52 protein-coding genes (1 of these 52 cut by a window edge) are annotated in these 55,993 nt (G+C 63.7%); 37 read left to right on the top strand and 15 right to left on the bottom strand.

The genetic code is table 11. The annotated features are described in order from the left end of the window. The first annotated feature begins 9 nt into the window (after window positions 1-9). The 7 genes from J4D52_RS21035 to J4D52_RS21065 all read left to right on the top strand — a co-directional run bounded on the left by J4D52_RS21035 (window position 10) and on the right by J4D52_RS21065 (window position 5,584). The gene (locus tag J4D52_RS21035) at window positions 10-648 is read left to right on the top strand and encodes a peroxiredoxin (RefSeq protein WP_009046096.1); all 639 of its coding nucleotides are present in this window, start codon (window positions 10-12) and stop codon (window positions 646-648) included. A gap of 254 nt (window positions 649-902) precedes the next feature. Further along, window positions 903-1,496, top strand: coding sequence for an NADPH-dependent FMN reductase (ssuE, locus tag J4D52_RS21040; protein ID WP_102676377.1), 594 nt, complete (start codon window positions 903-905; stop codon window positions 1,494-1,496). A gap of 90 nt (window positions 1,497-1,586) precedes the next feature. Beyond that, complete coding sequence (locus J4D52_RS21045) at window positions 1,587-2,555, top strand: sulfonate ABC transporter substrate-binding protein (RefSeq protein ID WP_009046094.1); 969 nt, start codon at window positions 1,587-1,589, stop codon at window positions 2,553-2,555. A 25-nt stretch (window positions 2,556-2,580) separates the two neighbouring features. Continuing rightward, complete coding sequence (ssuD, locus tag J4D52_RS21050; RefSeq protein WP_009051384.1) at window positions 2,581-3,729, top strand: FMNH2-dependent alkanesulfonate monooxygenase; 1,149 nt, start codon at window positions 2,581-2,583, stop codon at window positions 3,727-3,729. Window positions 3,730-3,738: 9 nt separating this feature from the next. Continuing rightward, a complete protein-coding gene (gene ssuC / locus J4D52_RS21055) occupies window positions 3,739-4,527 on the top strand; it encodes an aliphatic sulfonate ABC transporter permease SsuC (RefSeq protein WP_063433340.1) in 789 nt (262 codons plus the stop codon). Next, window positions 4,524-5,330 carry an aliphatic sulfonates ABC transporter ATP-binding protein gene (gene ssuB / locus J4D52_RS21060; RefSeq protein ID WP_102676376.1) on the top strand — a complete coding sequence of 269 codons (807 nt, stop codon included), beginning with the start codon at window positions 4,524-4,526 and terminating at the stop codon, window positions 5,328-5,330. Before ssuC ends, ssuB begins: the two co-directional genes overlap by 4 nt. 38 nt (window positions 5,331-5,368) lie before the next feature. Beyond that, window positions 5,369-5,584: a molybdopterin-binding protein gene (locus tag J4D52_RS21065; protein ID WP_007928303.1), complete on the top strand. Its 216-nt coding sequence runs from the start codon at window positions 5,369-5,371 to the stop codon at window positions 5,582-5,584. A 62-nt stretch (window positions 5,585-5,646) separates the two neighbouring features. Here the strand turns inward: J4D52_RS21065 and J4D52_RS21070 are convergent, their stop codons facing one another. Then, window positions 5,647-6,282, bottom strand: a complete 636-nt coding sequence (locus J4D52_RS21070) for a TetR/AcrR family transcriptional regulator (RefSeq protein WP_102676375.1) — start codon at window positions 6,280-6,282, stop codon at window positions 5,647-5,649. A 214-nt stretch (window positions 6,283-6,496) separates the two neighbouring features. Next, on the bottom strand, window positions 6,497-7,873 hold the full coding sequence (locus J4D52_RS21075) for a glutamine synthetase family protein (RefSeq protein WP_053281328.1): 1,377 nt from the start codon (window positions 7,871-7,873) through the stop codon (window positions 6,497-6,499). Between the two features lie 268 nt (window positions 7,874-8,141). Here J4D52_RS21075 and J4D52_RS21080 point away from each other — a divergent pair, with 268 nt between their 5' ends. The 8 genes from J4D52_RS21080 to J4D52_RS21115 all read left to right on the top strand — a co-directional run bounded on the left by J4D52_RS21080 (window position 8,142) and on the right by J4D52_RS21115 (window position 17,329). Beyond that, window positions 8,142-8,939, top strand: a complete 798-nt coding sequence (locus tag J4D52_RS21080; RefSeq protein WP_063433338.1) for a gamma-glutamyl-gamma-aminobutyrate hydrolase family protein — start codon at window positions 8,142-8,144, stop codon at window positions 8,937-8,939. A 30-nt stretch (window positions 8,940-8,969) separates the two neighbouring features. Next, window positions 8,970-10,328 (top strand): glutamine synthetase family protein, encoded by a 1,359-nt coding sequence (locus J4D52_RS21085; RefSeq protein WP_009051378.1) that lies wholly within the window; start codon window positions 8,970-8,972, stop codon window positions 10,326-10,328. A 57-nt stretch (window positions 10,329-10,385) separates the two neighbouring features. Further along, window positions 10,386-11,750, top strand: a complete 1,365-nt coding sequence (locus tag J4D52_RS21090) for an aspartate aminotransferase family protein (protein WP_063433337.1) — start codon at window positions 10,386-10,388, stop codon at window positions 11,748-11,750. A gap of 185 nt (window positions 11,751-11,935) precedes the next feature. Beyond that, the gene (locus tag J4D52_RS21095; RefSeq protein WP_102676374.1) at window positions 11,936-13,030 is read left to right on the top strand and encodes a polyamine ABC transporter substrate-binding protein; all 1,095 of its coding nucleotides are present in this window, start codon (window positions 11,936-11,938) and stop codon (window positions 13,028-13,030) included. A gap of 186 nt (window positions 13,031-13,216) precedes the next feature. Further along, complete coding sequence (locus tag J4D52_RS21100) at window positions 13,217-14,311, top strand: polyamine ABC transporter substrate-binding protein (protein ID WP_009051375.1); 1,095 nt, start codon at window positions 13,217-13,219, stop codon at window positions 14,309-14,311. Between the two features lie 71 nt (window positions 14,312-14,382). Continuing rightward, a complete protein-coding gene (locus J4D52_RS21105; protein ID WP_023967927.1) occupies window positions 14,383-15,525 on the top strand; it encodes an ABC transporter ATP-binding protein in 1,143 nt (380 codons plus the stop codon). Window positions 15,526-15,560: 35 nt separating this feature from the next. Then, on the top strand, window positions 15,561-16,442 hold the full coding sequence (locus tag J4D52_RS21110) for an ABC transporter permease subunit (protein WP_169916015.1): 882 nt from the start codon (window positions 15,561-15,563) through the stop codon (window positions 16,440-16,442). Then, the gene (locus tag J4D52_RS21115) at window positions 16,439-17,329 is read left to right on the top strand and encodes an ABC transporter permease subunit (RefSeq protein WP_025807113.1); all 891 of its coding nucleotides are present in this window, start codon (window positions 16,439-16,441) and stop codon (window positions 17,327-17,329) included. The genes J4D52_RS21110 and J4D52_RS21115 overlap by 4 nt, the downstream gene beginning before the upstream one ends. Window positions 17,330-17,419: 90 nt before the next feature. Here J4D52_RS21115 and J4D52_RS21120 read toward each other — a convergent pair whose 3' ends face one another. After that, entirely contained in the window at window positions 17,420-19,831 is a 2,412-nt protein-coding gene (locus J4D52_RS21120) for a penicillin acylase family protein (protein WP_102676373.1), read from the bottom strand. A gap of 107 nt (window positions 19,832-19,938) precedes the next feature. Beyond that, window positions 19,939-20,517 (bottom strand): DUF6436 domain-containing protein, encoded by a 579-nt coding sequence (locus J4D52_RS21125; RefSeq protein WP_102676372.1) that lies wholly within the window; start codon window positions 20,515-20,517, stop codon window positions 19,939-19,941. Window positions 20,518-20,626: 109 nt separating this feature from the next. Here J4D52_RS21125 and J4D52_RS21130 point away from each other — a divergent pair, with 109 nt between their 5' ends. After that, a complete protein-coding gene (locus J4D52_RS21130; protein WP_102676371.1) occupies window positions 20,627-21,550 on the top strand; it encodes an alpha/beta hydrolase in 924 nt (307 codons plus the stop codon). A gap of 137 nt (window positions 21,551-21,687) precedes the next feature. On the opposite strand, the gene J4D52_RS21135 is transcribed toward J4D52_RS21130, so the two are convergent. Next, window positions 21,688-22,440 (bottom strand): DUF2059 domain-containing protein, encoded by a 753-nt coding sequence (locus J4D52_RS21135; RefSeq protein WP_025807116.1) that lies wholly within the window; start codon window positions 22,438-22,440, stop codon window positions 21,688-21,690. Between the two features lie 171 nt (window positions 22,441-22,611). On the opposite strand from J4D52_RS21135, the gene J4D52_RS21140 reads away from it, so the two are divergent. Both J4D52_RS21140 and J4D52_RS21145 read left to right on the top strand, forming a co-directional pair. After that, window positions 22,612-23,244 (top strand): 2OG-Fe(II) oxygenase, encoded by a 633-nt coding sequence (locus J4D52_RS21140; RefSeq protein ID WP_102676370.1) that lies wholly within the window; start codon window positions 22,612-22,614, stop codon window positions 23,242-23,244. A gap of 2 nt (window positions 23,245-23,246) precedes the next feature. Beyond that, window positions 23,247-23,729, top strand: a complete 483-nt coding sequence (locus tag J4D52_RS21145) for a DUF523 domain-containing protein (RefSeq protein ID WP_102676369.1) — start codon at window positions 23,247-23,249, stop codon at window positions 23,727-23,729. 109 nt (window positions 23,730-23,838) lie between these two features. Here the strand turns inward: J4D52_RS21145 and J4D52_RS21150 are convergent, their stop codons facing one another. Further along, on the bottom strand, window positions 23,839-24,612 hold the full coding sequence (locus J4D52_RS21150; protein WP_025807119.1) for a transporter substrate-binding domain-containing protein: 774 nt from the start codon (window positions 24,610-24,612) through the stop codon (window positions 23,839-23,841). A 133-nt stretch (window positions 24,613-24,745) separates the two neighbouring features. Between J4D52_RS21150 and J4D52_RS21155 the strand changes: the two genes are divergently transcribed. After that, window positions 24,746-25,183 carry a DUF4399 domain-containing protein gene (locus J4D52_RS21155; protein ID WP_009051365.1) on the top strand — a complete coding sequence of 146 codons (438 nt, stop codon included), beginning with the start codon at window positions 24,746-24,748 and terminating at the stop codon, window positions 25,181-25,183. 88 nt (window positions 25,184-25,271) lie between these two features. Here the strand turns inward: J4D52_RS21155 and serA are convergent, their stop codons facing one another. Continuing rightward, complete coding sequence (gene serA / locus J4D52_RS21160; RefSeq protein ID WP_007932850.1) at window positions 25,272-26,501, bottom strand: phosphoglycerate dehydrogenase; 1,230 nt, start codon at window positions 26,499-26,501, stop codon at window positions 25,272-25,274. Between the two features lie 204 nt (window positions 26,502-26,705). On the opposite strand from serA, the gene J4D52_RS21165 reads away from it, so the two are divergent. The 4 genes from J4D52_RS21165 to J4D52_RS21180 all read left to right on the top strand — a co-directional run bounded on the left by J4D52_RS21165 (window position 26,706) and on the right by J4D52_RS21180 (window position 30,969). After that, the gene (locus J4D52_RS21165; protein ID WP_102676368.1) at window positions 26,706-28,100 is read left to right on the top strand and encodes an FAD-binding oxidoreductase; all 1,395 of its coding nucleotides are present in this window, start codon (window positions 26,706-26,708) and stop codon (window positions 28,098-28,100) included. A 56-nt stretch (window positions 28,101-28,156) separates the two neighbouring features. Further along, complete coding sequence (locus J4D52_RS21170; protein WP_028683527.1) at window positions 28,157-28,822, top strand: fumarylacetoacetate hydrolase family protein; 666 nt, start codon at window positions 28,157-28,159, stop codon at window positions 28,820-28,822. Between the two features lie 189 nt (window positions 28,823-29,011). Then, the gene (locus J4D52_RS21175; protein ID WP_102676367.1) at window positions 29,012-29,941 is read left to right on the top strand and encodes an SdiA-regulated domain-containing protein; all 930 of its coding nucleotides are present in this window, start codon (window positions 29,012-29,014) and stop codon (window positions 29,939-29,941) included. 116 nt (window positions 29,942-30,057) lie between these two features. Beyond that, window positions 30,058-30,969 carry an SdiA-regulated domain-containing protein gene (locus J4D52_RS21180; RefSeq protein ID WP_025807123.1) on the top strand — a complete coding sequence of 304 codons (912 nt, stop codon included), beginning with the start codon at window positions 30,058-30,060 and terminating at the stop codon, window positions 30,967-30,969. A gap of 3 nt (window positions 30,970-30,972) precedes the next feature. Here J4D52_RS21180 and J4D52_RS21185 read toward each other — a convergent pair whose 3' ends face one another. Both J4D52_RS21185 and rpiA read right to left on the bottom strand, forming a co-directional pair. Continuing rightward, window positions 30,973-32,925 carry an autotransporter domain-containing protein gene (locus J4D52_RS21185; RefSeq protein WP_063433332.1) on the bottom strand — a complete coding sequence of 651 codons (1,953 nt, stop codon included), beginning with the start codon at window positions 32,923-32,925 and terminating at the stop codon, window positions 30,973-30,975. 309 nt (window positions 32,926-33,234) lie between these two features. Continuing rightward, window positions 33,235-33,906, bottom strand: coding sequence for a ribose-5-phosphate isomerase RpiA (gene rpiA / locus J4D52_RS21190; protein WP_009051359.1), 672 nt, complete (start codon window positions 33,904-33,906; stop codon window positions 33,235-33,237). Between the two features lie 214 nt (window positions 33,907-34,120). Between rpiA and ilvA the strand changes: the two genes are divergently transcribed. Then, window positions 34,121-35,635, top strand: coding sequence for a threonine ammonia-lyase, biosynthetic (ilvA, locus tag J4D52_RS21195; RefSeq protein WP_023967945.1), 1,515 nt, complete (start codon window positions 34,121-34,123; stop codon window positions 35,633-35,635). A 46-nt stretch (window positions 35,636-35,681) separates the two neighbouring features. Next, window positions 35,682-36,110 carry a DUF2269 family protein gene (locus tag J4D52_RS21200; RefSeq protein ID WP_025807126.1) on the top strand — a complete coding sequence of 143 codons (429 nt, stop codon included), beginning with the start codon at window positions 35,682-35,684 and terminating at the stop codon, window positions 36,108-36,110. 57 nt (window positions 36,111-36,167) lie between these two features. Here the strand turns inward: J4D52_RS21200 and J4D52_RS21205 are convergent, their stop codons facing one another. Then, window positions 36,168-36,824 (bottom strand): HAD family phosphatase, encoded by a 657-nt coding sequence (locus J4D52_RS21205; protein WP_025807127.1) that lies wholly within the window; start codon window positions 36,822-36,824, stop codon window positions 36,168-36,170. A gap of 143 nt (window positions 36,825-36,967) precedes the next feature. Here J4D52_RS21205 and J4D52_RS21210 point away from each other — a divergent pair, with 143 nt between their 5' ends. Then, entirely contained in the window at window positions 36,968-37,447 is a 480-nt protein-coding gene (locus tag J4D52_RS21210; protein WP_007927344.1) for an RNA pyrophosphohydrolase, read from the top strand. A gap of 22 nt (window positions 37,448-37,469) precedes the next feature. Then, window positions 37,470-39,749: a phosphoenolpyruvate--protein phosphotransferase gene (gene ptsP / locus J4D52_RS21215; protein ID WP_063433331.1), complete on the top strand. Its 2,280-nt coding sequence runs from the start codon at window positions 37,470-37,472 to the stop codon at window positions 39,747-39,749. Between the two features lie 72 nt (window positions 39,750-39,821). Here the strand turns inward: ptsP and J4D52_RS21220 are convergent, their stop codons facing one another. Continuing rightward, entirely contained in the window at window positions 39,822-40,568 is a 747-nt protein-coding gene (locus J4D52_RS21220; protein WP_102676366.1) for an NRDE family protein, read from the bottom strand. A gap of 123 nt (window positions 40,569-40,691) precedes the next feature. Here J4D52_RS21220 and J4D52_RS21225 point away from each other — a divergent pair, with 123 nt between their 5' ends. The 3 genes from J4D52_RS21225 to J4D52_RS21235 all read left to right on the top strand — a co-directional run bounded on the left by J4D52_RS21225 (window position 40,692) and on the right by J4D52_RS21235 (window position 43,394). Continuing rightward, window positions 40,692-41,474: a sulfite exporter TauE/SafE family protein gene (locus tag J4D52_RS21225; protein WP_025807130.1), complete on the top strand. Its 783-nt coding sequence runs from the start codon at window positions 40,692-40,694 to the stop codon at window positions 41,472-41,474. A gap of 79 nt (window positions 41,475-41,553) precedes the next feature. Next, entirely contained in the window at window positions 41,554-42,375 is an 822-nt protein-coding gene (gene lgt, locus J4D52_RS21230) for a prolipoprotein diacylglyceryl transferase (RefSeq protein WP_063433329.1), read from the top strand. A 47-nt stretch (window positions 42,376-42,422) separates the two neighbouring features. Continuing rightward, window positions 42,423-43,394, top strand: a complete 972-nt coding sequence (locus J4D52_RS21235) for a thymidylate synthase (RefSeq protein WP_063433328.1) — start codon at window positions 42,423-42,425, stop codon at window positions 43,392-43,394. Window positions 43,395-43,472: 78 nt separating this feature from the next. On the opposite strand, the gene cadR is transcribed toward J4D52_RS21235, so the two are convergent. Both cadR and J4D52_RS30570 read right to left on the bottom strand, forming a co-directional pair. Further along, window positions 43,473-43,922, bottom strand: a complete 450-nt coding sequence (gene cadR, locus J4D52_RS21240) for a Cd(II)/Pb(II)-responsive transcriptional regulator (protein ID WP_102676365.1) — start codon at window positions 43,920-43,922, stop codon at window positions 43,473-43,475. Window positions 43,923-43,971: 49 nt separating this feature from the next. After that, on the bottom strand, window positions 43,972-44,271 hold the full coding sequence (locus J4D52_RS30570) for a hypothetical protein (protein WP_258537814.1): 300 nt from the start codon (window positions 44,269-44,271) through the stop codon (window positions 43,972-43,974). Between J4D52_RS30570 and J4D52_RS21245 the strand changes: the two genes are divergently transcribed. The 7 genes from J4D52_RS21245 to J4D52_RS21275 all read left to right on the top strand — a co-directional run bounded on the left by J4D52_RS21245 (window position 44,245) and on the right by J4D52_RS21275 (window position 53,246). Beyond that, entirely contained in the window at window positions 44,245-46,443 is a 2,199-nt protein-coding gene (locus J4D52_RS21245) for a heavy metal translocating P-type ATPase (RefSeq protein ID WP_256581475.1), read from the top strand. The genes J4D52_RS30570 and J4D52_RS21245 overlap by 27 nt on opposite strands. A gap of 31 nt (window positions 46,444-46,474) precedes the next feature. Next, complete coding sequence (locus tag J4D52_RS21250) at window positions 46,475-47,338, top strand: LysR family transcriptional regulator (RefSeq protein WP_025807134.1); 864 nt, start codon at window positions 46,475-46,477, stop codon at window positions 47,336-47,338. Window positions 47,339-47,560: 222 nt separating this feature from the next. Further along, window positions 47,561-48,637 carry a putative 2-aminoethylphosphonate ABC transporter ATP-binding protein gene (locus J4D52_RS21255; RefSeq protein ID WP_102676363.1) on the top strand — a complete coding sequence of 359 codons (1,077 nt, stop codon included), beginning with the start codon at window positions 47,561-47,563 and terminating at the stop codon, window positions 48,635-48,637. Window position 48,638: 1 nt separating this feature from the next. After that, complete coding sequence (locus J4D52_RS21260) at window positions 48,639-50,363, top strand: putative 2-aminoethylphosphonate ABC transporter permease subunit (protein WP_102676362.1); 1,725 nt, start codon at window positions 48,639-48,641, stop codon at window positions 50,361-50,363. A gap of 49 nt (window positions 50,364-50,412) precedes the next feature. Then, window positions 50,413-51,438 (top strand): putative 2-aminoethylphosphonate ABC transporter substrate-binding protein, encoded by a 1,026-nt coding sequence (locus tag J4D52_RS21265; RefSeq protein ID WP_102676361.1) that lies wholly within the window; start codon window positions 50,413-50,415, stop codon window positions 51,436-51,438. A gap of 120 nt (window positions 51,439-51,558) precedes the next feature. Further along, window positions 51,559-52,692: a TIGR03364 family FAD-dependent oxidoreductase gene (locus J4D52_RS21270; RefSeq protein ID WP_102676360.1), complete on the top strand. Its 1,134-nt coding sequence runs from the start codon at window positions 51,559-51,561 to the stop codon at window positions 52,690-52,692. Beyond that, a complete protein-coding gene (locus J4D52_RS21275; protein ID WP_102676359.1) occupies window positions 52,692-53,246 on the top strand; it encodes a phosphonate degradation HD-domain oxygenase in 555 nt (184 codons plus the stop codon). Before J4D52_RS21270 ends, J4D52_RS21275 begins: the two co-directional genes overlap by 1 nt. Before the next feature lie 111 nt (window positions 53,247-53,357). Here J4D52_RS21275 and J4D52_RS21280 read toward each other — a convergent pair whose 3' ends face one another. After that, window positions 53,358-54,746 carry a GTPase/DUF3482 domain-containing protein gene (locus tag J4D52_RS21280; protein ID WP_102676358.1) on the bottom strand — a complete coding sequence of 463 codons (1,389 nt, stop codon included), beginning with the start codon at window positions 54,744-54,746 and terminating at the stop codon, window positions 53,358-53,360. Beyond that, window positions 54,739-55,993 carry the 3' portion of a DUF2868 domain-containing protein gene (locus J4D52_RS21285; RefSeq protein WP_102676357.1) on the bottom strand. Its footprint extends 125 nt past the window's final position, so 1,255 of the gene's 1,380 nt are visible here — the last part of the coding sequence; its start codon lies off the right edge, out of view; it ends in the stop codon at window positions 54,739-54,741. Before J4D52_RS21285 ends, J4D52_RS21280 begins: the two co-directional genes overlap by 8 nt.

Raw genomic sequence — 55,993 nt, forward strand, 5'->3', positions numbered from 1 at the left:
AGCAGCAACATGAGCCTCAGACTTGGCGACATCGCCCCCGACTTCGAACAGGATTCCAGTGCCGGCAAGATTCGTTTCCACGAGTGGCTCGGCGACAGTTGGGGCGTGCTGTTTTCCCACCCAGCGGACTTCACCCCGGTGTGCACCACCGAGCTGGGATTCACCGCCAAGCTCAAGGACCAGTTCGCCCAGCGCGGCGTGAAAGCCATTGCCCTGTCGGTGGACCCGGTGGACTCGCACCACAAGTGGATCGAGGACATCAATGAAACCCAGAACACCCTCGTCAACTTCCCGATCCTGGCCGACGCCGACCGCAAGGTCTCGGACCTGTACGACCTGATCCACCCGAATGCCAACGACACCCTGACCGTGCGTTCGCTGTTCGTCATCGACCCGAACAAGAAGGTGCGCTTGACCATCACTTATCCGGCCAGTACCGGGCGCAACTTCCACGAGATCCTGCGGGTGATCGACTCGCTGCAGCTCACCGACAACTATAAGGTGGCCACCCCGGCCAACTGGCAGGACGGTGATGAAGTGGTGATAGTGCCGTCGCTCAAGGACGAAGAGGAAATCAAGAAACGCTTCCCCAAAGGTTATCGCGCGGTCAAACCCTACCTGCGCCTGACTCCGCAACCGAATCGCTGACACCATGGGCCCGCAGGCGCGAGCCGGCATTGCCGCCGCCTGCGGGTCATGCACCGTTTTCACAAAGCAGGGGTTTTAAGGCCGTTTCGACGGCCTATTTTTTTGCCTGGAGAATGGCTTTTCTTATATTCATTTAGGGAATAAACAAATGAAAAAATAAGATTTATGGATATATAAATAGGCTGTTAAGGTCTGCTCAGCTCAGCGAGATCGCAAACCGCGAATCGCCCATTACCGCTAAAGGAAACCTCTGCATGCTGGTCGTCTCACTCGGTGGCAGTCCCAGCCAACGCTCCCGCTCCGGGGTGCTGCTGGAACACGCCAAACGCTGGTTGCAGCAACAAGGTGTGGAAGTGGTCGACTATCAGGTCCGGGATTTCCCGGCCGAGGATCTGCTCCACGCGCGCTTCGACAGCCCGATGGTGATCGACCTGTTGCAACAGATCGAACAGGCCGACGGCTTGCTGATCGCCACCCCGGTCTACAAGGCATCGTTTTCCGGCGCGCTGAAAACCCTGCTCGACCTGCTGCCGGAACGCGCCCTGAACCACAAGGTGGTGCTGCCGATGGCCACGGGCGGCAGCATCGCCCACATGCTGGTGGTGGACTACGCGCTCAAGCCGGTGCTGTCGGCCCTCAAGGCCCAGGAGATGCTCCAGGGCATCTTCGCCGAGGACAGCCAGATCGCCTATGGCGAAGGCAGTGCCCAGGCGCAGCTGGCGCCAGCGCTGGAACAGCGTCTGCGCGAAGCCCTGGAACAGTTCCACAGCGCCATGGCGCGGCGTCCCAAGCCGCTGGACCCGAACCTGTTGAATGATCGTTTGTTGAGTGCTCGCTGGAGCATTTGAGCCCCACCCGGAATTTGCATCACTCGCCTTACTTAGCCGCCAACGGTCAAGCAGGTGCAGCCAAAACCCAACAGCAAAAAGGAGAGCGCCATGCGCCCTGTGATTTTGCGTCGTGGTCTGGTCGCTCTGTTTGCTGCGGCTGTGTCCTTCGGCGCCATCGTTCAAGCCCAAGCGGCCGAGACCCTGCGTATCGGCTATCAAAAATATGGCACCCTGGTGCTGCTCAAGGCCAAGGGCTCGCTGGAGAAGCGCCTGGCGGAGCAGGGCGTGCAGGTGCAATGGACCGAATTCCCCGGCGGCCCGCAGCTGCTGGAAGGGCTGAACGTCGGCTCCATCGACTTCGGCGTCACCGGCGAGACCCCGCCCGTATTCGCCCAGGCTGCCGGTGCCGACCTGCTGTACGTGGCCTACGAGCCACCGGCGCCGACCAGCGAAGCGATCCTGGTGCCCAAGGATTCGCCGATCAAGTCGGTAGCAGAGCTCAAGGGCAAGAAGGTGGTCCTCAACAAGGGCTCCAACGTGCACTACCTGCTGGTCCGCGCCCTCGAAGACGCCGGCCTCAAGTACAGCGACATCCAGACCGTATTCCTGCCGCCCGCCGATGCCCGCGCCGCCTTCGAGCGTGGCAGCGTCGATGCCTGGGTGATCTGGGACCCCTATCAGGCGGCGGCCGAGAAGCAGCTGCAAGCCCGCACCCTGCGTGACGGCAGCGGCATCGTCGACAACCACCAGTTCTATCTGGCGACCAAACCCTACGCGCAACAGCACCCCGAGGTGATCAAGACCCTGGTGGAAGAAGTGCGCGCGGTGGGCGAGTGGTCCAAGGCCAACCCGGATGAAGTGACCCAGCAGGTGGCGCCACTGCTCGGCCTGCCGGCGGACATCACCCTGACCTCGGTGAAACGCCAGGGCTATGGCGCGCACTTCCTGACCCCGGACGTGGTGGCGGCCCAGCAGAAAATCGCCGACAGCTTTCACCAGCTCAAGTTGATTCCCAAACCCCTGAGCATCAAAGACGTGATCTGGACGCCTCCAGCCGCCGTTGCCAAAGCGCCGTAACTCGATCCCCTTAGGAGACAACTCCATGAGCCTCAATATTTTCTGGTTCCTGCCTACCCACGGCGACGGCCATTACCTTGGCACCGCCGAAGGCGCTCGCGCCGTCGACCACGGCTATCTGCAGCAGATCGCCCAGGCGGCCGACCGCCTCGGTTTCGGCGGCGTGCTGATCCCCACCGGGCGTTCCTGCGAGGACTCCTGGCTGGTGGCGGCCTCGCTGATCCCGGTGACCCAGCGCCTGAAGTTCCTGGTCGCCCTGCGCCCCGGGATCATTTCCCCGACGGTAGCGGCACGCCAGGCGGCAACCCTGGATCGCCTGTCCGGCGGCCGGGCGCTGTTCAACCTGGTGACTGGTGGCGATCCGGACGAACTGGCCGGCGACGGCCTGTTCCTCAGCCACGAAGAGCGCTACCAGGCTTCGGTGGAGTTCACCCGCATCTGGCGCCGGGTGCTGGAAGGCGAAACCGTCGACTACGACGGCCAGCACATCAGCGTGAAGGGCGCCAAGCTGCTCTATCCGCCAATCCAGCAGCCACGTCCGCCGCTGTACTTCGGCGGCTCCTCGGAAGCCGCGCAGGACCTGGCCGCCGAACAGGTGGACATGGTCCTGACCTGGGGCGAACCACCGGCCGCGGTGGCCGAGAAGATCGAGCAGGTCCGGGCCAAGGCCGCCAAGCAGGGGCGCAGCGTGCGCTTCGGCATCCGCCTGCACGTGATCGTGCGCGAAACCAACGCCGAAGCCTGGCAAGCAGCCGAACGCCTGATTTCCCATCTGGACGACGACACCATCGCCCGGGCCCAGGCTTCCCTGGCGCGCTTCGATTCGGTCGGCCAACAACGCATGGCCGCCCTGCACGGCGGGCGCCGCGACAAGCTGGAAGTCAGCCCCAATCTCTGGGCCGGCGTCGGCCTGGTACGGGGTGGCGCAGGCACCGCGCTGGTCGGCGATGGCCCGACCGTGGCGGCACGGATGAAGGAGTACGCGGACCTCGGTATCGACACCTTTATCTTCTCCGGTTATCCCCACCTGGAAGAGTCGTACCGGGTGGCCGAGCTGCTGTTCCCGCACCTGGATATCGAGCGTCCCGAGCTGCCCAAGGGGGCCGGGTACGTCAGCCCGTTCGGCGAAATGGTCGCCAACGACATCATCCCCAAAGCTGCGTCCCAGAGCTGAGGCGTGGCCATGAACAGACAATCCTTGTTCCATCGCCTGGCGCCCTGGGCCCTGCCGCTGCTGTTACTGGCGGTGTGGCAGTTATCGGTCTCGGCCGGCTGGCTGTCGACGCGAATCCTGCCGGCACCCAGCGCGGTGATCGAGGCCGGGGTCGGCCTGGTGCGCAGCGGCGAAATCTGGACCCACCTGGCTATCAGCGGCTGGCGCGCGGCGATCGGCTTCCTGATCGGCGGCAGCATCGGCCTGGCCCTGGGCTTCATCACCGGCCTGTCGAAGTGGGGCGAACGCCTGCTCGACAGCTCGGTGCAGATGATCCGCAACGTGCCGCACCTGGCGCTGATTCCCCTGGTGATCCTGTGGTTCGGCATCGATGAGTCGGCGAAGATTTTCCTGGTGGCCCTGGGCACCCTGTTCCCGATCTACCTGAACACCTACCACGGCATCCGCAACGTCGACCCGGCGCTGGTGGAAATGGCGCGCAGTTATGGCCTGTCCGGCTTCAGCCTGTTCCGCCAGGTGATCCTGCCGGGCGCCTTGCCTTCGATCCTGGTGGGTGTGCGCTTTGCCCTGGGCTTCATGTGGTTGACGCTGATCGTCGCGGAAACCATCTCCGCCAGCTCCGGCATCGGTTATCTGGCGATGAACGCCCGGGAATTCCTGCAGACCGATGTGGTGGTGCTGGCCATCGTCATGTACGCCGTGCTCGGCAAACTGGCGGACCTCGCCGCACGCGGTCTGGAACGTGCCTGGCTGCGTTGGCATCCGGCCTATCAAGTGGCCAAGGGAGGTGCGCAATGACGGCTCAACAACCTCCACGCCTGCTGCGCGGTATTCCGCTGGTGGTGCGCAGGCTGCAAAAGACCTTCGGTTCGCGCCAGGTGCTGCGCGAGATCGACCTGCATATTCCGGCCGGGCAATTCGTCGCGGTGGTCGGCCGTAGCGGTTGCGGCAAGAGCACCTTGCTGCGCTTGCTGGCCGGCCTCGACAAACCCACCGGCGGCGAACTGCTGGCCGGTGCCGCGCCGCTGAGCCAGGCCATCGAAGACACCCGCTTGATGTTCCAGGAGGCGCGCCTGCTGCCCTGGAAGAAAGTCATCGACAACGTCGGCCTGGGCCTCAAGGGCGACTGGCGTCCCCAGGCCCTGGAAGCCTTGGAGGCGGTGGGCCTGGCCGATCGCGCCAATGAGTGGCCGGCCGCCTTGTCCGGCGGCCAGAAGCAGCGCGTGGCCCTGGCTCGGGCGCTGATTCACCAGCCACGCCTGTTGCTGCTGGACGAGCCCCTGGGCGCGCTGGATGCCCTGACCCGGATCGAGATGCAGCAACTGATCGAGCGCCTGTGGCAGCAGCATGGCTTCACCGTCCTGCTGGTGACCCACGATGTCAGCGAAGCGGTGGCGGTGGCCGACCGGGTGATCCTGATCGAAGAAGGCGAGGTCGGTCTCGACCTGCTGGTGGAGCTGCCGCGCCCACGGGTGCGTGGCTCCCATCGACTGGCGGCGCTGGAAGCCGAAGTACTCAACCGCGTGTTGTCGCTGCCCGGGTCGCCACCCGAGCCGGAACCCGTTTCACCCTTGCCCACGCAATTGCGTTGGGCTCAGTAAATAACCTCACACCCTCTACCACGACAGGAATCAACATCATGACTATCAAGGCCATCAACGTTCGCAACCAGTTCAAAGGCACTATCAAGGAAATCGTCGAAGGCGACGTGCTCTCGGAAATCGACGTGCAGACCGCCTCTGGCATCGTCACTTCGGTGATTACCACTCGTTCGGTGCGGGAGCTGGAACTGGCGATCGGCAGCGAAGTGATCGCGTTCGTGAAATCCACCGAGGTGTCGATCGCCAAGTTGTGATCGATGCGCGACAACCGGCCCCGGACGGCGTGAGCCCTTCGGGGCTTTTTTGTAGGTGATGGCTACAGGGCAGGGCGCTTGGGCAGGTAAGGCGGCAGGTACAGCCCCAGGTAGGCATCGAACACCCGCATGCCTTCCTCGGCCATGCGCTCGGTGATCTGCCCGTGCTGCTGGACCGAGCGGGCGTAGACGCGGTCGCCCAGTTCCATGGCCAGGGCGAACACATCGACGTCCGTGGGCAGCGCCGGCAGCTGGAAGTGCTGGTCGAATAGCTTGTGCATCAGGTCGCCCAGTTCGATGTCGTGCTGGCGGTCGGCCTGGGTGACCTCGGTGAGGCCATGCTGGGCCAGGATCAACTGGCGGGCCGCGGCGTCGGCGCTGTAGATGGCGAGCATGCGCTGTTCGACCAGGCGCGACAGGTCGTGCCAGCTGCTCAGGGCCGCGTGGTCGATAGGCTCTTGCAGGCAGGCGCGGAACGCGGCGTGGACATCGGCGGTCAGGGCTTCGAGCAGGGCGGGAACGCTGGCGAAGAAGTGATAGACCGAGGAGGGCGGAATCTCCGCGCGTTCGGCCACGCTGTAGATCGACAGGCTGGCCACGCCCTCGGCGGCAAGCAGGGTGCGGGCGGCATCGAGTATCGAGTCGATCCGGGCCTGGCTGCGTGCGCGGGGTTTGCGGGGGGTGGCTACGCGTGTCATTGGAGTCTCCTGCGGGGCAGCGGGCATTGTACGAGGCATGTCGGGTGTTGTCTGCCAGGACGCTTTCGCGGGCAAGCCTCACTCCTACAAGATGGAAATGGCATACGCCTCGAACCTGTAGGAGCGAGGCTTGCCCGCGATCCGCCGTAAGGCGGCCATAAAAAAACGCCACAGGCTTGTGCAGCCTGTGGCGTCGTTTTTTTGCTACAGCCGCTTACACGGTGTGCAGGTACCAGTTGTACTCGAGGTCGGAGATCGAGTGCTCGAACTCCTCCAGCTCGCTTTCCTTACAGGCCACGAAGATATCGATGTATTTCGGGTCGATGTACTTGGCCATGACTTCGCTGTCGTCCAGCTCGCGCAGTGCGTCGCGCAGGTTGTTCGGCAGGCTTTGCTCGTTCTGCTCGTAGGAGTTGCCTTCGGTTGGCGCGCCCGGTTCGACCTTGTTGACCAGACCGTGGTGCACGCCCGCCAGGACCGAAGCCATCAGCAGGTACGGGTTGGCGTCGGCGCCGGCCACACGGTGTTCCAGGCGGACCGCGTCGGCGGAGCCGGTCGGTACGCGCAGGGCGACAGTGCGGTTGTCCAGGCCCCAGCTCGGCGAGTTCGGCACGTAGAACTGCGCACCGAAACGACGGTAGGAGTTGACGTTCGGGCAGAGGAAAGCCATCTGCGCCGGTAGGGTCTCGAGCACACCGCCGATCGCGTGACGCAGTGCGGCGTTCTGCTCGGGATCCTCGCTGGCAAAAATATTCTTGCCGTCCTTGTCCAGGACCGAAATATGGACGTGCAGACCATTACCCGCCTGGCCTGGGTAAGGCTTGGCCATGAAGGTGGTGTCCATCTCATGGTCGTAGGCGATGTTCTTGATCAGACGCTTGAGCAGTACCGCATAGTCGCAGGCCTTGATCGGGTCGGCGACGTGGTGCAGGTTCACTTCGAACTGCGCCGGAGCACTTTCCTTGACGATGGCGTCGGCCGGGATGCCTTGTTCTTTCGCGCCTTCGAGAATGTCCTGCAGGCAGTCGACGTATTCGTCGAGGTCGTCGATCAGGTAGACCTGGGTCGAATGCGGGCGCTTGCCGGAGATCGGCGAGCGTGGTGGCTGTGGCCGGCCATTCACGTTCTCCTGGTCGATCAGGTAGAACTCCAGCTCGAAAGCCGCGCAGATGGTCAAGCCCAGCTCGTCGAACTTGGCAACGACTTGGCGCAGCACTTCGCGCGGGTCGGCGAAGAAAGGATCGCCTTCGAGTTCGTGCATGGTCATCAGCAGTTGCGCGGTAGGGCGCTTCTGCCAGGGTTCATTGCACAGGGTATCGGGGATTGGATAGCAGATTCGATCGGCGTCGCCGATGTCCAGGCCCAGGCCGGTGCTTTCCACCGTCGAGCCGTTGATATCCAGAGCAAATAAAGAGGCCGGCAGGTTGATGCCTTTCTCGTAAACCTTGTGGAGGCTGGTGCGTTCGATGCGCTTGCCGCGCACCACACCATTCATATCCGCAATCAGAAGGTCAACGTACAGAACCTCAGGATGTTCCTTAAGGAACGCGTTCGCTTCGTTAAGCTGAACGGCACGCGGGGGTACCGACATGATGCAACACCTTTGTTGTTAAAAATATCAATCATTGATCTTTTCAGGTTTCAGTCAACCCGAACGGCATGCCGAAGTCAAGCGAGGCCTTTTTTGCCCTAAAAAAGCGCCTGCGGGGCATTTTTGGGGCGCTTTTTTGCCTTCGGAGGGCTTGGCTGCCGCGGCCTTGAGCGGGCCGTGTTGTATTTTTTACGGGGGTGTTGTGTAAAAAAATGAACAAGGCTAAGCTCGATTTAAACCCATAACAGCAATAATACCGGGGTGTTTCATGTCTCGCCTGCCGTTAATCGGCGTCACCGCCTGCTCCAGGCAGATCGGTCTGCATGCTTATCACATCAGTGGCGACAAGTACGTCCGCGCAGTGGCAGTAGCAGCCAAGGGCGTGCCCATGATCCTCCCGTCCCTGGCCGATATTCTGAGCCCGTCCGATATTCTGGACGGTCTGGATGGCATCCTCTTTACCGGTTCACCCTCCAATATCGAGCCTTTTCACTATAGAGGTCCCGCCAGCGCGCCGGGAACCGCGCACGATCCTGCCCGTGATGCCAGCACCCTGCCGCTGATCCGCGCCGCGGTGGCGGCCGGGGTTCCGGTACTGGGGATCTGCCGCGGCTTCCAGGAAATGAACGTGGCCTTCGGCGGCAGCCTGCATCAGCGGGTCCACGAAGCCGGCCCGTTCATGGATCACCGCGAGGACGATAGCCAGCCGGTGGAAGTGCAATACGCTCCGGCCCATGCGCTGCATGTGCAGCCGGGCGGGGTGCTGGCCGGCCTCGGCCTGCCGGCGCAGATTGAAGTCAATTCGATTCATGGCCAAGGCGTTGAACGTCTGGCGCCGGGCCTGAGGATAGAGGCCCTGGCACCCGACGGGTTGATCGAAGCCTTCTCTGTCGAGGAGGCGCCGATCGAGGGAGGCAAGGCTTTTGCTTTGGGGGTGCAATGGCACCCTGAATGGCAGGTAAGCTCTAACCCCCACTACCTCGCCATCTTCCAGGCATTTGGCGATGCCTGTCGCAAGCGGGTAATGCAACGCGACGCCAATGCGTCACAAAAACCTGGCTTATAAGAGCCAGGAAACTCACGCCTAGAGGCATTTATGAGTAACAACCTCGACCAGCTCACCGATTGGTTGAAAGACCACAAGATCACAGAAGTCGAATGCATGATTGGCGACCTGACCGGGATCACCCGGGGCAAGATCTCGCCAACCAACAAGTTCATCGCCGAAAAAGGCATGCGCCTGCCCGAGAGCGTGCTGCTGCAGACGGTGACCGGCGACTATGTCGAAGACGACATCTATTACGAACTGCTGGACCCGGCCGACATCGACATGGTCTGCCGCCCGGACCAGAACGCGGTATTCCTCGTGCCCTGGGCCATCGAGCCGACCGCCCAGGTGATCCACGACACCTACGACAAGCAGGGCAACCCGATCGAGCTGTCGCCGCGCAACGTGCTCAAGAAGGTCCTGAAACTCTACGCCGACCACGGCTGGCAGCCGATCGTGGCGCCGGAGATGGAGTTCTACCTGACCAAGCGCAGCGACGACCCGGACTACCCGTTGCAGCCACCGGTCGGCCGCTCCGGTCGCCCGGAAACCGGTCGCCAGTCGTTCTCCATCGAAGCGGCCAACGAATTCGACCCGTTGTTCGAGGACGTCTACGACTGGTGCGAACTGCAGGAGCTGGACCTCGACACGCTGATCCACGAAGACGGCACGGCGCAGATGGAAATCAACTTCCGTCACGGCGACGCCCTGTCCCTGGCCGACCAGATCCTGGTGTTCAAGCGCACCATGCGCGAAGCCGCGCTCAAGCACGAGGTGGCCGCCACCTTCATGGCCAAGCCGATGACCGGCGAGCCGGGCAGCGCCATGCACCTGCACCAGAGCATCATCGACATCGAGACCGGCAAGAACGTCTTCTCCAATGACGACGGGACCATGAGCCAGCTGTTCCTCAACCACATCGGCGGCCTGCAGAAGTTCATCCCCGAGCTGCTGCCGCTGTTCGCGCCCAACGTCAATTCGTTCCGCCGCTTCCTGCCGGATACCTCGGCGCCGGTGAACGTGGAGTGGGGCGAAGAGAACCGCACCGTGGGCCTGCGTGTACCGGATGCCGGGCCACAGAACCGCCGGGTGGAAAACCGCCTGCCGGGCGCCGACGCCAACCCTTACCTGGCCATCGCCGCCAGCCTGCTGTGCGGCTTCATTGGCATGGTCGAAGGCCACAACCCGAGCGCGCCGGTGGTCGGCCGTGGTTACGAGCGGCGCAACCTGCGCTTGCCGTTGACCATCGAGGACGCTCTGGAGCGCATGGAAAACAGCAAGACCATCGAGAAGTACCTGGGCAAGAAATTCATCACTGGCTACGTCGCGGTCAAGCGGGCCGAGCATGAAAACTTCAAGCGCGTCATCAGTTCGTGGGAGCGGGAATTCCTGCTCTTCGCCGTCTGATGCGCGGGGCGCCGCCGTCACCGGTGGCGCCCTCACCGGAAAATCAGGAGAGTTCCAATGACCAGCAACAACCCGCAAACCCGTGAGTGGCAAACCCTCAGCAGCGAGCACCACCTGGCACCCTTCAGCGACTTCAAGCAGTTGAAGGAGAAGGGGCCGCGGATCATCACCAATGCCGAGGGCGTTTACCTCTGGGACAGCGAGGGCAACAAGATCCTCGACGGTATGGCCGGGCTGTGGTGCGTGGCCATCGGTTACGGCCGCGAAGAACTGGCCGACGCCGCCAGCAAGCAGATGCGCGAGCTGCCGTACTACAACCTGTTCTTCCAGACCGCCCACCCGCCGGCGCTGGAACTGGCCAAGGCCATCTCCGATGTTGCCCCGCAGGGCATGAACCATGTGTTCTTCACCGGTTCCGGCTCCGAAGGCAACGACACCATGCTGCGCATGGTTCGCCACTACTGGGCGATCAAGGGCCAGCCGAAGAAGAAAACCATCATCAGCCGGGTCAATGGCTATCACGGTTCCACCGTGGCCGGCGCGAGCCTGGGCGGCATGACCTATATGCACGAACAGGGCGACTTGCCGATCCCGGGCATCGTGCATATCCCGCAGCCTTACTGGTTCGGCGAAGGCGGCGACATGACCCCGGACGAGTTCGGGATCTGGGCGGCCAACCAGCTGGAAGAGAAGATTCTTGAACTCGGCGTCGATAACGTCGGCGCCTTCATTGCCGAGCCAATCCAGGGCGCGGGCGGCGTGATAGTGCCGCCGGAAAGCTACTGGCCGCGAATCAAGGAGATCCTCGCCAAGTACGACATCCTGTTCGTCGCCGACGAGGTGATCTGCGGTTTCGGGCGTACCGGTGAGTGGTTCGGTAGCGATTTCTACGACCTCAAGCCGGACATGATGACCATCGCCAAGGGCCTGACCTCCGGCTACATCCCCATGGGTGGCCTGGTGGTGCGCGACGAAGTGGTGGCGGTGCTCAACGAGGGCGGCGATTTCAACCACGGTTTCACTTATTCCGGGCACCCGGTGGCCGCCGCCGTGGCCCTGGAAAACATCCGCATCATGCGCGACGAGAAAATTATCGAGCGCGTCAAGGCAGAAACGGCACCTTATTTGCAGAAACGCCTGCGGGAACTGAACGATCACCCATTGGTGGGTGAGGTTCGCGGAGTCGGCCTGTTGGGCGCCATCGAGCTGGTTCAGGACAAGGCCACCCGTGCACGGTATGTCGGAAAAGGCGTCGGCATGATCTGCCGGCAGTTCTGCTTCGACAACGGCCTGATCATGCGCGCCGTGGGCGACACCATGATCATTGCTCCGCCCCTGGTGATCACCAAGGAGGAGATCGATGAGCTGGTGAGCAAGGCCCGCAAGTGCCTGGACCTGACCCTGAGTGCGTTGCAGGGCTAAGTGCTAGGCTCTGAGCGAAGTACTTCGCGGTACTTCGCCCGGGGCGGCCATAAAGGATGGGTCTTTTGTTGAAAGCCCGCCTTGGAACTTGCCAGACTACCGCCTGTTTTTAGTTGCCTGGCAACCGGTCGCTGAACACAAGGTTAAAAAGAATAATTGGAGCATGACGCATGAAGGCATTAGGTATGAAGAAAGCTGGCAAGACCCTCCTCGCCATGTCCCTGACGGGCGTGATGGCGGCAGCGGCCCAGGCGGACAACAAGGTGTTGCACGTTTACAACTGGTCCGACTACATCGCACCGGACACCATCGCGAACTTCGAGAAAGAGTCCGGGATCAAGGTGGTCTACGACGTTTTCGATAGCAACGAGACCTTGGAAGCCAAACTGCTGGCAGGCAAGTCCGGTTACGACGTGGTGGTGCCGTCGAACAACTTCCTGGCCAAGCAGATCAAGGCCGGTGTTTATCAGGAGCTGGATGTCTCCAAGTTGCCCAACTGGAAAAACCTGAACCAGGATCTGCTCAAGGCGGTTTCGGTCAGTGACCCGGGCAACAAGCACGCTTTCCCATACATGTGGGGTTCCATCGGCATCGGTTACAACCCGGAGAAGGTCAAGGCCGCGCTGGGCGTCGACAAGATCGATTCCTGGGACACCCTGCTCAAGCCTGAGAACATCGCCAAGCTCAAGGGCTGCGGCGTGAGCTTCCTCGACTCGCCAACCGAAATGATCCCGGTTGCGTTGCATTACCTGGGCCTGCCGACCGACAGCCAGAAGAAAGACGACATCAAGAAAGCCGAAGAGCTGTTCCTCAAGATTCGTCCTTCGATCACCTACTTCCACTCCTCCAAGTACATCTCGGACCTGGCCAACGGCAACATCTGCGTAGCGGTCGGTTACTCGGGTGATGTGCAGCAAGCCAAGTCCCGTGCCGCCGAAGCCGGCGACAAGGTGAAAGTCAGCTACGTCATTCCGAAAGAAGGCGCTGGTAGCTTCTTCGACATGGTCGCCATTCCGAAGGATGCCGAGAACGTCGAGGGTGCCTACAAGTTCATGACCTTCCTGCAGAAGCCTGAAGTCATGGCCAGCATCACCAATGCCGTGCGTTTCCCGAACGGCAACGCCGCCGCAACGGCGCTGGTGGAAAAAGACATCACCAGCGATCCAGGCATCTACCCGCCAGCGGACGTGCAGGCCAAGCTGTATGCGATCGCCGATTTGCCGGCCGCTACCCAGCGTGAGCTGACCCGCAGCTGGACCAAGATCAAATCCGGTAAATAAGCCGGTTTGAGGCAGCAACCGCTGGCCGTCGTCCCTGCGAGGGCGGTCAGCGGTGCAATTAAATGACAGAAAGTTTTGCTGGATCGGTTTATCGAAGGTAAGTTGCGCGCCGGTTTTGTTGCTGGGCAGCTCTTGGCTGTCATGTAGTGCGGGCAACTCAGGCCCAATTGTTTAGAGGACCTCCACTTGCCTATTTCTTTATTTCGCAAAGCCATGCTGGTGGGCGCCGGACTGACGCTGGCCGTCAGCGCCTATGCCGCGCCGACCGTGCATATTTATAACTGGTCTGACTATATCGGTCAGAGCACATTGGCGGACTTCGAAAAGGCCACCGGCATCAAGCCGCTGTACGACGTGTTCGACTCCAACGAAACCCTGGAAGGCAAGTTGCTCGCCGGTCGCACCGGCTATGACGTGGTCGTGCCGTCCAACCACTTCCTGGGCAAGCAGATCAAGGCCGGGGCCTTCCAGAAGCTCGACAAGGCACAGTTGCCCAACTATTCGAATCTCGACCCGGTGCTGCTCAAGCGCCTGGAGAAGAACGACCCGGGCAACCAGTACGCCGTGCCTTACCTGTGGGGCACCAACGGCATTGGCTACAACGTCGAGAAGGTCAAGGCCGCGCTGGGCGTGGACAAGATCGACTCCTGGGCCATGCTGTTCGAGCCGGAAAACATCAAGAAGCTGTCGAGCTGCGGCGTGGCCTTCCTCGACTCCGCCGATGAAATGCTCCCGGCGGTACTCAACTACATGGGCCTGGACCCCAACAGCCAGAACCCCGACGACTACAAGAAGGCCGAAGCCAAGTTGCTGGCGGTGCGGCCTTACGTGACCTACTTCAACTCCTCGAAATACATCTCCGACCTGGCCAATGGCGAAATCTGCGTGGCCGCGGGCTTCTCCGGCGATGTGTTCCAGGCCAAGGCGCGCGCCGCCGAAGCCGGCAAGGGCATCGAGATCGCCTATGTGATCCCCAAGGAGGGCGGCAACCTCTGGTTCGACATGCTGGCCATCCCCAAGGACGCCGGTAACGTCAAGCAGGCCCATGCCTTCATCAATTACCTGCTCAAGCCTGAGGTGATCGCCCAGGTCAGCGACTCCGTCGGCTACGCCAACCCGAACCCCAAGGCGGGCGAACTGATGGACCAATCGGTGCGCAAGGACGAAGCGGTTTATCCCGCGCAAGAGATTGTCGACAAGCTGTACGTCAACTCAGAGTTGCCGCCCAAGATCCAACGACTCATGACCCGCAGCTGGACCAAGGTCAAGTCGGGCAAATAGCGTCAATCGCTCAAACTATCCAGAGTTCGCCCGCATGGGGCGAACTGCAAATTCTGTTGGGAGTTTCGTAAATGGCAGTTGCCTCCGGCGCCTACAAGAAAGCCCTCGAGGGCGACCAGACACCGAAGCAGGTGTTGGTCAAGATCGACCGGGTCACGAAGAAGTTCGACGAGACGATTGCCGTGGACGACGTGTCCCTGGAAATCAAGAAAGGCGAGATCTTCGCCCTGCTCGGCGGTTCTGGCTCGGGTAAGTCCACCCTGCTGCGGATGCTCGCGGGGTTCGAACGGCCCACGGAGGGGCGCATCTACCTGGACGGTGTGGACATCACCGACATGCCGCCCTACGAGCGGCCGATCAACATGATGTTCCAGTCCTATGCCTTGTTCCCGCACATGACCGTGGCGCAGAACATCGCCTTCGGCCTGCAGCAGGACAAGATTCCCAAGGCCGAGATCGATGCCCGCGTGGCCGAGATGCTCAAGCTGGTGCAGATGAGCCAGTACGCCAAGCGCAAGCCGCACCAACTGTCCGGCGGCCAGCGCCAGCGCGTGGCCCTGGCCCGTTCCCTGGCCAAGCGGCCGAAACTGCTGCTGCTCGACGAGCCGATGGGCGCCCTGGATAAAAAGCTGCGCTCGCAGATGCAGCTGGAGCTGGTGGAGATCATCGAGCGCGTCGGCGTGACCTGCGTGATGGTGACCCACGACCAGGAAGAGGCCATGACCATGGCCGAGCGTATTGCGATCATGCACCTGGGCTGGATCGCCCAGATCGGCAGCCCGATCGACATCTACGAAACCCCGACCAGCCGCCTGGTCTGCGAATTCATCGGCAACGTCAACATCTTCGAAGGTGAAGTGATCGACGACGCCGAAGGCCACGCGACCATCACCTGCAAGGACCTGGATCGCAACATCTACGTGGGCCACGGCATCAGCACCTCGGTGCAGGACAAGTCGGTGACCTACGCCATCCGCCCGGAAAAACTCCTGGTGACCCCGGACATGCCGACCTGCGAACACAACTGGTCGAGCGGCAAGGTGCACGATATCGCCTACCTGGGCGGCCACTCGGTGTTCTACGTCGAGCTGCCGAGCGGCAAGCTGGTGCAGTCGTTCGTGGCCAACGCCGAGCGTCGCGGCGCGCGGCCGACCTGGGGCGACCAGGTGTACGTCTGGTGGGAAGACGACAGCGGCGTGGTACTGCGCTCATGAACATGCGAAAGCTCAAGCGCCGCCTCAATCGAATAATTCCCGGTGGCCGTCAGATGGTCATCGGGGTCCCGTTCCTCTGGTTGTTCCTGTTCTTCATGCTGCCGTTCTTCATCGTCCTGAAGATCAGCTTCGCCGAAGCGGACGTGGCCATTCCGCCGTACACCGAGATCTACAGCTTCATCGACCAGAAGCTGCAGGTGCTGCTCAACCTGGGCAACTACGCGATGCTCGGCGACGACGAGCTGTACATCGCCGCCTACCTCGGCTCGCTGAAGATGGCGTTCTTCAGCACCCTGCTGTGCCTGTTGATCGGCTACCCGATGGCCTATGCCATCGCCAGCGCCCGCAAAGAGCTGCAGACCGTGCTGGTGCTGCTGATCATGATGCCGACCTGGACCGCGATCCTGATCCGCGTCTACGCCTGGATGGGCATCCTCAGCAACAACGGCCTGCTCAACGGCTTCCTGATGAGCATGGGCTTGATCGACGAGCCGCTGCAGATCCTCAACACCAACCTGGCGGTGTATATCGGCGTGGTCTATTCGTACCTGCCGTTCATGATCCTGCCGCTCTACGCCAACCTGGTGAAGCACGATACCAGCCTGCTGGAAGCCGCTTCGGACCTGGGTTCGAGCACCTTCAACAGCTTCTGGAAAATCACCGTGCCGCTGTCGAAGAACGGCATCATCGCCGGCTGCATGCTGGTGTTCATCCCGGTGGTGGGCGAGTTCGTGATCCCGGAACTGCTCGGCGGTCCGGAAACCCTGATGATCGGTAAAGTGCTCTGGCAAGAATTCTTCAACAACCGTGACTGGCCGGTGGCTTCGGCCCTGGCAGTGGTGATGCTGGCGATCCTGATTGTGCCGATCATCCTCTTCAACCGCAGTCAGGCCAAAGAAATGGAGGGCAAGGAATGAAGCGCTTCAGTTTCTCGAGCCTGATGCTGGTGCTCGGTCTGGTGTTCATCTACCTGCCGATGCTGATCCTGGTGATCTACTCGTTCAACGCCTCCAAGCTGGTGACGGTCTGGGGCGGCTGGTCGGTGAAGTGGTACGTCGGTCTGCTGGACAACTCGCAACTGATGGGCTCGGTGGTGCGCTCCCTGGAGATCGCCTGCTACACCGCGATCGCTGCGGTGGCCCTGGGCACCCTGGCGGCCTTCGTGCTGACCCGGATCACCCACTTCAAGGGCCGCACCCTGTTCGGCGGCCTGGTCACTGCGCCGCTGGTGATGCCGGAAGTGATCACCGGTCTGTCGCTGTTGCTGCTGTTCGTGGCCATGGCGCAGATGATCGGCTGGCCGCAGGAGCGTGGCATCGTCACCATCTGGATCGCCCACACCACCTTCTGCGCGGCCTATGTGGCGGTGGTGGTGTCGGCGCGCCTGCGTGAGCTGGACCTGTCCATCGAAGAGGCGGCCATGGACCTGGGTGCACGGCCGTGGAAGGTGTTCTTCCTGATCACCATCCCGATGATCGCGCCCTCGTTGGCGGCGGGCGGCATGATGTCCTTCGCCCTGTCCCTGGACGATCTGGTACTGGCGAGCTTCGTGTCCGGCCCGGGCTCCACCACCTTGCCGATGGAAGTGTTCTCGGCGGTGCGCCTCGGCGTGAAGCCGGAGATCAACGCGGTGGCCAGCCTGATCCTGTTGGCGGTGTCGCTGGTGACCTTCTTGGTCTGGTACTTCAGCCGCCAGGCCGAAGAACGCCGCAAGCGCGCCATCCAGCAGGCCATCGAAGAGGCCGCGGCCGATTCCTGGAAGCAGCCGGACGTGCGCCGCGCACAGGCCCCGGAAGCGGCCTAAGAGGCAACAGCAGCAACCCCATCGCCCCAGTTCTGGGGCGATGTCGTTTCTGGGGCTGGCTGGGCAGCCCTGACGTCGCCGCGCCGGGGCTTACTGTGCCGTCCGCGCCGGCAACAGCTTCAGGGTGCTGTGGGTATTGGCCGTGACTTCTTCTTCGTTGAAGTGCGCCTGCTGGTACACCCCTTCGATATAGGCCTCGGCCTGATCCTGATAATGCTTGTCGAACAGCACGCCGCTTTGCCCGACCGGATTGACGGTCAGGCTGTGGGCCGGGTCGGCGAAGTCGATCAGGCGCCGGGTTGAAGGGCCGTAGGTCACCGGCCAGGGCGCCGGACCGATCTTCGCCGATTGATTGTTGGGTACCTCGTGGGTGCCCGGCGCGGCGAACGGGCCGACGTTGAAGACCCGGTCGAGGGGTTTCTGCAGGCCCAGCGGGTGGCCGTGGGTCAGGGTATGCGCCTGGCCCCACAGCCATTTGCTCGAGTCGTCGCCAAAGGTCGCCTTGAGATGAGCGAGGCTGGCGCGCCAGGCGACTCTGACTGTGTCGGCGCGGCTTTCCTGGCCCAGGGTGTTGCGGTTGTCCCACCACGGCGAGTCGGCGGAGGCGGCCAGGCGTGGCAGCGCGGCGTCGATCACCCGGGTGGACAGCAGGGTGTCGAAGAAGGCGTCGCCCAACTCGTCGTGGAAGGCCGCGTCGGTCAGGTCGAACAGGAACTGGTTGAACAGGGTGGCGCTGGTGGAGTCCAGCGGGTAGTCGCCTTTCCACTGCGCCAGTTGTTCCACCAGCTTGAGCTCCTGCGGGTCATTCACCACTTCGCGCAACACTGGCAGCAGCGGCGCCAGCAGGCGCGGGCCGTAGGCGGTGGTGGTGCCCAGCTGGAGTTTCTGGCTGGCTTCGATATCCCACTTCACACTCTTGTCGCTGAGCTGGCGGTCCAGTTGCTGGCCGCGGTCGGCGAGGTTGTAGTAGCCGGGAATCTCCATGCCGGTGGGCGAGACCGGCTGGAAGTTGGCCGAAACGATATAGCCGCGCGCCGGGTTTTCTTCCTGCGGGTTGGCGCTGAACGGGTAGAAGCCCTCTTTGTCCGCCAGCGAGGTGCTGCCGTCGAGGATGAACGCGCCCTTGGCGCCGATCGGGCGTTTCGGCAACAGCGCCGCGGCCCACCAGCCGATGTCGCCCTTGGCGTTGGCCCAGACAATGTTCAAGCCCGGTGCCTGGACCTTGGACGCGGCGCTGCGGGCCTTGGCCAGGGTGTCGGCGCGGTTGAGCTGGTAGAAGCCGTCGAGGATCGGGTTCGGCGTCTCGAGGAAGGCCCACCACATGGCGATCGGCGTCTTGCCGGCATTGGCCCCGAGCACGTCGTTGATGATCGGCCCGTGGGGCGACTGGCGCAGGATTTGGGTGACCGGCGGCTGGCCCTTCACCGCGATCTGCTGCTCGCTGTTGACCAGGTCGACCCACTTGCCGCGGTACCAGACCTGGTTGGCATTGTTCGGGTTGACCTTCTCGGCGACCAGGTCCAGATCGTCGTTCTGGAACATGGTCAGGCTCCAGCCAAAGTCCAGGTTGTGGCCAAGAAAGGCAAAGGGCACCAGCGCCTGGTGGTGACCGTAGAGTTCGAAGCCCGGCGCCGACAGCTGGGCCTCGTACCACACCGACGGCACCGCGAAGCGGATGTGCGGGTCGCCGGCCAGCAATGGCTTGCCGCTCTTGGTGCGGGTACCGGACACCGCCCAGGCGTTGCTGCCCTCGAATTGCGGCAGGCCGGCGTCGGCCAGGGCCTGTTCGCTCAGCCGGGCGATGGTGCCCAGGTCCTGCCAGTCGCTGGCGGCCAGGCTTGGCGCCAGTGGGCCGCGGCCCTTGGCCAGGGCACCCTTGGGCTGCCAGTCGAGGTCGAAGACTTTCAGGTAGTCGCTGCCGAGCTGGTCGCGCACGTAGGTCAGCAGCGGCTCGGTGCGGAAGGCCGCGGCGAAGCTGTAGGCCATGTAGCCGGCGACGCTGATGCTGTCTTCGGCGGTGAAGGAGCGCTTGGGAATGCCGAGGACGTCGAACTCGATCGGTTGCGGGTGGCTGTTCTGATACTGGTTGACCCCGTCCAGGTAGGCTTGCAGGCCCTTCCAGGCGGGGGACTGGCGGTCCAGTCCGGCGACGTAGCTGTCGGCGCGTTCGCGGATGCGCAGGCTGCGGAACAGTTTGTCGGTGTCGAGCAGTTTGGGGCCGAGTATCTCGGCCAGCTCACCGCGGGCCAGGCGCCGCATGACTTCCATCTGGAACAGCCGGTCCTGGGCGTGGACATAGCCCAGCGCGCGGTACAGGTCGGTTTCGTTTTCCGCGCGGATATGCGGCACGCCGCGTTCGTCGTAACGCACCGTGACCGAGCCCAGCAGGCGCTCCAGCTCGACCTGGCCCTGGCGCGACGGCTGCTTGCTGTACAGGTACCAGCCCCCACCCGCGGCAAGAGCGAGGATCAGGACGGCGAGTACGGTCAGGCTGCGTTTCATGGTGACTCCTTGTTCTTTCTGCGGTTTGCCTGCCGTGGGGGAAGGCAAACATTTAGCACAGGCCTTCTGTGCCCGGCATCCGTTATCTGCGAAAAGTCAGGAATGCCTTAATCCGTCTGTTTCGGCCATGGACAATAACAGCCCACCGCCAAGGTGTGGGTGGCGCTGACCGTACGGCCTTCGTGCAGGGCCTGGAGGATAGGTTCGATAAAACTGTTGCTGGAGTTGCAGGTCAGGCCTTCGCTGTAGGGGCCGAAGTAGGCCAGGGTGCCGTTGCGGTCCCAGATCGCCACGGCTGGGCTGGCGGGGATCTGCTCCGAGCCGGGCAGGCCGTCGAGGACTTTCAGGCGGCTCAGGGTGGCGGGCAACTGGCCGTGGCTGCCGGCCTTCTGTACCGAGTAGAACTCCACGCCCTGCGGGCCGTAGTGCTCGATCAGCTCGGCCAGGTGCTGCTGGTTGCCGACATTGCACGGGCAGGCCGGGTCCCAGAAGTGCACCAGGCGGATGGCGCCTTCGCCGGCTAGGCCAGGAGGCAGTTGCAGCGGGTCGCCGGAAAATACCGCGGAGTGTTCGCTGAAGGTGCGCAGAAAACGTCCCTGGAACCAGTCGTAGGCGACCCACAGCACCCCGGCGCACAGGAGGGCGAGCAGGCTGGCAAGCAGGGTCGTGCGGTAGGGCAGACGCATACGGATCATTCCTCGAAGGTCGCGTAGCTTGCCATGCTTGCCCCGACAGATGAATATCGCAGGCCGATAAAGCCTGTTTCGCGTTCCGCGCTACCCTGGGAAAACCCTTATGCCTGCGACCTTCGACCCCGACCTTCTGCGTGCCAGCCTGCGGCCCCTGGCCGAGGCGCAGCCGCTCTCGGCCCAGGCCCAGGCCTATCAGCGCTTCTACGGGCTGGATCTGCCGGTCAGGCGCGGGCTGGGGCGTTTTTCGGTCGGCGGTTTCGAGGTGGTCGGCCAGGTCTGGTGGCCCGAACAGCCGGTGGCGACCTTGTTTCTGCTGCACGGTTTCTACGATCACATGGGCTTGTACCGGCATGTGATCGAGTGGGCGCTGCAGCGGCAGTGGGCAGTGATCGCCTGCGACTTGCCGGGCCATGGCCTGTCCAGCGGCGAGCGCGCCAGCATCGATGATTTCGCGGTGTACCAGGCGGTGCTGCAAGGCTTGTTCGACGAGGCCCGGTCCCTCGATCTGCCCCAGCCCTGGCACCTGTGCGGGCAAAGTACGGGCGGCGCGATCGTGATCGACCATCTGCTCAACCAGGGCGCCCAGAGTCCGGCCCAGGGCCAGGTGATCCTGCTGTCGCCGCTGGTGCGCCCGCGTGCCTGGGGCTGGTCGAAGCTCAGCTATTACATGCTCCGGCCTTTCGTCAAAGGCATCGCCCGGCGCTTCAGCGAGAACTCCACCGATCCCGATTTCCTGCCGTTCCTGCAACGCGACCCGTTGCAGCCGTTGCGCCTGCCGACCGCCTGGGTCGGGGCGTTGGCGCAGTGGATCAAGCGCATCGAACTGGCCCCGCGCAGCAGCCGGCAGCCCCTGATCGTTCAGGGGCAGGCGGACATGACAGTGGATTGGCAGCACAACCTGCAGGTGATCCAGCAGAAGTTCCAGCAACCCCAGGTGCTGATGCTGCCCGAGGCGCGGCATCACCTGGCGAACGAGGCGACGCGCATTCGCCAGGAATACTTCGCCTTCCTGAACCAGCATCTTTGAACGGATTCATGCGCCTGTAGCCGCTGCCGCAGGCTCGGGCCGCGTTCGGACGATCGACCGGTACGGTCGCGGCGATCTCGCGACCGCTGAGGTCCTTCGGACCTATCGCAGCCTGCGGCAGCGGCTACAACAGGCGCTTAGGGCGCGAGGCTGGAAGTGCTCTGGCCGACAGCCAGCCCGGCGCGGATCGCGGCCAGGGCGGCTTGGTAGTAGGCCTTGCCTTCGGCGGACTCGGCGAAGTTGGCGAACTCTTCCAGCTCAGGGTCGGACAGGTCGCGATAGACGTACAGCAGGGTGTTGTTCAGGTCGTTGCCGATCTGCGCCATCAGCCGCTGGCGCTGGCCGTTGAGCATGTTCTGCGCCTGGCCGGCCCCCAGCAGGCCGGGGATCATCTGGCTCAGGCTGTCGGCGGCCACGCCGGCGATCGCCAGGCTGACTTCCGCGCCGGCTTCACGGGCCGGCAGCGCCTGGGCCAGGTGGCCGATGATCAACTGACGGGTATCGCTGGCCTGCATCTTCGGCAAGCCCTGGGCATTCTTCGCCAGCTGGTCGCGGCGGGTCGCCAGCAGTTCGGCGGCGATGATCTTGCGCCCCAGCGGCGACTGGAAAAACTTCAGGGCTGGCTTCGGGTCGGCGAGGTTCTGCCGCAACTGCGCCTGGGCACGGCGGTCCATGGCCTGCGGCGCGAAGCGCTGGTTGCTGTTGTTGACCAGTGCCTGATAGACCGCTGGCGGCAAGCTATTCTGGTAACGCTGCTGGGCGGCGGTGAGGGCATCATTGAAATGCGCACGTTGTTCCGGCCAGCCGGCGACCTTGTACAACTGGTCGTGGCCGTCTGCCCAGGCGGGCAACACACAGAACATCAACAGTGAAAAAAGCAAACGGCGCATAAGGACTCCTGTCGGCAGCCCACTATTCTCCGGGGCGAGGCGATGGTTGTCGAGAATTCGTATCAGGTTCAGTACGCAAACTGTCCGATCGAACGACGAACAGAGGCAGCGCCAGGCTGCTTGGTCAGAATTCTCTCGCGGATCTGTCGGATTCATCTGGGTGTGGATACTATGCGCGCCATGCAAATACCCTCTGATCACCCGCTGCTGTTACGCATTGTCGATGACCTGGCCACCCGTGGCTGGTCGCAGCAGAACATCTTCCTGCCAGAAGCCCTGACCCTGGAGCTGGCGGCCGAGTGCCGTAAACGCGCGGCCGAAGGCGAGCTGGCGCCGGCGGCGGTTGGCCGTGGCCCGGCGCAGGAGATTCGCGAGGGGATCCGTGGCGATCATATCCAGTGGCTCGAGCCCGGCCAGGCCGACTGCTGCGATACCTACCTGGGCTTGATGGACAGCCTGCGCGAGGCGCTGAATCGCGGGCTGTTCCTCGGCCTGGAAGACTTCGAAAGCCATTTCGCCCTGTACCCGCCAGGGGCGTTCTACCTCAAGCACGTCGACCGTTTCCGCGACGATGACCGGCGCATGGTGTCGGCGGTGATCTACCTCAACCAGGACTGGCTGCCGGAGCAGGGCGGGCAACTGCGCATGTACCTCGATGGCGAGACCGAATACGACGTGGATCCCGCCGGCGGCCGGCTAGTGGTGTTCCTCTCCGGCGAGGTGCCCCACGAAGTCCTGCCCGCGACCCGGGAGCGCCTGTCCCTGACGGGCTGGTTCCGCCGTCGCGGCAACGAGCCGTTCTGATCATGCACAAGATCCTGGTCAGTCGCTGCCTGCTGGGCCACCGCGTGCGTTACGACGGCGCTGCCAGCGGGCCGTTCGAGCAACTGGCGAGCTGGCAGGCCGAAGGGCGGGTGGTCGCATTGTGCCCGGAAGTCGCCGGCGGCTTGCCGACGCCCCGGGCGGCCGCGGAAATACCCGGCGGGCAGGGCGGCGAAGTGCTCGATGGCCTGGCGCAGGTCATTACTGCCGAGGGCGAGGATGTCAGCGCCGAGTTCCTCAGTGGTGCCCGGCAGGCGCTGGACCTGGTGCGTGAACACGGGATTCGCATCGCGGTGCTCAAGGCCAACAGTCCGTCCTGCGGCAACCTGCTGACCTACGATGGCAGCTTCAGCGGGGTCAAGGTCAGCGGCGAGGGCGTCACCGCCGCCTTGCTCAAGCGGGCCGGGGTGCAAGTGTTCAGCGAGCTGGAACTGGCCGAGGCGGCCGCGGCCCTGGCAGCGCTCTAGCGCGCCTGTAGCCGCTGCCGCAGGCTGCGAAAGGTCCGCAGGACCTCAGCGATATCAGGTTCTCCCCAGGCGTACCGGCCGATCACAGCCTGCGGCCGCGGCTACAGCATCAAGGCTTGGGCGGCTTGCTCGCATCCATGCCGAACCATTTTTCCGACAACGCCATCAGCCGGCCATCGGCCTTGATGCGCTGCAGCGCGCCGTCGAGGCTCGCCTGGAACGCCGGATTGCCTTTCTGGAACGGGATCGCCAGGCTCAGGGTCGGCCCGACCTTGGCGCCTTCCTTCACCGGCAGGCGGCTGTCGCGAATGGCGTAAGGGATCAGCAGACGGTCGCTGATGGCGGCGTCGAGCTGCTTGTCCGCCACATCCTTGATGGGTTGCTGGGCGTTCGGGTAGCTGCGCAGGTCGATGCCGTCCACGGTGCGCGCCTGCTCGACGAACTGGCTGCCCTGGGCCACGCCCAGTGCCTGGCCCTGGAGCGCCTGCAGGCTGGCCAGCGCGCGCTTTTCTTCCTTGCGTACGATCAATTGTGCGCTGGAATAACTGTAAGGCTCGCTGAAGTCGAAACGATCCTTGAGTTCCGCAGTCATTGCTATGTGATTGATGGCGATGTCGTAGCGGCCGCTTTCGACGCCTGGCAGCAGGTCGGCGGCGTCGGTGACCACGAAGTCCGCCCGTACATCCAGCTCGCGGGCGAGCAGTTGGCCCAGTTCGACTTCGAAGCCGGTGAGTTTGCCGTCGTCCTTGAAGTTGAAGGGCGGGGTGTTGGCCTCCAGGGCGATACGCAGTTCCCCGCGGTCATTCACATCGTCGATCAGTTCGGCTTGAGCGTAAGTGCTCACAAGAGGTAGCAAAAGTATCAGGCCAGGCAGAAAACGCATGGTCACTCCTTGAATTTATATGTGCGATGCGCTGTTCAGGCTCGCTTTGCTATGGTGTTGATTGCCCTTCGACAACGATATGCCACGAAGTTGTCATAACCGTACCGATTTTGCGGAAAAACTGGAGAATAGAATGAAAACCTTTATATCTCGTGCTGCATTGGCCGGCCTGATGCTGGGGGCTTCGATGTTGGCTTCTGCTGCGGATATTCCTCGCACCAAGGCGCCGGAAGGCGCTTCTGTCTTTATCGTCACCCCGGTCAATGGCGATACCGTGGCCAAGACCTTCAAGGTCAAGTTCGGCGTCAGCGACATCTCCCTGGCTCCCGCCGGCGACCAGACTCCGCACACCGGGCACCACCATCTGCTGGTCGACGTCGACAAACTGCCGGCCGAAAATATGCCGATCCCGGCCGACGCCCAGCACATCCACTTCGGCAAGGCCCAGACCGAAACCGAACTGACCCTGGCCCCGGGCAAGCACACCCTGCAGCTGGAGCTGGGCGACAAGAACCACGTGCCGTTCGACCCGCCAATCGTTTCGGAAAAGATCACCATCACCGTCAAGTAAGCGCGGGCGGCAAAAACTGTCTGTAAATAACTGCCTGTAAATAAAAAGGGAGGCCCCAGGGCCTCCCTTTTTTATTGCCAGCGAGTGCTTAGAACAGCACGCGGCTGCGGATGGTGCCGTTGACGTGTTGCAGCTTCTCTTGCGCCAGCTCCGAGTATTCGGCGTCGACGTCGATCACCACGTAGCCAACCTTCTCGTTGGTCTGCAGGAACTGACCGGAGATGTTGATGCCGTTTTCGGCGAAGACCTTGTTGATCTCGCTCATCACACCCGGGATGTTCTCGTGGATGTGCAGCAGGCGGTGCTTGCCAGGGTGAGCCGGCAGGGCCACTTCCGGGAAGTTCACGGACGATACCGAAGTACCGTTGTCGCTGTACTTGACCAGTTTCTCCGCCACTTCCAGGCCGATGTTGGCCTGGGCTTCGGCAGTCGAGCCGCCGATGTGTGGGGTCAGGATCACGTTGTCCAGGCCGCGCAGCGGGCTTTCGAACTCTTCGTCGTTGGAGCGTGGCTCCACCGGGAACACGTCGATGGCGGCGCCGATCAGGTGCTTGTCCTTGATCGCAGCAGCCAGGTGGTCCAGCTCGACCACGGTGCCGCGCGCGGCGTTGATCAGGATGCCGCCTTTCTTGATGGCGCGGATTTCCTTCTCGCCGATCATCCACTGGGTGGCAGCGGTTTCCGGAACGTGCAGGGTGACGATGTCGGACATGCCCAGCAGCTCGTGCAGGTTGCCGACCTGGGTGGCGTTACCCAGTGGCAGCTTGGTCACGGTGTCGTAGAAGAACACTTGCATGCCTAAGCCTTCGGCCAGGACCGACAGTTGGGTGCCGATCGAGCCGTAGCCGACGATGCCCAGCTTCTTGCCACGGATCTCGAAGGAGTTGGCCGCGCTCTTGATCCAGCCGCCACGGTGGCAGGAGGCGTTCTTCTCTGGGATGCCGCGCAGCAGCAGGATCGCTTCGGCCAGCACCAGTTCGGCTACGGAACGGGTGTTGGAGTAGGGTGCGTTGAACACCGCGATACCGCGCTCGCGAGCCGCGTCGAGGTCGACCTGGTTGGTGCCGATGCAGAAGCACCCTACAGCAACGAGCTTCTTCGCGTGATCGAAGATTTCTTCGGTCAGTTGGGTGCGGGAGCGAATGCCGATGAAGTGCGCATCAGCGATCTTTTCCTTCAGCTGGGCTTCCGGCAGAGAACCGGTGAGGTACTCGATACTGGTGTAGCCCGCGGCCTTGAGGACGTCGACAGCCGATTGGTGGACGCCTTCGAGAAGAAGGAACTTGATCTTGCTCTTATCGAGAGAAGTCTTGCTCATCTGCGTAAACCTGTGTCCCGGAGAAAAATGGCAGGAAATGGTCAACAGATGCTGACCCGGACGGCAGGAAAGCCGTCGCCGCAGAACGCCCTTCGGCACTATTCTGCGGGGGGTCGTATGCTAGCATACGGACCCCGCGAAACACTCGTTCCTGCGACGTGAAGCGTTCTCAGGATGACCATGAATTGTTCGAGAGTTCTGTCGATGACCAATCCTGCGCTGATTGATGAGCTGAAGACCCTGGTCGAGACTGGCAAGGTCCTGACCGATGCCGACTCCCTCAACGCTTACGGCAAGGATTGGACCAAACACTTCGCCCCGGCGCCGAGCGCCATCGTCTTTCCCAAGACCATCGAGCAGGTCCAGGCCATCGTGCGCTGGGCCAACCGGCACAAGGTCGCGCTGGTGCCGTCCGGCGGCCGTACCGGCCTGTCGGCCGCCGCCGTGGCGGCCAATGGCGAAGTGGTGGTGTCTTTCGACTACATGAACCAGATCCTCGACCTGAACCTGACCGACCGCACCGCGGTCTGCCAGCCGGGCGTGGTGACCGAGCAGTTGCAGAACCGCGCCGAAGAAAACGGCCTGTATTACCCGGTGGACTTCGCTTCCGCCGGTTCCAGCCAGATTGGCGGCAATATCGCCACCAATGCCGGCGGGATCAAGGTTATTCGCTACGGCATGACCCGCAACTGGGTGGCCGGCCTGAAGGTGGTCACCGGCAAAGGCGACCTGCTGGAGCTGAACAAGGACCTGGTCAAGAACGCCACCGGCTACGACCTGCGCCAGTTGTTCATCGGCGCCGAGGGCACCCTGGGCTTCGTGGTCGAGGCCACCATGCGCCTGGAGCGCGCGCCGAACAACCTCACGGCGATGGTGCTCGGAACTCCGGATTTCGACTCGATCATGCCGGTGCTGCATGCCTTCCAGGGCAAGCTCGACCTGACCGCCTTCGAATTCTTCTCCGACAAGGCCTTGGCCAAGATCCTCGGTCGCGGTGACGTACCGGCACCGTTCGAGACCGACTGCCCGTTCTATGTGCTGCTGGAGTTCGAAGCCAGCAACGAGGACGTGGCCAACGACGCCCTGGCCACCTTCGAGCATTGCGTGGAGCAGGGCTGGGTGCTGGACGGCGTGATGAGCCAGAGCGAGCAGCAACTGCAGAACCTGTGGAAGTTGCGCGAGTACATCTCCGAAACCATCTCGCACTGGACCCCATACAAGAACGACATTTCGGTCACTGTGTCGAAGGTGCCGGCTTTCCTGAAGGATATTGACGCGATCGTCGCGGAAAACTACCCGGACTTCGAAGTGGTCTGGTATGGCCACATCGGCGACGGCAACCTGCACCTGAACATCCTCAAGCCGGATGAGCTGAGCAAGGACGAGTTCTTCGCCAAGTGCGCCACCGTCAACAAGTGGGTGTTCGAAACCGTCGAGAAGTACAACGGCTCGATTTCCGCCGAGCACGGTGTGGGCATGACCAAGCGCGATTACCTGACCTACAGCCGTTCGCCGGTGGAAATCGACTACATGAAGGCGGTCAAGGCGGTGTTCGACCCGAACGGCATCATGAACCCGGGCAAGATTTTCGCTGTTTGACCCCCTGGGTCACTCAAGCAGCGGTACCTGATGAACCAAACGAGCAGGAGTCGGTAATGAGCTATCAGCACCAGTATGTCGACGGTACCCGTATTCATTTCCCGGTCGGCAAGATCGTGTGCATCGGGCGCAACTATGCCGAGCACGCCAAGGAACTGGACAATCCGGTGCCGACCGAGCCGCTGCTGTTTATCAAGCCGGGCAGTTGCGTGGTGCCGCTGGAAGGCGGTTTTGCCATCCCCACCGAGCGTGGCTCCGTGCATTACGAGGCGGAAATCGCGGTATTGATCGGCAAGCCGCTGTCGACCAAGCCCAGCCGCGAAGAAGTGCTGGATGCCATCTCCGGTTTCGCCCCGGCCCTGGACCTGACCCTGCGCGACAAGCAGGCCGAGCTCAAGGCCAAGGGGTTGCCCTGGGAAATCTCCAAGTGCTTCGACGGCGCCTGCGTGCTGGCGCCCTTTGTGGTGGGTAGCACCTTCCCGGACCTGACTGACATCAATATTCGCCTGACCATCAACGGCGAGGTCCGCCAGGACGGCAACAGCAGCATCATGCTCAACCCGATCGTACCGATGATCCAGTACATGGCCGGCTGCTTCTCCCTGCAGGCGGGGGACGTGATCCTGACCGGTACGCCGGTGGGCGTCGGTCCGCTGAACGTGGGCGATGAGCTGGTGCTGGAACTGCCGGGTGTCAGCCGCTTCGAAAGCCGCGTTAGCTGATCCAGCGGTTTTCGACGCGAGGCTCGCCTGCAATGGGCGGGCCTCTTCGGCGAAAGTGCTGACCTCTGGGACATTTCGGACGTTTTGCCGTTTTTTTCACACCCGGTCTGGATAATTTCCTGATTACAGACGTCTGAGTCTGCCCCGATGTGCTATTACCCATAGCTGGTTTTCTGGAACGCGCTCCCCATGTCCATGCCTCACACCCCCGAGCTTCAAACTGTTCGCCGCCGCGGTTTGTTCGCCATGCGCTGGTATTCCTGGCTGTTGCTGTCGGGCGTGGTGATGTATGGCATTGCGATCGCCATGCACTGGGACGACCGTGGCCTGCTCTGGGTGCTGGAGCGTTTCGAAACCCCGGCCGAGCGCCAGGAAAGTGTCTGGCTGCCGGATTACCGCGCGGTGATCGATGCCAAGGCGCTGCCGGGCATGGAGAAGGACGAGGCCTCCGACCTGGCCTACAGCCCGCAGACCAAGACCCTGTTTTCGGTGATGGGCAAGAACCCGTTCCTGGTCGAGCTGAACCTGCAGGGTGATGTGCTGCGCAAGATGCCGCTGGTGGGCTGGAGCAACCCGGAAGGGGTGACGGTCATGGAGAACGGCCTGTTGGGGATCGTCGACGAGCGCGACCACCTGCTGACCATCGTCAAGGTGGATGCCAATACCCGCGAGCTGAATATTGCCGACTTCCCGAAATACGACCTGGGGCCGTCGCAGGACCAGAACAAGGCGTTCGAAGCCGTGGCCTGGGACCCGCGCAAGCAGCAATTGCTGCTGGGCGAGGAGCGTCCGCCGGCGCTGTTCACCTGGAGCAGTGACGGCAGCCAGACTCTCAAGGGTGACAAGCAGAAGCTGGAAAGCGATGAGCTGGACCTGCGCAACCTGTCCGCCCTGAGCATCGACCCACGCACCGGTCACACCCTGGTGCTGTCCGCCGACTCGCACATGCTGCTGGAGCTGGACGAAACCGGCGAGCAGGTCAGCTTCATGACCTTGCTGGGCGGTTTCAACGGTCTGAAAAACACCATTCCGCGGGCCGAGGGCGTGGCCATGGATGAGCAGGGCAACCTGTACATGGTCAGCGAACCCAACCTGTTCTATCGCTTTGAGAAGCACTGATTCAGAGGTTTCTGGCGGCCAAAGGCCATAAATCCGGCATACGCCCGCTGCGATTAAGTTTAAATTCATCCGGCTGTGATATTTCATCCGCCTGATTTGTATTTGAGCTTGCCAGCATGCGTCGACTCGCCTATCCCAAACCGCTGTTCCTCCTCCTGTGTTTTATCGTGCTGGTGCTGTTGGGCATTGCCGGGCAGCACCACCGTTACTTCGAGCGCCTGTGGTTCAACTGGCGGGTCATGTCGCAGCCGGTCAACACCGACGCCATTGGCCTGGATGGCTATCGGGTGACCCTCGAAGGGCAAAAGATCGAGGGCCTGGACGACGTCTCGGCGCTGACCTACGACCCGGTACGCAAAAGCCTGTTCACCGTGACCAACAAGAATTCCGAGCTGATCGAGCTGTCGCTCGACGGGCGCATTCTGCGGCGCATCGCCCTGACCGGCTTTGGCGACCCGGAAGCGGTCGAGTTCATCAGCGCCGACACCTACGTGATCACCGACGAGCGCCAGCAGCGACTGATCAAGATTCATCTGGAGGAGGACACGGTGTTCCTCGACGCCGCGGACGCCGAGCAGATGACCCTGGGTGTGCACATGAGCGGCAACAAGGGGTTCGAGGGGCTGGCCTACGATTCGGTGGGCAAGCGCCTGTTCGTCGCCAAGGAGCGCGACCCGATGCTGATCTACGAGGTCAAGGGCTTCCCGCATTACGACCCGGAGAAGTCCTACGCGGTGCATGTGGTCAACAACCCCAAGCGCGATGCCGGGTTGTTCGTGCGTGACCTGTCCAGCCTGCAATACGACGAGCGCACCGGGCATCTGCTGGCGCTGTCGGATGAGTCGTGGCTGGTGCTGGAACTGGATGTGGATGGCCGGCCCCTGAGCACCATGTCGCTGCGCAAGGGCCGGCAAGGGTTGCAGGCCACGGTGCCGCAGGCCGAAGGCATTGCCATGGACGACGACGGCACCCTGTACCTGGTCAGTGAGCCGAACCTGTTCTACGTCTTCAAGAAGCCGGCCCAGTAACCCCTAGAACTGCCACTGAACGCCGAGGGAGTAGCCGGTCTGGCTGCCTTCGGCGTGACCGATACGGCCGTTGACCTCGGCGTACAGCCCCAGTTGCGGCGTGATTGCCAGCTGGCTGCCGAGCTGGGCGCGGCCGAAGCTCTTGTCCACACCACCCAGGCGAGCCACGCGCACCTGACCATCGGCGCGGCTGGTCAGGTCTAGGTCGTCCAGGCGGCCGTCCCCCAGCTCCTTGACCCAGGCCAGGTCGCCATAAGGCAGCAGGCTCATGCCGTAGGGCAGAGCGACGGCACCGCGAACGCGCCAGCCGAGGCTCGCTTCCAGCGAATCGAATGACTGCTCCTCATAACTCAGTGCGGTGCGCAGGTCCTGCTTCTCGTGGAACTGGTCGATGCGGTAGTGGGTGTAATCGAGGCCGGCGAAGGGGCCGCTCTTGATCGCGCCGAAATCCAGGTCGTAACCACCGAGCACGCGGGCGCCCAGGGTCAGGGCGTCGGTATCGCCCGTCAGTTTCTGGTTCAGCAGCACCGGGCCGCCGTTGGCCTGGATCACCAAGTTGCGCTTGGATTCGAAGCTTGTGCGACCGACGCTCAGGTCGCCGGCCAGCCATTGCGGGCCGCCGTCATTGAGCAAGGCGTAGACCGCGGCCTGCCAGGTGTCGCTGTCGAGCTTGCCGCGATGCTCGAGCTTGTCGCGACCGTTCTGGTAGCTGAGGCTGGCGCCGAGGTTCAGGCTCGAATTGAGCTGGTAGTCGCCCAGGGCATGCACCCCCAGCCGGCGGGCCTCGGGATTGGGCGCGCTGTCGAAACCGCTGTCGGGGCTGTATTCGCCGTCGATGCCGATCTCGCCATCGAAACTGCCGACTTCCCGACCCATCGCCTGCAGGGTCAGCCAGCGCCGGTCGTGCAGCCGGACCATGGCCTGATGCTGGCGTTGCAGATGATCCTGCTGGTTGCGCGCCACGGCGCCGCCGGAAGCGGTGGAGGCCAGCAGGTCGGCGTTGGTCAGCTCCAGGACCAGGCGGCTGAGCAGGCGCGAGTAATCCCGCAGGCGCTGGTCGATGCGCTCCTGGCCGAAGGCGTTGGTCAGCACCGCCTTATTGTCCTCGGCGGGGTCGTGCCAGGTGGAGCCGCCGGGGATGGCAGGGTTGGTGGTCTGGGTGTAGCCGTCCAGGTCGCCAATTTCCCAGTTGGTGGCCTCGATGTAGAGAATCGGGATGTTCAGCCCTTCGAAGGCTTCGCCGTCGCTGCAGCAGCCGGTGCCCGCGGGGTATGCCGGGTCGAGGCCGGGGTTGGTGAACAGATTGATCTGCAGTTCCCTGGCGATCTGCAGGGTGTGTTCGCGCAACGAGGCCAAGGCCGGGTTGGCGGTGCTGTTCTGGCCGGCATGGGCATACATCATGTCGCCGGTGATCAGGCTGTCGAGGTTGATCATGGCCAGCATGTTGGCGCGCTGGCTGGCGCTGAGGGAGTCGACGAACGCCCTGGAGCCGCGCAGGCCTTCCTCCTCGGCACCGAAGCCGACCACCTGCAAGCCGTTTTCCAGCTGCAGCCCGCCGAGGTTGCGGGCGATCTCGGTCAGGACGCTGGCGCCGGAGCCGTTGTCGTCCAGGCCTTGCAGGGTCGGGCGGCCGAAATAGGTATCGAAGTGCGCGCCGACCACCACGTACTGCGGCTTGGTCCCGGCGGCGTAGGCCACCACGTTTTGCGAGCTGCGGCTGCTGCCACCGGCGGTCCAGGAAAAGTCCTGGCGGCTGATGTCGTAGGCGCTGCCCATCTGGCTCTGCATCCAGTCGGCGGCACCGGCGAAGTTGCTGGTGCCACGGTAGCGGCCCGGGTAGTCGTTGATCAGTTTGTCGAGGGTGGTGGCCGCGTGTTCGCCATATTCATAGGCGAGGGCCTGGGTGGACAGCAAAACGCCGGCAAGACTGACAGCAAGCGTGAGAGGTTTGAGCACGGTGATCTTCCTTGGGGGTGAAAAACGGGGGCCGTTGCACAATGCGCGCCTCTTTCCCTGGGCGACCCTGTATTGGCGCATTGCTTAAACCGAACGTCGCCTGGCGGTAATTTGTAACGGATTTGATACCGGAAGTCGTGGGTCGTGCTGAGGCCTGGTGCGCGAATCTGGATATTTCTGCGGCTAAATGCGGCGAAAAGTAGCGGTCCGGGTGAAGTTGGTGCAGGAGGGGGAAGGAAGGGGTGTCGGATCGGATACGGATTGAAGGCATTCGCCCCCGCCATTGCGGCAGGGGCGAAATCGGCGGTATCAGGCGGTGAGGGTCTTCACGCCTTCGCTGGTGCCCAGCAGCAGTACGTCGGCCGGGCGGGCGGCGAACAGGCCGTTGGTGACCACGCCGACAATCGCGTTGATCTGCGCTTCCAGTTCCACCGGGTTGGTGATCTGCATGTTGTGCACATCGAGGATGATGTTGCCGTTGTCGGTGATCACGCCTTCCCGGTAGACCGGGTCGCCACCGAGCTTCACCAGCTCGCGGGCCACATGGCTGCGGGCCATGGGGATTACTTCCACCGGCAGCGGGAAGGCGCCCAGCACCGGCACCAGCTTGCTGGCGTCGGCGATGCAGATGAAGGTCTTGGCCACGGCTGCGACGATCTTCTCGCGGGTCAGGGCCGCGCCGCCGCCCTTGATCAGGTTCAGGTGCTCATCGCTTTCGTCGGCGCCGTCGATGTAGAACTCCAGGTCGCTGACGGTGTTCAGTTCGTACACCGGGATGCCGTGGCCCTTGAGGCGCGCCGCGGTGGCTTCGGAGCTGGCGACCGCGCCGTCGAAGGCAGCCTTGTGCTGGGCCAGGGCATCGATGAAGCAGTTGGCGGTGGAGCCGGTGCCGACCCCGACGATGCTCTTGTCATCGAGTTTCGGGAGGATGAGGTCGACGGCAGCCTGGGCCACGGCCTGTTTGAGTTGATCCTGGGTCATGCGGGCTCCGGAAGCGGGCAAGGGGGAACGGAAAGGCCGGCATTATAGGCGCCGCCGCGGGGAAGGTCATTGCCCGATTGGCGGGGCAAAAGATCGCGGCGCGCCATCACGCCGGGCCCGGGGCCTTCTAAAACCTCTGGATTCGTGTGGTCGCCCGGGCAAACGCTGGGTTAGACTCGCTGGCCCTGCCCAACCCGCTCAGTGATGCTTTCCGATGCTCGAACAGTACGTCAAAAAGATCCTCACCTCGCGCGTTTACGACGTTGCCGTAGAAACCCCGTTGCAGACTGCCCGCCAGCTCTCCGAGCGGCTGGGCAATCAGATCTGGCTCAAGCGCGAAGACTTGCAGCCGGTGTTCTCGTTCAAGATTCGCGGCGCCTATAACAAGCTGACCCAGCTCAGCGACGCGGAGCGCGCCCGTGGCGTGGTCACTGCCTCGGCCGGCAACCATGCCCAGGGCCTGGCCCTGGCGGCCAAGGTGCTGGGGGTGAAGGCGACCATCGTGATGCCTAAGACCACCCCGGAGATCAAGGTCGAAGGCGTGCGTTCGCGCGGTGGCAAAGTGGTGCTGCACGGCGATTCCTTTCCGGAAGCCCTGGCCTACTCGCTGAAGCTGGTGGACGAAAAAGGCTACGTCTATATCCACCCGTACGACGATCCGCACACCATCGCCGGGCAGGGCACCGTGGCGATGGAAATCCTGCGCCAGCATCCGGGGCGCCTGGACGCGATCTTCGTGCCGGTCGGCGGTGGCGGCCTGATCGCCGGGATCGCGGCCTACGTCAAATACCTGCGGCCGGAAATCAAGATCATCGGCGTCGAGCCAGACGATTCCAACTGCCTGCAAGCGGCCATGGCCGCCGGCGAGCGCGTGGTGCTGCCGACCGTGGGCATCTTCGCCGACGGCGTCGCGGTGGCGCAGATCGGCCAGCACACCTTCGACATCTGCAAGGACTACGTGGATGAAGTGATCACCGTCAGCACTGACGAGATCTGCGCGGCGATCAAGGACATCTACGACGACACCCGCTCCATCACCGAGCCGGCTGGCGCCCTGGGCGTGGCCGGGATCAAGAAATACGTCGAGCAGCGTGGCGTCAGCGGGCAGACCCTGGTGGCCATCGACTCCGGCGCCAACGTCAACTTCGACCGCCTGCGCCATGTCGCCGAGCGAGCCGAACTGGGCGAAGGTCGCGAAGCCATCATCGCCGTGACCATTCCCGAGCAGCCGGGCAGCTTCAAGGCGTTCTGCGAAGCCATCGGCAAGCGCCAGATCACTGAGTTCAACTACCGCTACAACACCGGCAGCGAAGCGCACATCTTCGTTGGCGTGCAGACCCACCCGGAAAACGATCCGCGCAGCGCGCTGATCGCCAGCCTGTCCGAACAGGGCTTCCCGGTGACCGACCTGACCGACAACGAACTGGCCAAGCTGCATATCCGTCATATGGTCGGCGGCCATGCGGCGCGGGTCAGCGACGAAGTGGTGTTCCGCTTCGAGTTCCCGGAACGTCCGGGCGCGCTGTTCAACTTCCTCAACAAGCTCGGCGGGCGCTGGAACATCTCGATGTTCCACTACCGCAACCATGGTGCGGCCGATGGCCGGGTGGTCGCCGGCCTGCAAGTGCCGGCGAGCGAACGCCACCTGGTGCCGGCGGCGCTGGCGCAGATCGGGTACCCATACTGGGACGAGAGTGATAACCCGGCGTATCAGCTGTTCCTCGGCTGAACGGCTACGCTGGTGGGCAAGGCCAAGGCCTCAAGGAGTCGATTACATGGAAACGCTGACCGTCCTCAAAACCGTTCATATCCTGGCCACCCTGTTGCTGCTGGGCAGCGCGCTGGGGCTGGCGATCTGGGTCTGGCGCGCTCGTAGCAAGGGTGACGCGAGCATCTACAGCCGGCTGTTGCGTCGGCCGCTGGTGTTCGTCTGGCTGCTGCTGGTGATCTGCCTGGCCAGCCTGCCGTTCAGCGGTTGGTGGCTGGTGCACCTGATGGGCTGGCCGCTGGGGCAGACCTGGATCCTCGCCTCCAGCGTGATCTACACCCTGGGTGCCCTGAGCTGTTTCTGGCTGCTGGCACGGCTCAATCGGGTGCGGATTGCTTCGGGTGTGGGGAGTCCGAAGTTCACCCTGGCGCTGGCGGTGTTCAGCTTCGTGTGTTTCTTCGCCATTGCCGGGTTGATGGGCGCCAAGCCTGTTTGACGGCTTGGCGGCCTGATTGCGGGCTCGCTCCTGTAGGAACGAGCCCGCGTAGCCAGCTCAATCGCGCAGGCTGATCACCGGCCAGCCACGCTGCTGGGCCAGGGCCCGCAGGTTAGGGTCAGGGTCCACGGCGATCGGGTTCGCCACCAGATCCAGCAGCGGCAAGTCATTCATCGAATCGCTATAGAAATAGCTGCCTTCCAGGTTGTGGCCGGTTTCCTCGAGCCAGCGCGTCAGGCGGGTGACCTTGCCTTCGCGAAAGCACGGGACGTCGGTGCTGCGACCGGTGTAGCGGCCGTCCTGCATCTCGCACTCGGTGGCGATCAGGGTTTCCACGCCCAGGCGTTCGGCGATCGGCGCGGTGACGAAGCGGTTGGTGGCGGTGATGATCACCAGCTTGTCGCCGGCGGCCTTGTGCTTGGCCAGCAATTGCGCAGCCTTGGGCAGCATCAGCGGTTCTACGCAGTCGCGCATGTAGTCGCGGTGCCATTGATCGAGCACGTCCATCTCGGTGCGGCCGAGAACCTCCAGGCAGAAGTTCAGGTACGCGGCCTGGTCGAGCTTGCCGGCCAGATAGTCCTGGTAGAACTCGTCGTTGCGGGCCTTGTAGGTGACGGCGTCGAGGAAGCCTCGTTCGCACAGGTAATCGCCCCAGGCGTGGTCACTGTCGCCGCCCAGAAGGGTGTTGTCCAAGTCGAATAAAGCCAGGCGCATCACGGTTACTCGCTGATAAGTCTGAAAAAAGGCGACCAGAATACGGTCTTTTCACAAGAGTGCACATAAGGTAGGAAGCCTCGTTGCTGCTTTCACAACCTTTGTGGAACAATGCGGCGACATGCGTTTGCGAGGTTGTTGCCGTGATCGACCCCGATGGTTTCCGCCCCAATGTCGGGATCATTCTGACGAATGATGCCGGCCAGGTGCTATGGGCTCGCCGTATCAATCAAGATGCCTGGCAGTTTCCGCAAGGGGGAATCAACCCCGAAGAGACGCCGGAAGACGCTCTGTACCGCGAGTTGAACGAAGAAGTAGGCCTGGAACGCGAAGATGTGCAAATTCTCGCCTGCACCCGGGGCTGGTTGCGCTATCGTTTGCCGCAACGCCTGGTCCGTACCCACAGCCAACCGCTGTGCATCGGCCAGAAACAGAAATGGTTTCTCCTGCGCCTGATCTCCAACGAGCAGCGGGTGCGGATGGATTTGACCGGTAAACCGGAATTCGATGGCTGGCGCTGGGTCAGTTATTGGTATCCGTTGGGCCAGGTGGTGACATTCAAGCGCGAGGTTTATCGCCGCGCTCTCAAAGAGCTTGCCCCGCGCCTTCTAGCGCGCGACTGACGACGGAGTTCGACCCCGAGCCATGCTCAATACGCTGCGCAAGATCGTCCAGGAAGTTAACTCCGCCAAGGATCTCAAGGCGGCGTTGGGGATTATTGTGTTGCGCGTCAAAGAGGCCATGGGCAGCCAGGTCTGCTCGGTCTATCTGCTGGATCCGGAGACCAACCGTTTTGTCCTGATGGCCACCGAGGGCTTGAACAAGCGCTCGATCGGCAAGGTCAGCATGGCACCCAACGAAGGTCTGGTCGGCCTGGTCGGTACGCGCGAAGAACCGCTGAACCTCGAAAACGCCGCCGATCACCCGCGTTATCGCTACTTCGCCGAGACCGGCGAGGAGCGTTATGCCTCCTTCCTCGGTGCACCGATCATTCACCATCGCCGGGTCGTCGGCGTTCTGGTCATCCAGCAAAAGGAGCGTCGTCAGTTCGACGAGGGCGAAGAAGCCTTCCTGGTGACCATGAGCGCCCAGTTGGCGGGGGTTATCGCCCACGCCGAAGCCACCGGTTCGATCCGTGGCCTGGGCCGCCAGGGCAAGGGCATCCAGGAAGCCAAGTTCGTCGGCGTGCCCGGTTCGCCAGGCGCGGCGGTCGGTACCGCGGTGGTCATGCTGCCGCCGGCCGATCTGGACGTGGTGCCTGACAAGAGCATTACCGACATCAACGCCGAGCTGGCGTTGTTCAAGACCGCCATCGAAGGCGTGCGCGCCGACATGCGCACCCTCTCGGAAAAACTCGCCACCCAGTTGCGCCCCGAAGAACGGGCGCTGTTCGACGTCTACCTGATGATGCTCGACGATGCTTCCCTGGGCAGCGAAGTGACCACGGTGATCAAGACCGGCCAGTGGGCCCAGGGCGCGTTGCGCCAGGTGGTCACCGATCACGTCAACCGTTTCGAACTGATGGACGATGCCTACCTGCGCGAGCGGGCGTCGGACGTCAAGGATCTGGGTCGCCGCCTGCTGGCCTACCTGCAGGAAGAGCGTCAGCAAACCCTGGTCTACCCCGACAACACCATCCTGGTCAGCGAAGAACTGACGCCGGCCATGCTCGGCGAAGTGCCGGAAGGCAAGCTGGTCGGCCTGGTCTCGGTATTGGGGTCGGGCAACTCCCACGTGGCGATCCTGGCCCGGGCCATGGGCATCCCGACGGTGATGGGTCTGGTCGACCTGCCGTACTCGAAAGTCGACGGCATCCAGATGATCGTCGACGGCTACCACGGCGAGGTCTACACCAACCCCAGCGACGTGCTGCGCAAGCAGTTCGCCGATGTGGTCGAGGAAGAACGGCAACTGGCCCAGGGCCTGGATGCGCTGCGCGACCAGCCGTGCGTGACGCTGGACGGCCACCGCATGCCGCTGTGGGTCAACACCGGCCTGCTGGCGGACGTGGCGCGGGCACAGAAGCGTGGCGCCGAAGGCGTGGGCCTGTACCGCACCGAAGTGCCGTTCATGATCAACCAACGCTTCCCGAGCGAAAAGGAGCAGCTGGCGATCTATCGCGAGCAACTTTCCGCCTTCCACCCGCAACCGGTGACGATGCGCAGCCTGGACATCGGCGGCGACAAGTCACTGTCGTATTTCCCTATCAAGGAAGACAACCCCTTCCTCGGCTGGCGCGGTATTCGCGTCACCCTCGACCATCCCGAGATTTTCCTTGTCCAGACCCGCGCCATGCTCAAGGCCAGCGAAGGTCTGAACAACCTGCGTATTCTCTTGCCGATGATTTCCGGCACCCATGAGCTGGAAGAAGCGTTGCACCTGATCCATCGCGCCTGGGGCGAAGTGCGCGACGAAGGCACCGACGTGCCGATGCCGCCGATCGGGGTGATGATCGAGATCCCGGCTGCGGTGTACCAGACCAAGGAACTGGCGCGCCAGGTGGACTTCCTGTCGGTCGGCTCCAACGACCTGACCCAGTACCTGCTGGCCGTGGACCGCAACAATCCACGGGTGGCGGATCTCTACGACTACCTGCATCCGGCGGTGCTGCAAGCCTTGCAGACCGTGGTGCGCGACGCCCATGCCGAAGGCAAACCGGTGAGTATCTGCGGCGAGATGGCTGGCGATCCGGCGGCGGCTGTGCTGCTGATGGCGATGGGCTTCGACAGCCTGTCGATGAACGCCACCAACCTGCCGAAAGTGAAGTGGATGCTGCGCCAGATCAATCTCAGCAAGGCCAAGGAGTTGCTGGCCGAGTTGATGACCATCGACAACCCGCAAGTTATCCACAGCTCGCTGCAACTGGCGCTGAAGAACCTGGGCTTGGCGCGGATGATCAATCCAGCGTCGGCCAAGACTCTTTAATCCCTGTTGTTTCCATTGCAAACAAGCCCGCTCCTACAGCTGTAGGAGCGGGCTTGCTCGCGATAGCGTCCGCTAGACCTTCAGCTCCACTTCCCCCAAGTGCCCGCCATAGGGCCCGAAGCTGCGCTCGACTATGTGCCTCGAACCATCGGCCCGGACGATCAGCGCCGTGCTGGCCCGCGTGCCATAACTGGGGCTGGCGATAAACACGCTCGACAGCAGGCTCTCGGTGGCCAGGCCGACCCCGGTATCGGGCAGGTCGGCAAACGGCGCGGTCTGTGTATCGCTGAGCAGGGCGAGCAGGGCCTGAGGCTGCGGGTCGCCCAGCACTTCCTGCAGCGCCGCCTTGGCCTTGAGCAGCTTGGGCCAGGGCGTGTCTAGCCCGGCATTCGACAGGCCGTACAGGCCACTGCCCAGTTGCTGCGGCTCACGGGTCAGGGCGTTGTAGTGCCAGAGCTGATCAGGGGTGCCCACCAGCAGGTTGAAGCCGGCATATTCCAGGGATCGGCCGACAACGTCGCTGAAATAGTCGTCAATCGACATCTTGCTGCTGAGAAAACGCGCCACCAGTTCGCCTCGCGAACGGCGCGCGGGGGGCTGATGGGGATTGCGGATATTGGTCAGGGCGGCGAAGCGTCCGTCGGCGCCCAGGCCGAGCCAGGTGCCGCCTGCTTCCAGGTCGCGCCCGGCGTAGATGTCGGGGGCTTCGGGCCATTGCGCCAGCGGCAGGCTGGGGCGGGCGTAGAACTCGTCACGGTTGGCCGCGACGATCAGGGGCAGGGCGTGGCCGGGCCGCCAGGCGAATACGATCAAGCACATCAGGTCGTCCCTTTTGTGTTTTTTGCCCACTCTACGCACAGATCGACTGGGTATCCATCGCCATCCAGTGGAGCCAAGGGCCATGCATCCGTTACCATGCCGCTCTCTTTTTTGGATGCCTCCATGGAATTTCTGCTCTATCTGCTGCTGGGGGCCTGCGCGGGTGTATTGGCCGGCCTGTTTGGCGTGGGTGGCGGCATCATCATCGTTCCCGTGCTGGTGTTCAGCTTCACCCTGCAAGGTTTCGATCCGTCGATCCTGACCCACCTGGCGGTCGGTACGTCGCTGGCGACTATCATCTTCACCTCGGTCAACGCGGTTCGCGAACACCAGCGCAGGGGCGCGGTGCGCTGGCCGATCTTTGCCTGGATGACCCTGGGCATCCTGCTTGGCGCCGGGGTCGGGGCGCTGACGGCCGAAGCGATCTCCGGGCCGAACCTGCAGAAAATCATCGGCGTCTTCGCCCTGGTGGTCGCCTTGCAGATGACCTTGGACCTGCGGCCCAAGGCCAGCCGTGACGTTCCCGGCAAGCTCGGGCTGACCCTGGCTGGCAGTGTGATCGGCTGGGCTTCGGCGATTTTCGGCATCGGCGGCGGCTCGCTGACCGTACCGTTCCTGACCTGGCGCAGCGTGCCGATGCAGCAGGCGGTGGCCACGTCCTCGGCCTGCGGTTTGCCGATTGCCGTGGCCAGTGCAATAAGTTTCATGATTCTGGGCTGGCATGATCCGTTGCTGCCGGCTCATAGTCTGGGTTTTGTGTATTTACCGGCGCTGTTGGGCATCGCCCTGACCAGCATGGTCTTTGCCCGGTTCGGCGCGCGACTGGCCCATCGGCTGTCGGCGCGCCTGTTGAAGCGCTTGTTCGCTGGCCTGTTGTTTGTGGTCGGCCTGACATTCCTGCTCTGACAGGTTTCGCAATCCTGGCTTAATCCGCACGTGGCATGGTCGCGGCGGAAATCGAGTTTCACTCTAACGAGGAGTCGCAATGCTGCCTTACCCGCAGATCGACCCGGTGGCCCTGGCCATCGGCCCGCTGAAAATTCACTGGTACGGCCTGATGTACCTGATCGGCATCGGTGGCGCCTGGCTGCTGGCGTCGCGCCGGTTGAACCGCTTCGACCCGACCTGGACCAAGGAGAAGCTCTCCGACATGGTGTTCTGGATGTCGATGGGGGTCATTGTCGGCGGGCGCCTGGGGTATGTGCTGTTCTACGACCTGAGCGCCTACCTGGCCAACCCGACGCTGATCTTCGAGGTCTGGAAAGGCGGCATGTCGTTCCACGGCGGTTTCATCGGGGTGATGCTGGCGGCCTTGTGGTTCGGCAAGAAGAACGGCAAATCGTTCTTCCAGCTGATGGACTTCGTCGCGCCGATGGTGCCGATCGGCCTGGGCGCCGGGCGCATCGGCAACTTCATCAACGCCGAGCTGTGGGGCAAGCCGACCGACCTGCCGTGGGCGATGATCTTCCCGCCGTTCAGCGACCCGGCCCAGCTGCCGCGCCATCCTTCGCAGCTGTATCAGTTCGCCCTGGAAGGTGTGGCGCTGTTCCTCATCCTCTGGCTGTTCTCGCGTAAACCTCGCCCAACCATGGCGGTTTCCGGGATGTTCGCCCTGTTTTACGGTATTTTCCGTTTTATCGTCGAGTTCGTCCGGGTCCCGGATGCGCAGCTGGGTTACCTGGCGTGGAACTGGCTGACCATGGGCCAGGTGCTGTGCCTGCCGATGATCGTTGGCGGCCTGTTCCTGATCTGGCTGGCTTACCATCGCGCTCCAGCGGCACCGGCGACGAAAGACGCCGCGCTCTAATTCGGATCGCAGGGCGCGAGCCCTGCCTTCAAGGACACAGGTAATACATGAAGCAATATCTCGATCTGGTCGCCCACGTCATCAAGAACGGCACCAAGCAGGCCAATCGCACGGGCGTGAACACCATCAGTTTCCCTGGCGCAATGCTGCGTTATGACCTGAAAGAAGGTTTCCCGGCGATCACCACCCGCAAGATGGCCTTCAAGTCGGCCATCGGCGAGATGTGCGGTTTCCTTCGTGGGGTGAACAACGCCGCCGAATTCCGTGCCCTGGGCTGCAAGGTCTGGGACCAGAACGCCAACGAAAACGCGCAATGGCTGGCCAACCCCTTCCGCCAGGGCGAGGACGACCTGGGCGAGATCTACGGCGTGCAATGGCGCAAGTGGCCGGCGTACAAGCAGATCCCCATGAGCAACCCGGCCGCCATCGAGCAGACGCTGGGCCAGGGCTACCGGCAGATCGCCGAAGGCGAGGAAAACGGCCAGGCCTACGTGGTGCTGTACAAGGCCATCGATCAGGTGCGCCAGTGTGTGGACACCATCATCAAGGACCCGGGCAGCCGCCGCATCCTGTTTCACGGCTGGAACTGCGCCCAACTGGATGAAATGGCCCTGCCACCGTGCCACCTGCTGTACCAGTTCCACCCGAATGTCGAGACCCGGGAAATCTCCCTGACTCTCTACATCCGCTCCAACGACCTGGGCCTGGGCACGCCGTTCAACCTCACCGAAGGCGCGGCGCTGCTGAGCCTGATCGGTCGCCTGACCGGCTACACCCCGCGCTGGTTCACCTATTTCATCGGTGACGCCCACGTCTATGAAAACCACCTGGACATGCTCAACGAACAACTCAAGCGCGAGCCGTTCCCGATGCCGAAGCTGGTGATTTCCGAGCGTGTACCGGAGTTCGCCAAGACCGGCGTGTACGAGCCGGAGTGGCTGGAGAAGGTCGAACCGAGCGACTTCTCGCTGGAAGGCTACGAGCACCACGCGCCGATGACCGCGCCGATGGCGGTCTGACCCAGGCGTCAACGCGCAATGCTCGCGGGCCAGCCCTGCTCCTGTCTGTTGTAGGAGCGAGGCTGGCCCGCGTTGTTTCTAGTGGCCGTGGCTACGGCCCACGTGAGAATCCTCGGCTTCGCTGGGGGCCACCGAGCCGCTGACTTCCAGGCGCTGCAAAATCCCGCACTGATCCAGATCCGGCCCTTCGCTGCAGCGTTGGCGCAGGTCGAGCAACTGTGTCTGCAAGGCCAAGAGCCCGTCGATCCGCGCCTTGACGTGGTGGATATGCTCGTCGATCAGGGCGTTGACGCTTTCGCATTGCCCCTGCGGGCTGTCGCGCAGGTTCAGCAGGCTGCGGATTTCCTCGAGGGTCATGTCCAGGCTGCGGCAGTTGCGGATGAAGGTCAGGCGTTCGGTGTGGGCCTGGGTATACAGACGGTAATTGCCTTCGCTGCGGGCCGGTTCCGGCAGCAGGCCTTCGCGCTCGTAGTAACGGATGGTTTCGACCTGACAGTCGGTCAGTTTCGCCAGCTCGCCAATTTTCATCGCGACAATCTCCGAAAGGGTGCTTGACCCTATAGTGGCTACAGGGTGTTCACTTGGCAACAGGCACCTTTTCGGACGCGACCTTATGAGCGATTCCCTGCACACCCACGGCAAGCCCGGCGCTGACTCCAAGCATGCTGGCCACGATCACGATCACGATCACGATCACGATCACGATCACGATCACGATCACGATCACGATCACGATCACGATCACGATCACGATCACGATCACGGCCATGGCGCAAAACTGCAGCCGGTGAAAAAACACGATCATGCAGGCCACGGCGGTTCCTGCTGCTCGGCGCCGTCGTTGGTCCAGTTGAGCGAGCCCCAGGCCGCCAGCCATGGCGATACCTGCTGTTCGTCGGCCGCCGCGCCGTCGCTGGTCAAGCTCAGCACGGCGCCGAGCGCCAATGCGCGCCTGAGCAGCTTCCGCATCGAGGCCATGGACTGCCCGACCGAGCAGACGCTGATCCAGAACAAGCTGGGCAAGCTGGCGGGTGTGCAGCAGTTGGAGTTCAACCTGATCAACCGGGTGCTGGGCGTGACCCATGACCTGCAGGACGTCGCTCCGATCATCGCCGCCATCAAGTCCCTGGGCATGGAGGCAGAGCCCATCGGCCTGGGCGGTGAGTCCGATGCCCCGCCCGCGGCCCCGGTGAAAAAACACTGGTGGCCGCTGGCGCTGTCGGGCATCGGCGCGCTGGCCGCGGAAGTGATCCACTTCACCAGCGCTGCGCCGACCTGGGTGGTAGCGGTGGTTGCCCTGGTATCGATCCTCAGCGGTGGCCTCGGCACCTACAAGAAGGGTTGGATCGCCCTGAAGAACCGCAATCTCAACATCAACGCCTTGATGAGCATCGCCGTGACCGGCGCCGTGCTGATCGGCCAATGGCCGGAAGCGGCGATGGTGATGTTCCTGTTCACCGTGGCCGAACTGATCGAGGCACGGTCCCTGGACCGCGCGCGCAACGCCATCAGCGGCCTGATGCAGATGACCCCCGAGCAGGTCACGGTGCAGCAGGCGGACGGCAGCTGGGTCGAACGGGAAGCGAAAAGCGTCGAACTCGGCGCGCTGGTACGGGTGCGTCCGGGTGAGCGCATCGGCCTGGACGGTGAGGTGGTGGCCGGCAGTTCGACCATCGACCAGGCGCCGATCACCGGTGAAAGCCTGCCGGTGGAGAAGACCCTGGGCGACAAGGTCTTCGCCGGCACCATCAACCAGGCCGGCTCCCTGGAGTACAGGGTGACCGCGGCGGCCAACAACTCGACCCTGGCGCGGATCATCCATGCCGTGGAGCAGGCCCAGGGCGCGCGCGCGCCGACCCAGCGCTTCGTCGACAGCTTCTCGAAAATCTACACCCCCGCGGTGTTTGCCTTCGCCCTGGCCGTGGCGGTGATTCCGCCGCTGTTCATGGGCGCCGCCTGGTTCGATTGGATCTACCGCGCCCTGGTGCTGCTGGTGGTGGCATGCCCGTGCGCCCTGGTGATTTCCACCCCGGTGACCATCGTCAGCGGCCTGGCCGCGGCGGCGCGCAAAGGCATCCTGATCAAGGGCGGGGTCTATCTGGAAGGCGGTTACAAGCTCGATTACCTGGCGCTGGACAAGACCGGCACCATCACCCACGGCAAGCCGGTGCAGACCGACTTCCTGTCCCTCGACCCGCTGGCGGACAGCAGCGCCCCGGCCATTGCCGCCAGCCTGGCGTCCCGTTCCGACCACCCGGTGTCCCTGGCTATTGCAAATGCGGCTGTGGATAAGCAGCTGAGCCTGCACCTTGTGGATAACTTCGAAGCCCTGGCCGGTCGCGGTGTGCGCGGGGAAATCAACGGCCAGCTCTACCACCTGGGCAACCATCGCCTGGTGGAAGAGCTGGGGCTGTGCTCGCCGGAGCTGGAAGAGAAGCTGTTCGCCCTGGAGAAGCAGGGCAAGACCGTGGTGCTGTTGCTCGACAGCGCCGGTCCCCTGGCCCTGTTCGCCGTGGCGGACACGGTCAAGGAGTCCAGTCGCGAGGCGATCCAGCAGCTGCACGAGCTGGGCATCAAGACCCTGATGCTGACCGGCGACAACCCGCACACCGCCGAGGCCATCGCTGCCCAGGTGGGCATCGATCGGGCCCGCGGCGACCTGCTGCCCACCGACAAACTGCAAGCCATCGAAGATCTGTATGCCCAAGGGCATCGGGTCGGTATGGTCGGCGACGGCATCAACGACGCCCCGGCCCTGGCCCGCGCGGAGATCGGTTTCGCCATGGCCGCGGCGGGTACCGACACCGCCATCGAGACCGCCGATGTCGCCCTGATGGACGACGATCTGCGCAAGATCCCGGCCTTTGTCCGGCTGTCCCGCCAGACCTCGAACATCCTCGTACAAAATATCGCCCTGGCCCTGGTCATCAAGGCGATCTTTCTTGGGGTAACCTTCTTCGGGTTGGCCACCATGTGGATGGCCGTGTTCGCCGACATGGGCGTCAGCCTGTTGGTGGTCTTCAACGGTTTGCGCCTGCTGCGCAAATAGACGATGAGCTGATGGGTAACGTGAGAATGCAGTGCTGAGTGCCGAGCTGAAGGCGTTTTACATGGTGGCCCGCCTGGGCAGCATCACCCTGGCGGCGAAAAAGCTCGGCTTGAGCCAGCCCACGGTGACCACCCAGATCCGCCATCTGGAAAGCCAGTACTCGGTCGAGCTGTTCTATCGCGGCGGGCGCCGCCTCAGCGTCAGCGAGGAGGGCGCCCGGCTGCTGCCGATGGTCAAGGCGCTGTTGCAGCAGGAAGCCGATATCGAGTTTTTCCTGCGCAACAGCGGCCAGTTGCAAGGCACCCTGCGGATCGCCGCCACGGCGCCTTATTACATCCTCGATCTGGTGAAGACCTTTCGGGAGCGCCTGCCCCAGGTGGAGGTGTCGGTGGAAATCGGCAACTCGCAACAGGTCCTGGAATCGCTGGAGGAGTACCGGGTCGACATCGCCGCGTCCTCGCAGTTGCTGGAAGATTCGCGGTTGATCCGCCGGGTGCTCGGCAGCGACCCGCTGGTGCTGGCGGTGCATCGCAATCATCCGTTGGCGGCCCTCGATCACGTGCCCTTGAATGCCCTGGCCGGGCATACCCTGCTGATGCGCGAGCCGGGCTCCACCACCCGACGCCTGACCGAAGAATTGCTCGACAGCGCCCGGGTCAGCTTCGGGCCGCTGCTGGAGATCGGCAGCCGCGAGTCGATCCGCGAGGCGGTGCTGCGCAATATCGGCATCAGCATCATTGCCCGCCAGGAAGTCCCCCACGATCCGCAGTTGCGGGTGTTGACCATCGAGAACGCGCCGCAGATCGCCGAATACCTGTACTGCCTCAAGGAGCGCAAGGGCGCGCGCCTGCCGGCGGCCTTCCTTGGGCTGGCGCAGGAAATGGCGCCGGCCTGAACAGCCACCTGCTGCGCAGGTGATCGCGGGCAAGCCTCGCTCCTACAGAAACACCGCTCGGCTTCTGTAGGAGCGAGGCTTGCCCGCGATAGCGTCGCAACGGCTAACGCGATCCCCAACCCAAATCCGCCAATACCACTATCGGCAGCTTTTGCCTCACTGCCACAGTAACTACGCATTCACTCCCTAGGATGGCCTGCATCAGCTTGATGAGGTCCGTCCATGAACAACCCGATCGCAACTGCCCTGAGCAACCCCGGCGCGCCAATGAAGGTGCGCGGCATGCAGAAACGCTTTGGCGCTTTCACCGCGCTGGATAACGTCTCCCTGGACGTGGCGGCTGGCGAGCTGGTGTGTCTGCTCGGCCCGTCGGGCTGCGGCAAGACTACCTTGCTGCGCTGCATCGCCGGCCTCGAGCGCCAGGATCAGGGCGAGTTGTACCTGGGTAGCCGCGACGTCTCGCACCTGGCGCCCCAGGCCCGGGACTACGGCATTCTGTTCCAGTCCTACGCGCTGTTCCCCAACCTCAGCGTCGAAGCCAACATCGCCTATGGCCTGGCCGGCAGCGGCCGCGACGAAGTGCGCAAGCGCGTGGCGCAGATGCTGGAACTGGTGGGCCTGACCGGCAGCGAAAAGAAATACCCCGGCCAGCTGTCGGGCGGCCAGCAGCAGCGGGTGGCCCTGGCGCGCGCCCTGGCCCCGGCGCCTTCGTTGCTGCTGCTGGATGAACCGATGTCGGCGCTGGATGCCCGGGTGCGCGAGCATTTGTGCACCGAGCTGCGCCAGTTGCAGCGGCGTTTGGGCATCACCACCCTGATGGTGACCCACAACCAGGACGAGGCCATGTTGATGGCCGACCGCATCGCGGTGATGAACAACGGCAAGGTCGAGCAGTACGCCACACCGCAGGAAATCTACGATCGCCCGGCCACCCCGTTCGTCGCCGAATTCGTCGGCCAGGGCAACTGGCTGCCGTTCCGCCGCAGCAGCGACAGCCACGCCCAGGTCGGCGGGATGAACGTACGGCTGGCGGCCGACTCCGGCAAAGCCGCTTCGGGTCGGTTGTTCTGCCGTCCGGAGGCGATCAACGTCAATCCGCCGGTGCACGAGGAAAACCTGTTCCCGGCCAAGGTCCGGGAGATCACCTTCCTCGGCAACCGCTGCCGCATGAGCTTCGAGCTCAACGAGTTGCCTGGCCATCCGCTGCTGGCCGAGCTGGCCCCGGAAGCCATGCCGCGCCTCGGCGCCCAGGACATCTGGGTCGCCTTGCCACCGCGCAGCCTGCAGGTGTTTGCCTGAGATGGCCATTGACCTGACCCTGCCGCTACCCGCGAAACGGGCGCGCCAGGCGGCCCGCGCGGAAGTCGGCGACCGTATCTTCGTGCTCGGCGGCAAGCTGGTGCTGCTCCTGCTGCTGGGCCTGGCGGTGCTGCTGCCGTTGCTGGCGATCTTCTGGCGCGGCTTCAGCGGCGAAGCCGGGCAGGGTGGTGGCCTGGTCGCCGCCCGCGAGCTGGTGACCAGCGCCAACTTCCACTGGCTGCTGGGCAACAGCCTGAAAGTCTCCCTCAGCGTCGCTGCCATCGTGGTACCGCTGGCCTACCTGTTTGCTTATGCCCTGCAACGCACGCTGATTCCCGGCAAGGCGATCTGGCGCGGCCTGTCGCTGCTGCCGCTGATGGCGCCATCGATGCTGCCGGGGATCGCCCTGGTCTATCTGTTCGGCAATCAGGGCATGCTGCGCGGGCTGCTCTCGGACAATATCTATGGCTTCTGGGGCATCGTCCTTGGCGAAGTGATCTACACCTTTCCCCACGCCCTGATGATCCTGCTGTCGGCCCTGTCCCTGGCCGATGCGCGGCTGTTCGACGCTGCGTCGAGCATGGGCGCCAGCCCGGCCAAGGCCTTTCGCAGCATCACCTGGCCGGCCACCCGGCAGGCAGTGTTCGCTGCGTTCTGCCTGGTGTTCACCCTGACCATCACCGATTTCGGCGTGCCGGTAGTGGTCGGTGGCGACTATCAGGTGCTGGCGCTGGAAGCCTACAAGGCGGTGGTCGGCCAGCAACAGTTCGGCCGTGGCGCCTTGATCGGCATGGTGCTGTTGCTGCCGGCGCTGTTCAGCTTCGGTGTCGATGCCTGGCTGCGTCGCCGTCATGGCGACGCCATGAGCGGCCGGGCCCAGGTGTTCCAGCCGGCGCCTTCCCGGCTGCGGGATGGCTGCTACCTGGCGATCGTCCTGCTGATCTGCGCAGTGCTGCTGCTGGTGTTCGGCATGGCGGTGTTCTCGTCGCTGGTGAAGTTCTGGCCCTATAACCTGTCGCTGTCGCTCAACCACTACCAGTTCAACGACACCGCCGGTGGCGGCTGGCTGGCCTACCGCAACAGCCTGACCATGGCCCTGTGCACGGCGCTGATCGGCAGCCTGCTGATCTTCACCGGCGCCTACCTGATGGAGAAGACTCACGCCCAGCGCGGCCTCAACCTGGCGCTGCGCATGCTCAGCTTCGTGCCGATGGCGGTGCCGGGCCTGGTGCTGGGCCTGGGTTATGTCTTCTTCTTCAACCTCAGCGGCAACCCGCTGCATGTGTTCTACGGCAGCATGACCCTGCTGGTGGTGTGCACCATCGCCCACTACCTGACCACCGCGCAGATGACCGCCACCACCGCGCTGCGCCAGCTCGACGCCGAGTTCGAGGCCGCCGCGCTGTCGCTCAAGGCGCCGCTGTACCGCCATTACCTGCGGGTCACCGTGCCGATCTGCCTGCCGGCGCTGTTGGATATCCTGCGCTACCTGTTCGTCTCGGCCATGACCACCGTCTCGGCGGCGATCTTCCTCTACAGCCCCGACACCATCCTCGCGGCGGTGGCGGTGCTGAACATGGACGACGCCGGCAACGTCGGCGGCGCGGCCGCCATGTCGACCCTGATCCTCTTTACCTCGGCGGGCGTGTCCCTGCTCCTGGCCTGGGCTTCGCGCGGCTTGTTGCGCCGCTCCCAGGCCTGGCGGCAGACCGCGCCCGGCCACTGAATCTGTCCAACCCCCTACTACAAGCCCCACTACAGAAAGGAACCGCACCATGTTCAAGCCCCTGGCTGTTGCCGCTGCTGTCCTCACTGCTTTCAGCATGAACGCCTTTGCCGCGAAGACTGAACTGACGGTCTATACCGCCCTCGAGGCCGAGCAACTGAAGAGCTACAAGCAGGCCTTCGAAGCCGCCAACCCGGACGTGGAAATCAAATGGGTGCGCGATTCCACCGGGATCATCACCGCCAAGCTGCTGGCGGAAAAAGCCCGGCCGCAGGCGGACGCGGTGTGGGGGCTGGCGGCCTCCAGCCTGGCGATCCTCGATCAGCAGGGCATGCTGCAAAGCTATGCGCCGAAGGACCTGGGCAAGATCGGCGGCAACTACCGCGACGCCGCCAACCCGCCGGCCTGGGTCGGCATGGACGTCTGGGCCGCGACCATCTGCTTCAACACCGTCGAGGCCGAAAAGCAGGGCCTGACCAAGCCGGTGAGCTGGCAGGACCTGACCAAGCCTGAGTACAAAGGCAAGATCGTCATGCCTAACCCGGCCTCGTCCGGCACCGGCTTCCTCGACGTCAGCGCCTGGTTGCAGACCTTTGGTGAGAAGCAGGGCTGGCAGTACATGGACGACCTGCACCAGAACATCGGCCAGTACGTTCACTCCGGTTCCAAGCCGTGCAAGCTGGCGGCGGCCGGCGAATTCCCGATCGGCATCTCCTTCGAATACCCGGCCGTGCAGCTCAAGCGCCAGGGCGCGCCGCTGGACATCGTGCTGCCGAAGGAAGGCCTGGGCTGGGAAATTGAAGCCACCGCGGTGATCAAGGGCACCCCTCATGAAGAAGCCGCGAAGAGGCTCGCCGACTTCTCCGCCAGCCCCGCGGCCATGGAGCTGTACAAGGAAAACTTCGCCGTCCTGGCCCAGCCGGGGATCGCCAAGCCGCAGACCGAACTGCCGGCCGACTACGAGCAGCGCCTGATCAAGAACGACTTCGCCTGGGCCTCGAAGAACCGCGACGGGATCCTCGCCGAGTGGCGCAAGCGTTATGACGGCAAGTCCGAGAAGGTCGCCGCCAAGTAACCGCCAGACCCTGTCGCGGGCCGCCTCGCTTCTATGGACGCTTCTGTAGGAGCGAGCGGGCGGCGATCTGACTTGCCCGCGATTCGACCTCGCAGAGGTCATCGCCCAAGGACCACACACATGAGCAACCACAACGACCTGCTGATCGTCGGCGCCGGCATCCTCGGGCTGTCCCATGCCTATGCCGCGGCCAAGCGCGGTTTGCGGGTCAAGGTTTTCGAGCGCAGCGCCACGCCCCTGGGCGCGTCGGTGCGCAATTTCGGCCAAGCCCTGGTGACCGGACAGCCGCCTGGGGTGATGCTCGACCTGGCCAGGGCCAGCCGCAGCATCTGGGGCGACTGGGCCGAGTTGGCCGGCCTGCCGCTCAAGCGCAACGGCTCTTACCTGTTCGCCCGCACCGAGGCCGAAGAGCAATTGCTGCAGGCCTTCTGCGCCGGACGTGCGCAGGAACACGGCTACCGCGTCGAACTGCTGCGCGGCGCGGCCTTGAACGATCTGTACGGCGGGCGCTTGCGCCATCATCGCGCGGCGCTGCACGGCCTGGACGACCAGCAGCTGTACTCCCGGGAAGCCATCCCGATGCTGATCGACTACCTGCGCCGCGACCTGGGGGTGGAGTTTCATTTCTCCACCCTGGTGCGCGACATCGAGCCCGGCCAGTTGCACAGCACCGCCGGCAGCTTTCGTGCGGCGCAGATCCTGGTCTGTTCCGGGCATGACTACCAGACCCTGCTGGCCGAGCCGATTGCCGCGCTGGCGCCGCAGGTCTGTCGCCTGCAAATGCTCCGCGCCCGGCCCGAGGTGCAACTGGACCTGCAACACGCACTGCTCACTGGCCTGAGCTGCGTGCATTACGGCGCCTTTGCCGACCTGCCCGAAGCGGCGGCGGTGCAGGCGCAGATCCTGCGGGACGCGCCGCACCTGCACGAGAACGGCATCCACCTGCTGATCAGCCCGACGCCCTATGGCGAGCTGATCATCGGCGACTCCCACCATTACGGCAGCGATCCCTCGCCGTTCAATGCCGAACAGGTGGACAACTGGATGCTCGAACTGGCCGAGCACACTCTGGGCTGCAAGGTGCAGGTGCTCGAGCGCTGGCAGGGTGTCTATGGCGCCCGCGGCCCGGGGCCGTTCTCGTTCCTGCGCCCGACCGCCGGGGTCAGCGTGGCCCTGATGCACAGCGGCGTGGGCATGAGCGTCGGTCCGGCCATGGCCGAGGGCAATATCGCCCGTTTGCTGGAGGAAGCCTGATGGGGCCTGAGCAGCGGATCGCCGAGGTCTTCGGCCTGTACGAGCGTTTTGGCGACAGCGACTACATCGGCGAGCCGGTGTCGCAGATCGAACACATGTCCCAGGCCGCGCAACTGGCCATGGCCGAGGGTTTCGACGACGAAGTGGTGCTGGCGGCGTTCTTCCACGATATCGGGCATATCTGTACGCAGGATGCCGAGAACATGGGCGGTTTCGGCGTGGTCAGCCATGAGCGGCTGGGCGCCGACTACCTGCGTCGCGCCGGTTTCAGCGAGCGCCTGGCGCGGCTGGTGGAATACCACGTGCAGGCCAAGCGTTACCTGACCTTCAAGGAGCCGGGCTACTACGAGCGGCTCAGCCAAGCCAGCCGGCGCACCCTGGAATACCAGGGCGGGGTGATGAGCGCCGAGGAGGCCCGGACCTTCGAGCAGGACCCGCTGTGCACGGTCAGCCTGCGCCTGCGTCATTGGGACGAACAGGCCAAGGAGCTGTGGGTGCCGGTGATGGATTTGCAGGTGCTCAAGGACAAGGCGGTGCGGTTGTTAGCTGCCTGACCCTGTGCTGTCTGGACGATAGCTATCGCGGGCAAGCCTCGCTCCTACAGACGCCAGTCTTCGGTAGGAGCGAGGCTTGCCCGCGATGGCGTCGGCGAGAACGGCGCCGACTTAATCCCCGACCACCAGCTTCTGCGCCAACACCTCGATCTGCTCCTGGCGCTCCGCCTGGCTCAGGCGCGGCGCCGGGTTCAGTGACGACCAATGCGGGTGGGCGCGGGCCTTGTTCAGCGCCTCCGGCAGCTTGCCCTCGCGCCAGCTCTGGTCCTGGGGCGTGGCCAGCTGGATGCTGCCCAGCGCCGCATGACCGCGCACATCCAGCGCCTGCACCAGTTGCCGTTGGCGCAGGGCCAACAGGCGCAGCACGCTGTCGTCCACGGTCAGCTCGCGCTGGCCCTTGAGCTTGCCCAGCAGGCGGCCGCCGTAGCTGCGGGCGGTTTGCAGCGCGCCACCGGCGATCGCCCCGGCCAGGGCCGCCGCGCCCAGGGTCAGGCCGCCCACCAGCAGATCGACGCCGGCCCCGGCCGCCGCGCCGGCGGCGATCCCGCCACCGACCCGTACGCCCAGTTGCTTGAGGGTTTCTGGGTTGAACAGGTCATCGCCCCAGCGTCCGTCGAGCAGCGGCACATCGCTGGCGGCGGCATCCTGGGGGCGGAAGGCGTAGAGCTTGAGCAGCGATTCGACGCAGCGCTGCTCACGTTGACGCACGGCCTTACGCAGCTCGCCGATGGCCTGTTGTTCCTGCTCGACCTCGCTGACCACACTGCGCCGGCAGGCGGCGCAATCGATCAGCAGTTCGGCGATCAGTCGCGCGGCGCTTTGCTGGCGGGCCAGGCGTTGCGCCTGCTGGTCGGCGATCAGGCGTTCCAGCTGCGGCCGCGAGTTTTCCAGAAGCAACGCCAGGCTTTCATACAGCCGCCGCTCGCCGTCCTCCGGCGGCGCCACGCTGTCGAACCGCACCAGCGCGTGCAGGCCCAGGCGGGCCAGGGCTTCGCGCCAGTCCGGCTCGCGATGGTTGGCGCTGCTGACGAAGTTCAGCACCGGCAGCAGCGGCTTGCCGCAACTGGCGAGGACTTCCAGTTCGTCGCGGTACTTGGCCAGTACCGGCTCGCGAGCGTCGATCACATACAGCCCGGCGTCGGAGTCCAGCAGCTGGCGCAGCACCTTGGCTTCCTGCTCGAAACGCTGGCGCGCCTCGCTGCCTTCGAGAAACCGCACCAGGCGCGCCGGGCCGTCCAGGCGCTCGCCGGGGTGCTCCAGGCGTTCCAGGTAATCGAGCAGGGCGATGGCGTCTTCCAGGCCGGGGGTGTCGTACAGGTCGAGCAGCGGTTCGCCGTCCACCGACAGCCGCGCGCCCTCGACATGGCGGGTGGTGCTGGGGCGATGGGAGACCTCGCCGAAGCCGACGTCCCGGGTCAGGGTGCGCAGCAGGGAGGTCTTGCCGACGTTGGTGTGGCCGACCACCGCCAGCTTCAACGGCGGTTTGCGAGGATCAGTCATGCCCGGTCTCCAGCCAGTTCAGCGGCACGCAATCGGCGAACGGCAGCTCCAGTTGTTGCAGAGCTACGTGCCAGTCACCCAGGCGTTCGGCATCCAGCGCCTGGCCCGGCGGCGCCTGCAACAGCCAGACCCGGGTGGCGCTGGCGCTGCGGGCCAGCTCGGCGATCAGCGCCAGGCTGCCACGGTCCGGCGAGCGCCGTGGATCGCAGGCGATGGCCAGGCGCGCCGGCGGAAAGCGGCTCATCTGTTCCAGCAGCTTGTGCCGGGATTCGCGGCTGTCGAGGATGCCGGCGTCTTTCACCGTGGCCGGCAATTGCGGTGGCCAGGGGCGCTGGTCGTCCAGTTCGATGGCCACCAGCAGGGCGCCATCGCTGTCCTGCGCGCTGACGCCGCCTTCGACGCGGTGCAGCCATTCGGGGGCGGCATCGTTGATCCCCAGGCGCTCGCTGCTGGGCATCAGTGCTTCGCGCAGCTGGCTGTAGCCGGGGAGGTTGAGATCCAGTTGCAGGCGCGCCTGCCCACGCTTCCAGCGCCAGCGACAGAACAGCATCAACAGCAGGCGCGGCAGCACGCCGTAAATGATCAGCGAGGCCACCAGCCAGACGGCCCACATCTGGCGCACCAGTTCAGTGTTGTAAACATCCCGGGTGCTGGCGTGAATCATCTCTACGGTCGGTACCCCGAAACCTATGGCACGGGGTATGGCCGCGAGGGCGTTGGTCATCGCCACGAAAGCATCCGCGCCGAGCAGGGTGCTTTCCCAGTAGAACCCGTAGCGCTTGGTGATCAGCAGCATCAGCAGGATTGTCATGGCGCTGAGCAGGGCCAGCAGCCACAGGCCGTTGACCAGGGTGCCGATGGCCCAGCGATTGAGTTTGCGCCGCTGCAGCAACAACAGCAGGGCGGGCGCCAGCTGCGCGGCCTTGGCGTCGCGGGCGAGCTTGGCGCTGAGCCACAGCCACAGGCGGCCGAGGCTGGCGCCCTGTTCGCCGGCGAACAGCAGGCCCAAGGCCCAGCTCAGCAGCAGAAGCAGGTTGAGGCCGAGCAGACTGCCCAGGGCCCAGAACACATTGACCGGCGTCTGCCCGTTGCCCAGGGCGGCGAAGGCCAGGCCGGCGCCGCTGACGATGGCCAGCAGCGCCAGCAGCATCAGCGCCAGGCGCGCGCCCTGGACCCAGTGGCGCAGGGCGGCGGCGAGGCCGTCGCGTTCGGCCAGCCACTGCGCGCGGTATTGGATACGGCTCGCC

Source organism: Pseudomonas sp. GW460-12-10-14-TSB1 (assembly GCF_017349775.1).
In the GTDB taxonomy this organism is placed as follows: Bacteria; Pseudomonadota; Gammaproteobacteria; order Pseudomonadales; family Pseudomonadaceae; genus Aquipseudomonas; species Aquipseudomonas piscium.

What these genes read in the sequence shown, in the direction of transcription:
- J4D52_RS21035 (WP_009046096.1), top strand. Translation starts at nt 10, where the DNA reads ATGAGCCTCAGACTTGGCGACATCGCCCCCGACTTCGAACAGGATTCC.
- ssuE (WP_102676377.1), top strand. Translation starts at nt 903, where the DNA reads ATGCTGGTCGTCTCACTCGGTGGCAGTCCCAGCCAACGCTCCCGCTCC.
- J4D52_RS21045 (WP_009046094.1), top strand. Translation starts at nt 1,587, where the DNA reads ATGCGCCCTGTGATTTTGCGTCGTGGTCTGGTCGCTCTGTTTGCTGCG.
- ssuD (WP_009051384.1), top strand. Translation starts at nt 2,581, where the DNA reads ATGAGCCTCAATATTTTCTGGTTCCTGCCTACCCACGGCGACGGCCAT.
- ssuC (WP_063433340.1), top strand. Translation starts at nt 3,739, where the DNA reads ATGAACAGACAATCCTTGTTCCATCGCCTGGCGCCCTGGGCCCTGCCG.
- ssuB (WP_102676376.1), top strand. Translation starts at nt 4,524, where the DNA reads ATGACGGCTCAACAACCTCCACGCCTGCTGCGCGGTATTCCGCTGGTG.
- J4D52_RS21065 (WP_007928303.1), top strand. Translation starts at nt 5,369, where the DNA reads ATGACTATCAAGGCCATCAACGTTCGCAACCAGTTCAAAGGCACTATC.
- J4D52_RS21070 (WP_102676375.1), bottom strand. Translation starts at nt 6,282, where the DNA reads ATGACACGCGTAGCCACCCCCCGCAAACCCCGCGCACGCAGCCAGGCC.
- J4D52_RS21075 (WP_053281328.1), bottom strand. Translation starts at nt 7,873, where the DNA reads ATGTCGGTACCCCCGCGTGCCGTTCAGCTTAACGAAGCGAACGCGTTC.
- J4D52_RS21080 (WP_063433338.1), top strand. Translation starts at nt 8,142, where the DNA reads ATGTCTCGCCTGCCGTTAATCGGCGTCACCGCCTGCTCCAGGCAGATC.
- J4D52_RS21085 (WP_009051378.1), top strand. Translation starts at nt 8,970, where the DNA reads ATGAGTAACAACCTCGACCAGCTCACCGATTGGTTGAAAGACCACAAG.
- J4D52_RS21090 (WP_063433337.1), top strand. Translation starts at nt 10,386, where the DNA reads ATGACCAGCAACAACCCGCAAACCCGTGAGTGGCAAACCCTCAGCAGC.
- J4D52_RS21095 (WP_102676374.1), top strand. Translation starts at nt 11,936, where the DNA reads ATGAAGAAAGCTGGCAAGACCCTCCTCGCCATGTCCCTGACGGGCGTG.
- J4D52_RS21105 (WP_023967927.1), top strand. Translation starts at nt 14,383, where the DNA reads ATGGCAGTTGCCTCCGGCGCCTACAAGAAAGCCCTCGAGGGCGACCAG.
- J4D52_RS21115 (WP_025807113.1), top strand. Translation starts at nt 16,439, where the DNA reads ATGAAGCGCTTCAGTTTCTCGAGCCTGATGCTGGTGCTCGGTCTGGTG.
- J4D52_RS21120 (WP_102676373.1), bottom strand. Translation starts at nt 19,831, where the DNA reads ATGAAACGCAGCCTGACCGTACTCGCCGTCCTGATCCTCGCTCTTGCC.
- J4D52_RS21125 (WP_102676372.1), bottom strand. Translation starts at nt 20,517, where the DNA reads ATGCGTCTGCCCTACCGCACGACCCTGCTTGCCAGCCTGCTCGCCCTC.
- J4D52_RS21130 (WP_102676371.1), top strand. Translation starts at nt 20,627, where the DNA reads ATGCCTGCGACCTTCGACCCCGACCTTCTGCGTGCCAGCCTGCGGCCC.
- J4D52_RS21135 (WP_025807116.1), bottom strand. Translation starts at nt 22,440, where the DNA reads ATGCGCCGTTTGCTTTTTTCACTGTTGATGTTCTGTGTGTTGCCCGCC.
- J4D52_RS21140 (WP_102676370.1), top strand. Translation starts at nt 22,612, where the DNA reads ATGCGCGCCATGCAAATACCCTCTGATCACCCGCTGCTGTTACGCATT.
- J4D52_RS21145 (WP_102676369.1), top strand. Translation starts at nt 23,247, where the DNA reads ATGCACAAGATCCTGGTCAGTCGCTGCCTGCTGGGCCACCGCGTGCGT.
- J4D52_RS21150 (WP_025807119.1), bottom strand. Translation starts at nt 24,612, where the DNA reads ATGCGTTTTCTGCCTGGCCTGATACTTTTGCTACCTCTTGTGAGCACT.
- J4D52_RS21155 (WP_009051365.1), top strand. Translation starts at nt 24,746, where the DNA reads ATGAAAACCTTTATATCTCGTGCTGCATTGGCCGGCCTGATGCTGGGG.
- serA (WP_007932850.1), bottom strand. Translation starts at nt 26,501, where the DNA reads ATGAGCAAGACTTCTCTCGATAAGAGCAAGATCAAGTTCCTTCTTCTC.
- J4D52_RS21165 (WP_102676368.1), top strand. Translation starts at nt 26,706, where the DNA reads ATGACCAATCCTGCGCTGATTGATGAGCTGAAGACCCTGGTCGAGACT.
- J4D52_RS21170 (WP_028683527.1), top strand. Translation starts at nt 28,157, where the DNA reads ATGAGCTATCAGCACCAGTATGTCGACGGTACCCGTATTCATTTCCCG.
- J4D52_RS21175 (WP_102676367.1), top strand. Translation starts at nt 29,012, where the DNA reads ATGTCCATGCCTCACACCCCCGAGCTTCAAACTGTTCGCCGCCGCGGT.
- J4D52_RS21180 (WP_025807123.1), top strand. Translation starts at nt 30,058, where the DNA reads ATGCGTCGACTCGCCTATCCCAAACCGCTGTTCCTCCTCCTGTGTTTT.
- rpiA (WP_009051359.1), bottom strand. Translation starts at nt 33,906, where the DNA reads ATGACCCAGGATCAACTCAAACAGGCCGTGGCCCAGGCTGCCGTCGAC.
- ilvA (WP_023967945.1), top strand. Translation starts at nt 34,121, where the DNA reads ATGCTCGAACAGTACGTCAAAAAGATCCTCACCTCGCGCGTTTACGAC.
- J4D52_RS21200 (WP_025807126.1), top strand. Translation starts at nt 35,682, where the DNA reads ATGGAAACGCTGACCGTCCTCAAAACCGTTCATATCCTGGCCACCCTG.
- J4D52_RS21205 (WP_025807127.1), bottom strand. Translation starts at nt 36,824, where the DNA reads ATGCGCCTGGCTTTATTCGACTTGGACAACACCCTTCTGGGCGGCGAC.
- ptsP (WP_063433331.1), top strand. Translation starts at nt 37,470, where the DNA reads ATGCTCAATACGCTGCGCAAGATCGTCCAGGAAGTTAACTCCGCCAAG.
- J4D52_RS21220 (WP_102676366.1), bottom strand. Translation starts at nt 40,568, where the DNA reads ATGTGCTTGATCGTATTCGCCTGGCGGCCCGGCCACGCCCTGCCCCTG.
- J4D52_RS21225 (WP_025807130.1), top strand. Translation starts at nt 40,692, where the DNA reads ATGGAATTTCTGCTCTATCTGCTGCTGGGGGCCTGCGCGGGTGTATTG.
- lgt (WP_063433329.1), top strand. Translation starts at nt 41,554, where the DNA reads ATGCTGCCTTACCCGCAGATCGACCCGGTGGCCCTGGCCATCGGCCCG.
- J4D52_RS21235 (WP_063433328.1), top strand. Translation starts at nt 42,423, where the DNA reads ATGAAGCAATATCTCGATCTGGTCGCCCACGTCATCAAGAACGGCACC.
- cadR (WP_102676365.1), bottom strand. Translation starts at nt 43,922, where the DNA reads ATGAAAATTGGCGAGCTGGCGAAACTGACCGACTGTCAGGTCGAAACC.
- J4D52_RS30570 (WP_258537814.1), bottom strand. Translation starts at nt 44,271, where the DNA reads ATGGCTGGCGGCCTGGGGCTCGCTCAACTGGACCAACGACGGCGCCGA.
- J4D52_RS21255 (WP_102676363.1), top strand. Translation starts at nt 47,561, where the DNA reads ATGAACAACCCGATCGCAACTGCCCTGAGCAACCCCGGCGCGCCAATG.
- J4D52_RS21260 (WP_102676362.1), top strand. Translation starts at nt 48,639, where the DNA reads ATGGCCATTGACCTGACCCTGCCGCTACCCGCGAAACGGGCGCGCCAG.
- J4D52_RS21265 (WP_102676361.1), top strand. Translation starts at nt 50,413, where the DNA reads ATGTTCAAGCCCCTGGCTGTTGCCGCTGCTGTCCTCACTGCTTTCAGC.
- J4D52_RS21270 (WP_102676360.1), top strand. Translation starts at nt 51,559, where the DNA reads ATGAGCAACCACAACGACCTGCTGATCGTCGGCGCCGGCATCCTCGGG.
- J4D52_RS21275 (WP_102676359.1), top strand. Translation starts at nt 52,692, where the DNA reads ATGGGGCCTGAGCAGCGGATCGCCGAGGTCTTCGGCCTGTACGAGCGT.
- J4D52_RS21280 (WP_102676358.1), bottom strand. Translation starts at nt 54,746, where the DNA reads ATGACTGATCCTCGCAAACCGCCGTTGAAGCTGGCGGTGGTCGGCCAC.